Consider the following 57671-nt stretch of genomic DNA (forward strand, 5'->3'; position numbering starts at 1 on the left):
GACATCGTCGCTCAAAACAACCGACTGCACCGCCCAACTCGGCGACAGGCCCTCGGTGCCGCTGTCATAATCGTTGGTGCCGCCCCAGCCCTGGACCGCGTAATTGCCCGTCGAGCCGTCGGCCACAACTCCGAAAGTCTGGTTGCTCGCGCTGGAACCATAGACCACCCCGGAAGACCGTCCGTTCGGCTCCACATAATCAACCACAAAGAAGATCGTCCGGTCCGCATCGCCCGTGGGAAGGTTGAAAATCGTGTCGTCGGCATCGACCCGCTCCAGCAGGTCGCCCGCGCCGTCAAACGCGATCGCAGGTAGCCCTGTGGGGGTTACGTTGTCGACAAGCCGCGGATCACCCTGCGCGAACAGGTTGTTTCCGTTTCCGGACCCATCCAGCCAGGCTGTCACGGTATTGCCGTTGCCCAGTCCGATTTTAATATCCGACTGCAGCAGCAAGACCAGCCCTGAGGTTACGGGCACCTGGGTGGCCGTGCCAATCTGAATTGGCAAGTTGGGTGAGAAAGTGGTTTCAGTCCCATCCGTGACTTCCAGATAGGCGTCGTAGCTGCCTTCGGTGGCATAGATATGGCTGGCAACGACCTGACCCGATGGATCGACCTGGCCAGTGGCGCTGTTTCCATCGCCGAAGTGCCACGTATAGGTCATCGTGTCACCATCGGCGTCCGAGGCATCGGCTGAAAAGGTAATCTCAGTTGTGCCAACGCCGCCGACTGCAATATCAGACTGCGCATCGGCGATCTCAGGTGCGAAATTCACATCTCCCGCTTCGACCTGGAACGCGTTGGACAGAACCGTATGAGTCGGATCGGACAGGGACAAAGATACGTCATAGCGCCCGTCCACTGTGTATTGATGACTGACCGAGATGATGCCACTGGGCCCCACAATATCGTTGATCACGGTGCCGTCGCCGAAATTCAGCGTGTAAGTCAGCGCATCGCCTTCAGGATCGCTGACCGTTGCTTCAAAAGTAACGCTCAACGGCAGATCCCCTTCCAGAGGGCTCAACGACGTTGTATCGATGGACGGCGCGGCATTGCCGTCAAAGGTGATGCGATGGACTTCGCCTGAAGCGATCAGCGCGTAATACAATGCCCCATCTTCACCAACGTTGATAGATACGATTTCGTTGGTTGTGCCGGGCAATTGGGTCGACGGCTTAAAGGCATAATCGCCCAATACCTGAGTGCCGGTGCTATCCAGCCGTAGGTAGCGGATGAAATCATTGGTATAATCGCCGTAAAAATAGACCCCGTCCCACTCCTCTGGGAACAGATCACCGCGATAGACTTCACCGCCGGTGATTGAGGTGCTTTGGCCCTGATGGTCGATCGAGAAGATCGGAGATGAATAAAAGTCCCCACTGGCCGCATCGGCAATATCCCCGTCGGGCAGCGGATGGTCATTGGGGTCTTCGGGGCTCAGCCCGGCATTGACGTAAACATTGGGTGTACCTTCGTAGAACGGCCATCCGTAGAAAGCGCCAGCCTGCTCTAGAGAGGAGGTGTGGATATCGTCATGGGCGATGTTCTGCTGGTTGCCACCGACCTCACCAATATACAGCTGACCATATTCCTCGTCCCAGCGGGCGCGGAACGGGTTGCGCAGACCATAGGCCCAGACATAATCGTTATACCCGTCATTGGGGTCGGCCCAGGGATTCGCAAGCTGCCCGTCCGTGCCGTCCGGCACGGTACCGTCGGGATTGACCCGGATGATCTTGCCTGAGGACGATTCCGGATCCAGCATGATATCGTCGCCGCCGCTGGGGCCTTCGCCCGGAGTGGTTGCCTGAAATTTGTCCGATGTCGTCAGCCAGAGTTTGTCGTCCGGACCAAAATCCAGACCACCGCCATAGTGACAGCAGGCGAGATAGCCATCGGTATCCTCCCAGACCACGAACTCACTGGACAGGTCACCGGCCGAGGTCAAACCGCCGGCGTTCTCTTCGTGCTGGAAACGGGCAATACGAGCGTTCTCTGGATTATTCGGTGTGTAATACAGATAAAAATAGCCGTTATTTGCAAAATTAGGATCCAGCGTGATGTCCAAAAGGCCGCGTTCCTGCCCTGCATCGATATTGTTCAGGGTCATGTAGACTTCATTCGACCCGGTTTCCGGGTCGACGATACGGATTTCGCCATCCTTGGATAACAGCAGCATCCGGTTGTCCGGCAGGAATGTCATCGAGATCGGGAGGAAAAACGGGCTGCCGCCATCCATGTCTTCGCGAGAGACCACCAATTCACTGGTGAATCCGTCAAGCGACAAAGGCTGCGCACCAACATCAATTGTTACAGTCGCTGGAGCAGATGTTTCGCCCTGCGCATCGACAAGTTCGTAAGTAAAGCTGTCGTCAGCCCCCGAACCACCATTGTGGGTATATGTTACGGCACCGGTAACCGGGTCGATATCAGTGATCGTACCGTTGCTTGGGCCGCTAAGAATATTGATGCTGGTACCATCCAGCACCCCATCATCGATATCATTTTGCAGGACGTCAATTACGACGGTCTGACCCAATTCTATGCCTTGGTTGTCCCCGACAGCTATAGGTGCGTTGTTCAGCCCGTCATCGGTCAGGTATTCCGACTGCAGATAACTTTCTACGGATGTTCGGTCCGCCGTACCAAGCGCACGATCATAGACGAGAACTGCAGCCACATCCAATTGCGCCTCGCCCAGATTACCCAGTTCCGAGCCTATGACCAGCCGGGCCAGATCGGTGTTGAACGTGTGAGAACCACCGTCAATCAGCCCACCGTTCAGAAAATGCTCGTATTGACCTGCAGACAGAACCACGGACTGCACAATCCAGCCCTGGGTTTCTGCATTTACACCCGAACTGAAATCGTTGGGGCCGCCATAGCCCTGAATGCCAAGCTCACCGTTGTTCCAGCCCGACACTAAACCAAAAGCTTCATTCGCAGTATTGTCACCATAGGACAGACCTGCCGAAACGCCCTGATTGTCCACATAGTTGACCACAAAGAATATGGTCCGATCTTCATTGCCATCTGGCAGCAAACCGGAACCAAGCACGGTCTGAAGGTTATCCTCGTCGCCATCAAACGAGATCGCCGGGGCCCCCGACGGTGTGGTGGCAACACCAAATGTTGGGTCCCCGTTTGATGTCAGATCGATTCCTGACGAAGACACATCCCTCCAGGACGTTACGGCGGCGCCTTCTGTCGTAACCCCCGATTTTCCTTCTAGGTGAAGTACTAGCCCACTCGTAACTGGCAGAACCATAAAAATACCCTCAAAAACCTACATTAACACCCGCATGGCAGAGGCAGGCTTCATGCGAAAAACACTAAAATAATTTATCACGAATTTGTATCGGACTCAACGCAACGAACCCTGTTTGGAGCCCCGGCATACTGTCACGATTATATTATCACCTGTACTTTCTTGCACCAGCGCAACTCTGATTTTCCAGGATCTAACGCAAATGGCCGAGCCCTTCGTTCAGCCGGTTGATAGCGCCGTGGGTTTCAGCAAGGCTGCCTTCGACCGGGCGCAGGTCTTCAAGCGTGATACCTTTGGAGGTATGCGCATTCACGAACAGACCGGAATAGTGGAAGTCGCCTTTGGCATCCTTGTGCTGCGTCACGACATTGGTGCCTGCCAATTTGCCTTTCTTAGCAGAGTAGATGTTGTACTCTTTGATCGCGCCGCTGCCCGAGGCTTTGATCGAGGTCACCGGACGATTGTCGCTCAGCGCATTGATCAGCGTGTTGTAACGGATGACAATATTTTCACCACCTTCGTGGATGGAAATCCCGTTGGCCATTGCGGTGTAGATGATGTTGTCCTCGATCAGCAGGTTGTTGTGCCCGCCCTTGCCGCCGAAGAAGATACCCTGCATGTCAAAGCGGTTCTGCAGCAGCATCACGTTGCCGGTGATTTCCAGATTGCTTGAAGCCCCGCCCTGGAACTGCATGAAGTCCGCATGCGTATCATCTTCTGGGTAGAAATGGGTTGGACCAGTATTGTTTTTGATCAGGCCGCCATCAACGCTGGAGAATTTGAACGCGTCAGAGCCGAGATAGTTGAGCGTGTTTTCAACAAGCTCGAAATCTTTGGTGCCGTAGTTGCCAATACCAACTGCTACATGGTGGATGTCGTTGTTTTCAAGGCGGATGTTATGATTTCCATTCCGAAGCTCGATACCGAATTTGACATCAAAGATCGGAGTGCCGGGCGATGTGATCGGTCCGTTGATCTCGGAGTTGAGGACTTCGATATGATGGCTTTCATTGACGGCAATCGCATTTCGGCCAGCGTCTGTGGCAACATGAACACCGTCAAAGCGCAGATAGCTGGAGTTCCTGATCTCGACCCCGGAAAAGGTCGCGCGCCCGGCTCCGTCCTCGGACGCAATGGTGACATAGTCACTGAAGTTCAGACCTTTCAGCTTTACCGACCCGTAGTCGCCGTGTTTCAGCAGGATCGTTTCACCGCCTGACGCCTTGGACAGAGTTCTTTTTAAGGTGGCCCCAAGATCTGCGGCCTGCGTCGGCAGAGTCATCATGACGGTGGAGCACACCGTAGTGAATGCGACCAGAACACGTTTTCCCTTCAAGGCACCCTCCTGTTTTTAAGTGACGTCCTTGCCCGCATTTACCGTGACAGGTTGGCTTTGGCTTTGCTGCTCCAGACCCCGTCCGTAGCGCATCAATGGTCCCTCGAAAAAGCGGAACGACAAGATCGCTTGCACTTGAGTCACGATCAGTGCAGCGATCACGACCCCCCAAAACGAGAGCTCCGATTTGGGGTGGAAAACGCCCGGGAGTTTCAGGATCAACTCAATGTTGAACATGTGAAACAGGTAAGTGAAATAAGAATAAAACCCGATTGCCGAAAACCAGGACAATACTTTGCTTTGGGCACTTTTGTAGCGCGTTTCGAACAAGACAATCAGCAGGCAGGTAACAAGTGCAATGAATGTGTATTTCAGAGAACTCCAGAGTACGGGGTCCCAAAACACGAACATATAAGACAAGATCGCCAGCAGCAGCAGCGTTGCCATCAGCTGTGGCCTGGCGACTTGCCGCTGCATGCAGACGGCAACGATTCCTCCGATGCCAATGGAATCGATCCGCGCGGGTGGGAAGTTGTAAACGGCCTCAAATCCGGAAAGATTCAAATGCAGCCGCAGCGCCATTGAGGCGATGCTGATCAGGACCAGAAAAGCCAGGAAATTCCGGCGAAGGATCCACGCCGCCAGCCCGAAGAGGATATAGGCGAATTCCTCGACGGATAGGGACCAGGTGATCGTATAGGGAATTGTCTCGGGACCATCGAAGAAGATCATCCATCCCGTCAGGAACAGGTAGTTGATCCAAATCCGGCCCACAGTGTCCTGATCGTATCCCAAACTCAGACTGGCACACAGGAATAACGTTACCGCAACCATATACAGCGGTATGATCCGGAACACGCGCCGCAGGAAAAAGACCTTGATGCTTTCCGTGTCAGACCTGCGCAGCAGGAATCCGGTGATCAGATAACCACTTAGGGGGAAAAAGATATCGACCCCTAAAAGGCCGTAGCGCCGAAAAAATTGCGCCAGCGGGTCAAGGCTGCTGACGTCATAGCGCGAGGCGACATGGTAAACAAGAACGGCCAAGATCGCGACAGTCCGGATGCTGTCCAGCGCCATGGAACGGTTTTTCTTGAAACCCACGCTGGGATCAGAAGAGGAAAGTTTAACCACCATAAAGCCGCCGCTTCACTGCCGCCCTGCCCGAGCCGGTAAGCGCGAAAAACATGGAGGTCGTTTCGTCAAATGGGGCGTCTTCCAAAGACCGTCCCGCGCGAGGTTTACCTTTAAATACCACATACCTCTACCAAACCAAAAAACACCAGGTCCTTTAGTTCAGAATACCATTGGACCGAACACCAGCATGACATCGCCCGGCGGGAATATCCATGCTCTTGCGGTGTCCTCAGTTCTAAATTGCCCCGGCTAACGCGAGTTCTGACACCATAGTTACCTGCAACAACAACGTAAGCACCTGTATTCCGAACCTGGGAGCATTTGGCAACACGACGACCAAGCTGGTACCTGTTCCTGATTTCAGAGATGGTTTCCCGTGACAGGACTGGACGTCAATTGTTATGCGTGAGGAGATAGAGATGTTGTGCTGGAGAGCCTAATGGAAGCTGATGTATCCGTTGCTTTCTCGGTCGTTCCGCGGGATTTGAGCTGGAAAGAAAGTGAAGCGTAGTTTTTCTGAGTATGCCCGGGCGTTTTTCCGAATGGGCGACAAGGATCGGCCTGAACTGTCTGCGGACGTTCGGTACGGTCTGCTATTTCTATCTTGCTCAGCAACCTTCTCGGCACCTCGGATTCGCAAATCGCACTCACCTGAAAACGGTCTATATCCAGACGAAAGTCCGCTACCCCCCCCATCCTTTAACCGCGAGTTGCACCAGCATGTATAGCGCGGCAAGCCGGAAGGACTTTTCAGCGGCGGATGATACCACGCCGTCCTCCGAACAGCGGGAAAAGCTACCATTTCTGGCCAAGCTGGTACTGATTTCACTGTTGTTTCCGGCCTTCTTTTCGGTCGGAACGCTGCTGCTCTCTCCATCCCGGGTCGTGTTTCTGGTCGTTGTGCCGATCCTGACAATCAACCTGCTTCGTGGTTCCTACGGACGCCTGCTGGCGACCGACTACCTGTTGTTTGGTTTTGCGGCATGGATGACCCTAGCCATGCTCATAAATCACTCACCGCGTGTGGCGATCGAATACACAGGATCCCGAACCATCGTTCTTTTAGGGGGGTATCTCACAGCCCGCGCGACTATCAGAACAAAGGCCACATTTGTGGCAATGATTCGTTTTATAGCGTTCGCCGTTCTGTTTACTCTGCCGTTTGCACTATACGAAGTAATCACGAGTAAACCTTTGATTCCGCAGTTGATCAGCAAGCTGCCTGGGATCGCTTCAGTGGTCAATGTCAATCCTGATCAGCGCTTAGGTCTCCATCGCGCGCAAGTCGTATTTTCGCATCCAATTCATTACGGCATATTCTGTTCCCTGGGATTTTCGCTGGTCTATGTGGGGTTGGCCGACCGCATGCAGTGGTTCCGTCGTGCCATCATTTCAAGCCTTATCGGCTTGAGTTGTTTTTTTTCAGTGTCAAGTGGACCGGTGCTGGCGGTGGCTGTGCAGATCGGTTTGATCGGATGGGGAGCCATTTTCCGGCGCTCAAAGTATTGCTGGGCAATCCTGTGGGGTTCCGGGCTTTTCTTTTATGTCATCGCAGAACTCGCCTCAGGGCGTGCCGCCATTTACGCTATCGTTTCGCGAATATCGTTCTCCAGTTCGACGGCATTTGCACGCCGAGTTCTTTTTGAATTTGGCGTCCGTCAAATTGAACGCAAACCACTGTTTGGAGTAGGTTATAATCCTTGGCCGTTGCCACGCTGGATGACCGGAAGCGTAGATAACTTCTGGCTGTTTGTCGCCGTGCGGTTCGGTGTGCCGGCACTCATTATGCTGGCAGGTGCATTTCTGATTGCCATGATCGTCGCCGGCCGACGGGATTTTAGTGAGGACCCCACACTCTATCCATTGCGCCGAGCCTGGATTTTTACTCTGGTCAGTTTGGTTTTGGTACTCGCTACAGTGGCAATTTGGGGGGAACTGTATTCGCTGATACTGTTCACACTGGGAAGTGGCATGTGGCTTCTTACAGTGGACCCGCGGCAACAGGCGAACCGTCCAGTCACGAGCAACACCAAGCCGGAAAGCACATTGCCTTACACACGTTTTGCCAGAGAGAAGCGGCAGCCAAACAAAGAAGCTATCTATCGCCGAAATACCTAAAAATTTCTTTTAAAACATTATCTTAAAAAAATAAAGACAGCCACCAAACGCGGCGGGTTTTACGCCCTGCGGACTGCCATGACTGACTTGGTCATCAACGCAAATCGCTCTTTTTCGATGTCTGCATCGGGGAAAAGCTTAACCATGATACCCTTGGAAATAATTCTGATATAGTCGCCGCGCACCATTGCGCGCTCAAAGCTGACCTTTGGCATGTATCCAAGAGACGTTAGCTGGAACAGTCCGATCCGCAGGGGGCCGGGGAGCCAATGAATGAATGGCCGTCCATAATGGGGATCAATGGGAAACCAGAAATTGGGCGTCTGCACAAAATATGCCCGACCAACACGCCGGACTTCACTAGCAAATGAAAGCATGTTGGCATATGAGCCGACATGCTCCACGACCGAATTCGAATGAACCAGGTCAAATGATCCGTCTTCAAACTCTGGCATATCACATGCGTTTCCGGTCGCGCACTCAACCACCAACCCCTCGACCGAGTTGTCAAACTGCGCCAGATCCTTCTCGAAATTCAGCACAGTGACAGACACTCTGCTGCGTAAATCCATCGGAAGCAGTTTCCAGTAGCGCGCGCGACCGCCCGCATCCAGAATCTTTATGCTGTCATTGCTCTCAAGAAGTTCGCGTACCAGACGCTCAATATGCGCAAAGCGCTTACCACGAAAACGCCTTTGCGCGGCAAGAAATACTCGGCTTTTTTGCACCTAACTCTCCAAAATCGCTAAAGTTCCGGCCGGAAGAAACTGCCTGCAACCACAACCGTAAAACAAGCCTGAATCCAGGGTGGTTCTCCATTCCCGAAAAAAGCGTCCCAAAAAAGAATTGCCGCCAGCCAAAACGAAAAAATAGAACAGTGTTACCTTAACAGATACTCCTTACTCTGGTATCACTATCTACCGCGACACAAAATGGGGCAACACACCCCGCAGGGCAATGCACTAATTGTAGGCAGCCAGTTGTTTCCTGAATTCAAACGGTTTTTGGATATTTAAAGAAGTGTTTCCTGAATATGGATTTACAGCGGGCGTGGCATTCCGCGCGCATCCTGTGGAACGTCCGGTTCCTGTAGTCTTCCAGGAAGCCGCTTGAGCTCACCCGGCTCTCTGTCTAGCATCGCTGGCTACGCAACGCCGGATTTTATCTGTGGGTTTTTCGACCTGTGTTGAGCGGAGATTTTTATGCCTATTGTCCGAATTGAAGCGAAGCTGGTCTATTTTGCCCATATCCCCAAATGTGCGGGCAGTTCGGTCGAAGACTACCTGCAGAACCGCTTTGGTCCGCTGGCCCTGCTGGACCGGAGATACTTGTCTGTGGATGCTGATCTACGCTGGTCCAACACGTCACCGCAGCATCTGGACTGGGCCGCATTGATGCGCCTTTTCCCCAAAGGTTTTTTCAGTGACATTTTTACTGTCGTGCGCCACCCGATGGATCGGGCTGTCAGCGCCTACCGGTTTCAATCCGAAGTCGAGGGAACGATTGCCCGCAGCACCAGTTTCACGGAATGGCTGCAGACGGAAGCCGGTCTCTGGTCGTCGGATCCGCACAGACACGACAATCACAGTCGACCGCAAGTCGATTTCCTTCCGCCGGAGGGCGGACCGGACTGCACTGTCTTTCATCTTGAGCACGGACTTGATGCGCTTATCCCCTATTTTGACAGATTGTCCGGGACTCAAGCCAAGCCGCGCGCTATGGGGCACGCCCTGCGCTCCGGTACGCCAAAAAACGGGGCGTTTACCCCGACCGAAGCCGAACGCGCGCTTGTTGCCGAAATTTACGCCGCTGATTTCGAACGATTTGGGTACGAGCCGGGCAATCCGACACCTCTGCCCCCCCCACCAGAGCTATCCGCTGATTTTCTTGCTGAAAACGCAGCGGCGCATGCAAGGGCCAATCAAACTCTAAATAGGCTTGCTGATCGAGTGCGCCGTCGCATCCGAAAGTGGTAAAGCTGATCCCGCAAACACAGGTTAACAGGTTTCAGAATTCCGACCTCAATCAATTTTGTGAAGCTCCGTCGCCGAAAGATTTGGCCTAATTTCCTCGTCTGGTCAGACTGTTACAGGTTGATCTGGCAGCGCCCGGTTTAACTGCAAAGTGCAGCATATATCTCTTCGGCCCGAGCCTGTCGTTCGGGGGCGATCGGCCTGTCGATCTGCGACATGCTCAACCGGAAATCCGGCACTTTGCTGATCTCCAGTCCCAGCCGGGCCGCAATCCGGGCAAACTCACCGGCACTGGGATCGCACAACCGTTCGTAGCTAACCGCGACAATATTTCTTTCGAAACGTTTCGCCTCGATTAGGATGCGGCTGTAGGCACCAATCCATTGCTCGACCCAATAATCCAGCGTTCTCGGGTCCAGATCAATATCCGCCGCCCAAGCAAACGGGCGGTGATCCGCACCGAATTCATGGTGCACAAGCCAACCCATGTAGCTTTTTGTAAACGGGTCGTCCGCGTGCTGGGCACAGAACCGTTCGTGCTGTTTCAACAGTGACAGCGCTTGTTGCTCGGGCCGCCGATATGGGATCAGGATTGCCGCGTTCGGAAACGCACGTACTAGCGCGCCGATACGCAGGATATTATTGTTGTTCTTCGACAAGTAGCGAGTACCGCCGTGGCACTGCAGGATCAGCGCGACATAGGTGCGGAAAAGCTCGATCGTCTCGCTATCCGCCTCCATCGGCTCCAGTCGGTCAGTGCGGATATAGCGTTCACCCTCGAACACGCGCCAGAACACCTCATCCAGCGCCTCGGGACTGTCGAAATCGACCATAATCCCATCACCGTGGGCCCGCACCGACGCCGCGCGGTCGCTTCGAAACCGGCCCGACAGCCGTGCCCAAATATTGGGTGCCAGCACGAACGGCATGTCGCGATAGGTCAGTGAGGCGAAGGAACCGCTTTCGAACAGCGCGCGCATCAGGATTGTGGTGCCCGACCGCGCCAGCCCCGATACAAAGACATGTGCTGCCTGCGAATCCGGGTTCAGACCGCGTCCAGTGATTGACCGCTCAAGATCGAATGCCGCCTGTCCGGCTGCGCCGCTGCCGAGCGCAAGCCGGTGCAGGACCCTTGCGCCGAAACCGTAATCACTCACCGATCAACCGCCTTCTGACAAACAGATAACCAAATGCGACCAGAATAGACAGGCTGGCACCAGCCAAGCTAGCGAACCGCTCGGCCACTGGCCAGGACGTCAGCACGCCGATTCCACCAGCAATCACCACTGGGATCATGATCACCAAAATCATCAGAAAAAGAAGCACCGATGTCGCCATCAGCTTTCCGGAGTAAGCAAGCAGCACCCTTTCTTTCCAATGGTCGGAAATTCTGGGCGAGCGCACCGTATGCACTGTTTTAGCGACAAGGCCAGATAGGTCCTTTACACGCTCCAGAAACGGTAGCCGGCAAAAAAATTCGACGGCGGCGACCGTCGCGACGATCACCAGAAGCCAGTCCACTATTGGTCGTTCTGCATATCTGCTTCGGCGGCGGCTTTGCGCCGTTTCAGCATGCGCTTAATCGGGTAGAACATGATCGCGAACAGCGCCAGAAAAACCGCCCCGATCACAGCAAGGATGGTGCCGATCACGCCGGCGCCCAAGCCGGGCCCGATATAGGCATGCGCCGCACCGGCAAAGAACACGGCGCCGACGAGCGCGGTCAGGAAAAGTTTCAGCTGTCGCATGAGGTACTCCTTGCAATCTCGTACTGTTCCGGGGTGAGGTATTGTGCGTGCTTTGCCCAGTAGACAGAGCCCTCATCACCCACATTCACCAAATCCATCAGCACCCGGCCGTCCGGCGCTACCTCCAGATAGCGGCCTTGTACCGTCAGATCGACCAGCAGCGTGCCGTCGTCGCGGAAATCAAGTTCGCCGCTATGTTTAGTATAACCCGACACATCGGCCCCGTTCCAGATCACACTCCACGTATCGGTCGAGAAATCGTACTGCCGAATCTCGGAAAAGTTCGCCGGGTTCGCCGGATCGTCCAAGTTTGTGTCGCGTCGATTGTCAAAGACAAGAATCTTGTTGTCGCCAATGAATTCCGGATCATGCTGCCCTTGAGTATTACCATGCGAATACCACAGAATCTGCAACGTCTCGGGGTCGATGATCGCGATCATGTTGATCGCCCGCGACGACAACATGATCGCGCCGGCAGGAAAGTCGGGATAGTCGTCGGCCAGCGCCTCAGGTAGAATCTCGACTTTGTTAAGATGCACGTAATCCTCCAGCAGCACTTCATCCTCGGTCATCCCCGCTATCCAGTGATTACTTAGAAAGGGGTCAAACACGCCGATATTGGCGCGCACGATCTGATTCAGCGTGATCGATCGGATGATCGTGCCGTCCTCCACGTCGATCAGGTTGATGATTTCGGAATGATTCCAGCGCCGGTCACCCTGATCCTCGGCGGTCAGTTCCGTTTTGGGCAGACCCAGGATACCGAGCGTGCCGTCGGCGACTGAGATCGAGTGATGGTATAGCCCCGGAAGTTCCCAGATTGTCTCATTGCACAGCGACTTGCGGTAAAGCCCATCGGAGCCCCCAGAAAATAGAATCACGCTGCCGTCATCCAGCATCAGCGGCGCAGCGTTGCCAGTACGACTGACGAACTGGCCCGACAGGCTGGGTGCGGTCAGCGGAAAATGCGCGACCATCTCGCGCGTAGAATCAAGGATCACCAGAATTTCGTCGCGTTGCGCCTTGTTCATCCGTACCATAACGGCCAGCGGGTCCGATTGCAGACCTTCGGCGCGCCAAACAACTGGGCGGTGCTCGTAGGCGGGATTGTCGAAACCTGCAAGTTCCTCGTATTCGGCGTCCGGGAACGCGCGGACGTCGAAATCGGACGAAAAATCTTTCTGCGTAGCCTTGCCGCGCAGTACGTCCGCCATCGCCTCAGGCATCCCCGCAATCCCGTAAACCGCCTCGCCCATCGGCCCCAATTTGTTTTGACCATCCGCGACGTGTCTAACTATGCCACCAAACAGAAGCATACCTATTAATCCAAACACGGCCAGCAATAGCACGACCCACACTTCAATCTTAGAAAAAAGAAATCTTTCCATACCTAACCGCGACTCGGAACTGTGGCGCTTAAGACTGGAACGGGCCACTGAAAATGTAGACGTGACGTCAGGATAGGGCGGCTGCACATGTTGTCAACTGAAGGATGCCGGTCGCCACGGTGGCCAGTGGAAACGTCCGCCACCAGAGCCACAAACTGATTAAGGCAAGTCATGCATTTTGGTTGAACGCGCTCCATAACGTCTGGTTGTTCGGGAAGCGCTAAAAGAACGACGGCGATAATAAAGCGATTGTCATCGCGGCGCATCAGCCCGGAATGCGGATCATGCAACCCGGGACATCCAAACAACAGGCAAGGGCTGCACTGTGTAAGGTACTCGGGTGCATGATCCATCAGAGGATAGTGTTGGAAGATGCATTTTGATCTATGTTTGTGCTTACGTTCAAATCGTTCCGTTCCGCTTTGGTTACACAAAAATCTATCAGGCGCCCCCAGAAGCAGATTTACTGAATTTACTTTTGAACGATTGCCATAGAAATCCAGGATTGTGCCGGAACCCGGTCAGATAGAACCGGCGCGCCATTTTGCGCTTGCCATGTCGGGCAAGGATACGGCCTATGCGCCACATCATTATGCCATAGGCATCAGGGTAACGCGCGTATGCATCGCGGTTGCGTTTGACGATCCGGATCAACCCGATTGCCTTGGCACGTTTCAGTTTCGAGATACCATCCGGCGACGAAAACGCCATGACCACGGGTTCGGGGTATTCTGCGATTTTTGTATGTTGTGCCAACGATGAACTGAAAGCCCAGTCGGCGTTCGAACGGGTTACATCATCAAACCAAAGCGGTTCCGGATAGCAATCGCGCCGAAACAACGCGTTCTGCAGACTGATGCGATTTTCAGTCAGATATTTACGGACCTGATCCTCATGCGGTTTCATGATGCGGTGTGGCGGTGGCCGCATAGATACCAGTCCGACGCCATAAGAACCGTCAGGGCCACTGCCATAAAGCACTTTAGAGTGGATAACTGCGCCCACTTCGGATGGGGCCGCCTCTAATAGATCCAACTGCATTTGCAGCTTACCGGGCAGCCACAGATCATCGCTGTCCTGAAAGGCGATGTAACGCCCATCGGACGCGGCCAGCCCGGTATTGCGCGCGGCAGACGCGCCCCCGTTCTTTTCACGCTTTATGTAGCGGATCCGTGAATCACCGATCCCATCCACGATGGGCTGCAAATCCTCGGTCGAAGCATCGTCAACGACGATCAGTTCGAGATCACGGTAAGACTGGTTGAGAACGCTGCGCATTGAATCTTCAAGACTGGCGCTGCGATTATAAACCGGCAGAATAACCGAAACGGCTGCACTCATAGACTGCCTCACAAAACAATAACTGCGGTGCAGCATAACATGCCGTTGCGGACCGCACCATCGGCAACACCGCTCGCACCGGAAGGGGTGGATATTTGCAAAACAATAGCTCACTTTTCCAAGAAATTTACGTCAAATGGCAACAGTATCGTCATTTCGAAACAGACCGCTAGGCTTGTTCCCCGGAGAGTTATAATCTTCTTTTCAAGATCAGAGATATTACATCATGCCCGACCCCCTTCAGCTGAGCATCGTCATACCGCACCTCAATGCGCCAGATGCCTTGCGCAGGTGTCTGACAGCGTTTGCCGGACAGGCTGATGACGGTATCGCCTTCGAGGTCATCGTTGTCGATAACGGTTCGACGGAACCGCCGGGCGAAATTTGCGCCGCATTTCCCTTTGCCCGCCTTGCCCATGAAACAACGCCCGGACCGGGGCCCGCACGCAGTCGCGGGGCCGCCCTGTCCCAGGCGGATGTGCTGGCTTTCATCGACTGCGACTGTATCGCACAACCGGGCTGGATCACCGGGATCGTCGACTGTTTCAATGCGCATCCCGACACCGATGTAATTGGCGGCGATGTCAGGATTTCGCGCATCGACCCTGATGCGACCACCGCAATCGAAGCGTATGAAAGCGTCTACGGATACCGCATGCAGCTTTATATTATGCGGGATGGTTATGCCGCGACCTGCAATATGGGCGTCCGGCGCGCAGCGTTTCGCAAGGTTGGTGACTTCGCTGGAATCACTATCGCCGAAGATGTGGACTGGGGTCGCCGCGCCACCTCACTGGGGCTGCGAACCCGCTATGTGCCGCAGATTGTTGTCGAAACTCCGGCGCGAAGCTCATTCAGGGATCTCACACGGAAATGGGACCGCCATATCGGTCATGACTTTGCTCAAATTTCAGGCATCGGTGGGCGGCTGCATTGGGGCGTCCGCGCACTGATGCTGGGGGCCTCTCCGTTGGGAGAGGTTCTGCGCATTCTTCGCTCGAACCGTGTCTCGGGCGCGCAGGAGCGTATTTTGGCACTATTTTGCCTCACTCGCATCCGGTTTTACAGATGCCATCGCATGCTTGCGTTGCTGTTTGGCCGCGATGCCCAAACAGCAGCAGCCTGGCGACAGGGTGGATGATCTGTATGCCATCGCGGTAAAACAGCTTGTTACTTAACCCAGATGGGGTACAAGTTTTTACGTCGATTTATTTCAGCCTATCAGTGAAAATACAGCAAAGAGTACCATGACCAGAGAAGCCATTTTTAACGATTTGAATGAGATTTTTGCCGACGTTCTCGATCTCGACGATCTATCCCTGACAGAGACGACCACTGCAGATGATGTCGAGGATTGGGACAGTCTGAGTCACATCCGTCTGGTTGTGTCGATTGAACAGCATTACGGATTCAAATTCTCAACCGCTGAAATCGAAGCGCTGAAATCGGTCGGCGACCTTGTAGACTGTATTCAGGAGAAGACCGGTTAGCGGAGTGGATTATGACTGTGTTCTCTATCGAAGGGCTCAACTGGCTGCGCCCAGCCCCGTCGGATTTTCGCGCACAGTTGCGAGCACTTGATCCCGACACCGAAACCGGAGCGCTGGCCGCGCTGGCCAATCACGCCCTAGATCTCAACAAACTGACCCAACTAAACCGCGTTCTGGACAAGGTGGATGCGGTGCAGGCGAAAAGCGCGTCGCTCTCTTCGGTTCGCCTTGCAGTTCTGGCGGATGCGACCACTGAATATACGGCGCCGGCAATCCGCGCCAGCGCGCTGCGCCATGGGATTTTCGCCACGCTCTATGTACCGGATTACGGTCAGGCTACGCAGGAAGCGCTGAATCCTGAAAGTGGTCTGGCCGGGTTTGAGGCAGACATGGCGTTGCTGGCGCCAGATTATCGCAGCCTGGGGTTGGCCGCAGTTCACATGAATCCCGACGATGCCAAAGCAGCAGTAGACGCAGCGACTGCGCACATACGCAGTCTGGTTGATGGGTTGAAGCGCATCGCGATCCCGACGGTCATTCTGCAAACCCTGCCGATCCCGCCTGATCCTTGGTGCGGGCATTATGACCGGCGCGCGCCCGGTTCGGTCGCGGCTCAGATCGCCGCTTTCAACGCAAATCTGCTGGAGCTGGCCCAAACGCAGTCACTGACAGTGCTGGACGTGGCTACACTAGCCGACACGGTTGGGCGGTCGCGCTGGTTCGACCCTGCCTACTGGCATCGGGCAAAGTTGCCTTTCGCGCTTGACTGCGTCCCTCTTTATGCTGATCACATCGCCCGGATGTTGGGCACGTTGCGCGGCAAGGCACGTAAATGTCTGGTGCTCGACCTCGACAATACATGCTGGGGCGGCGTTATCGGTGATGACGGGCTCGACGGCATCCGCATTGGACAAGGCACTGCAGAGGGTGAGGCCTTTCTTGCAATTCAGCGACATGCGCTGGATCTCAAGGCCCGCGGCGTGGTGCTGGCGGTCTGTTCCAAAAACGAAGAAGACGCGGCACGCCTGCCCTTTCAAAAACACCCCGATATGCTGCTGCGCGAAGACGATATCTCGGTCTTCATTGCAAACTGGACCGACAAGGCCAGCAATATCCGACATATTGCCAAGCTTCTCAATATCGGCACTGATGCGCTGGCTTTTCTCGACGATAATCCGGCCGAACGCGAGCGGGTGCGCCAGATGCTGCCCGAAGTTGCGGTACCTGAATTGCCGGAAGACCCCGCATTTTATCCGGCCGCACTAGCGCAGGCCGGGTATTTCGAGACCACGGGCCTGTCAGCCGATGATGCGCAGCGCGCTGAGCAATACCGCGCCAATGCCGCCCGCAGTGTCGCGATGGAAGCCATTGGCGATTATGGCAACTATCTGAAATCGCTCGACATGGTGTGCGAAGCGCGAGAGTTCGACGATGTCGGGCGCACCCGCATCGCGCAGTTGATCAACAAATCCAACCAGTTCAACCTGACCACGCATCGCTATACCGAGGCTGAAGTTGCCCACATGCAGCAGGACCCGGATTTGTTCACACTACAGATTCGACTAGCCGACAAGTTCGGCGACAACGGCATGATCTCGGTGCTGATCTTCCGCAAAGGGGTCGAGGACTGGACCTGCGACACCTGGCTGATGAGTTGCCGGGTGCTGGGGCGCCGCGTTGAAGAGGCTGCTCTGTTCCTGGTTGCGGATGCAGCGCGTCAGGCAGGGGCAAAGCGCCTGATCGGCGAGTATATACCTTCCGAAAAAAACCGGATGGTCGCTGGTCATTTCGAAAAGCTGGGCTTCGCAAAAACCGCCGAACAGCCGGACGGACGCACGTTCTGGCAGCTTGATCTTGCCAATTACAACGCGCCTTCCGAATTGCCTATGACATTAAACGGCTCGCCCACCGATGCCGCCGCCTGAACAATCGGATTTTTTCATGCCCACGCAGCCTTCTGATCTTTTCTCTGACGCTCTGACCAGAGAATGGCCCGCAACTCGCCGCATTGCCGAAGCGGTTATCGCGATCTGGCCCGAGCATGAGCGTTATATTCGCAAAAGCCTTGCGGGCCGCGATAGCGACATGATGCACACCACTGAAATTCTGGCCGAAGCCGTGCTACTGCTGGTTGGCGATCGGATGGAGACTATCGCGGCACACTACCGCTGGACCTGCGACCGGTTGCGCGAAGAGGAGTTGTTTTTTCACCGCGAGGGCCGGTATCGATTATCGACCTTCGCCGAGGCGGATGCCGAGGTTTATTCCGATGCCGCCTATATGGAAAAATACATGGACGGGCTGCTGTACAGTCAGGTCTTGTGGTTCAACCATGCAGCAAGCTGCCATTTCTTCCTGACCGAGGTGCCGGACCTGTTGCAACCTGGGGGCCATCTGCTGGAAGTAGGGCCTGGGCACGGGCTCATGATGTCCCTGGCTCTGCGCGATTTCGGCCTGTCCGGCGCCACTGCCTGGGATCTGTCGCAGGTCTCTCTGGATCAGACCCGTGCGGCACTGGAAAAACTGGGTCATCACGGGTGCCACTTTGCCGTTCAGAACGTGATGGATGTGCCAGCCGGTACCCCACCCGCCGATCTGGTGGTGTTGTCCGAGGTCCTGGAACATCTTGAGGATCCGAAGTCGGTCATGCGCAAGCTGCACGCTCTGATCCGGCCTGAAACGGGCCGCATTTTCATCAATGTCCCGATCAACAGTCCCTCACCCGATCACCTCTATCTGATGCAGACGCCAGACGATGCACGCGCGCTGCTCAGTGATACAGGGTTTGAGATCCTGAAAGACGGGTTCTTTGCCACCCAGGGCACTGCCCTGGACAGGGCACTGCGCAATAAAATCTCCGTCTCTGCCTGCATGATTGCACGACCGATCTGACCGTATCCTTTCATGCTGTTCAATTCCCTTCCTTTTGTTTTTGTCTTTCTGCCGCTGACGCTTGCGGGCTACTACCTGCTGATCCGCATGGGGTTGAAACAGTGGATATTTCTGTTTCTTGTCATCGCCTCGCTGGTCTTTTACTCCGTCTGGAATCCACCCTATGTCCTGCTGCTGATCCTGTCGGTTCTGGGCAACTACCTGATGGGGTTGCGGATCGAGCGGGCGCGGGAAAACGGACGCGGCGCAGGCTGGCCGCTGTCGGTGGGTGTCGCGGGTAACCTGCTGGTTCTGGGCTGGTTCAAATACGCCAATTTCTTTGTCGACAACGCAAATATGCTGGGGGCCGATCTCCATCTGGAAAAGATCATTCTTCCGCTTGCTATCTCATTCTACACCTTCCAGCAGATCGCCTTTCTGGTGGATGTGGCCCGTGGTGAGGTCCGCACCGGGGGCATCTGGCGCTATGCCACGTTTGTGATCTTCTTTCCGCAGCTCATCGCCGGTCCGATCGTGCATTACAAAGAGATGATGCCGCAGTTTTTCGGGCGTAATCCCGGGCGTTTCGTAACCGCGAACATGACCGTCGGGCTGGTGATCTTCGCGATCGGCCTGTTCAAGAAAACAGTCATCGCCGACAGCGCAGCCCTTTTCGCCACACCTGTCTTCGAAGCGGCGCAGGCTGGCAACACGATCGGCCTGCTGGCCGGATGGAAGGCCGCACTGGCCTATACTGTTCAGCTTTACTTCGACTTTTCAGGCTATTCCGACATGGCCATCGGCCTTGCACGGATGTTCGGAATCAAGCTGCCGGTAAACTTCCATTCACCGCTACGCGCCGCGTCGATCATCGAATACTGGCGGCGCTGGCATATCACCCTACAGCAGTTCATCGTGTCATACATGTACCAGCCGCTGGTGTTGCCCCTTTCACGGCTGGCCGCGCAATGGCGCTTGGGTAAATGGGCGTCCTTCTCAGTAACGGTCGCCGCCCCCACAGTTGTTTTGTTTGTGGTCATCGGCCTCTGGCACGGCGCAGCCTGGACCTATGTCCTCTTCGGTTTGATGCACGGCACATATCTGGCAATCAACGAGTTCTGGCGCGCGCTGCGGCGCAAGACGCGCCGCAAAAGCGGCATCCCCGGCTCTAGCATGGCGTTGTATCACGCGGTGACCCTGATTGCGGTGATCTTCGCAAACGTCATGTTCCGCGCTGACAGTCCCGCCGCAGCGGTGGCCGTCTGGCAGGGCATGATCCGCCTGGACCAGATCGTCGGTGTGGCTACGGTGTTGCCCGCCAAACCCGCCGAACTCATAACCGAACCGGGGTTGTTCCTTCTGGGAGCTGCCGCGCTGATTTTTCTGTGCCCGAACACACAGCAGATCATGGGCCGCTATTCCCCGATCCTGCACTGGAACCGCTGGCGCACCCGCGCACCGGCGCTTCTGCACCTGACATGGCGCCCGACCCTGCCTTGGATGATCTGGACCGGCGTGGTCCTGTTTCTTGGGCTTGCCTTCATTCTGCGCGGGCAGTCAGAATTCATTTATTTCAACTTCTAGGATGCGCCGATGACCAAACCTCTGCGCCTGCGCACCTTCCTCAGCGGTCTCTGGCTGACAGTGCTGGCCTGTATTGTACTAGCCTTCCTGCTGCCCCATGACCCCTATTTCCGCTATCAGGCCATGGGCGGCACGATCTTTGAGCGCGCCCGGTGGATTTATGAGCGTATCCATTTCGACGACACCCCCATCGACATCGCTTTTCTGGGATCATCGCGCACAGCACGCGGCGTAATTTCTCCGGATCTGGAAGAGCACCTTACTGAACAAGGGATCGAAGCCCGCGTTGTCAATTTCTCGCTGCCCGCGTCCGGTTTCGACGTACGTCTGCCAATTATCCGCGAGATACTGTCCAAACATGAACCAAAACTGATCGTGATTTCGGTGGTTGAACAGTTCCCGCGGCACGGGCATCAGGCCTTTGGTGATCTCGCCAGTGCGGGCGAGGTTCTGCAAAGCCCCTGGATCGTCAACCGGAACTTGCCCGAAAATCTGGCACGCCTGCCGATCCGGCAAATTCAGCTGGCAACCGCGAACCTGTTGCCCGAAGCGTTTGGTTATCAGTCCGAATTCAACCCGGCCACCTATGCCGGAACCACAATCGATCCCCGGATTTTCAATCCCGGCAAGACATCCGGTCCCAAAAGCGCAGCCGATATCGAAGCGCTGGAAGACGAATCCGCATTTCGTCGCCGCAAGCTGACGCGCCCGATCCTGCCGGATTCAATGGCTGGAATCGAGTTTGGTATTCCCCGCACCTATCTGCGCCGGATCGCCGAACTGGCCGCGGCTGAGGGCGTGCAGATCGCCTTCCTATATCTGCCCTTCTACGGCGGCTATGCAGAGCCCGTCGAAAAGGCGTGGCTGGAACAATATGGGCCGGTTTTTTCTGCGGATTTCCTGTTGGATGACCCGAATCTCTATAACGATGTAGCCCATGTCTCTGAACCCGGCGCCGTGCTGGTGACGGACTGGCTGACCGAAACGCTTACCCCACTGCTCGACCCCTCATCCGGGTCGTGAAGACAGGAGCCGATCATGACGATATTGCAGAACTCTCTCCGTTTGCACCATGTGGGAATTGTGCAGCCTGACATGGAAAGCGCCGAAAATTACATGTCGCTGTTTGGCCACACAGAAGACTATCGCGGCTATGTTGAGGAGTTCGAATGCTGGTGCCTCTTTTGCACCGCGCCCGAAAACAGTTCCGCCGTGGAACTTGTGGTGCCAACCGGCGGATCGCTCTCCCGGTTCAACCGCGGCGCTGGTGGCCTGCATCATTACGCGTTCGAAACTCCGGATATCCTGGCACTGCAGCAGGAGCTTGCCGCCCGGGATGTAACAATGCTGCAGGACGAGCCGGTCAAGGGCGCTGGGAATTTCCTGTGCAATTTCATCAATCCGATCGCGACACGGGGTGTTTTGGTAGAATATGTTCAGCCGCTGGATATCTAGGTCTGACTTCGAAAGTGCACCAAGACTATCCGGAAGGGCAGTCAGATGCACGAAATGTTGCAATCAAAATACGCCCCGACACAAATACCCAGTCAGAACACGTTTTTGACGACGCATGACGTCAGAAGCTGTAAACAGGCTGCATAACAATAAACGGGCCACCTCGACAAAATAATGATATGCGCGGCGGCCGGAGCGGTAACTGAACTAAAAACTGAGGCACATGTGAAACGGCACCTGCTCTATCGCACCTTTTTGGTTGGCGCTTGTTCGATCTGCTGTTTATGGCCTGCTTCAGCCCAGGAAAACGGGACAGAACTGGTCTTCAGCTTCAATCAAAGCCTTGAAACCGATGACAACCTCGAACTCGATCCAATCAGCGATGGTAGAACAACCTTTGCTGCCACCCGCCTTTCTTTAGGACTCATCCATGAAAGCTCGTTGAATCAACTCGGCCTTAACGCATCTGGAGTAATACGTGCTGTAAACGGGCCTGGAGCGGACTCCGGCTTGGACGACCAGAGTGCTGGCCTGACTTACAACCGTATAGGGACACAAGCAGAGTTCGGATTCAATGCCAGCTATTTTCAATCGAACATCGAATTCCTGCGACCCCTTCAAGATTTTGAAAACTCAGATGGCGAAATTGAGTTGCCGCCGGATCTTGACGATCTGAACGGGACAGGCAACCGGGAACGTTACAGAACCGGGTTGTCGTTTGAAGTTGGGCGAGATGCACCGATTGGAGCCGCATTCGACGCCAGATACCTCGCACTCAGATATACTGACACCACTAATACTGGGTTGAATGACAATGACCGGTTCAATCTGGGAACCGACCTGTTCTTGCGATTTTCGCCACTGGTAGAAGGTACACTGGGGCTGGATTACGGGCTTTTCGAATCCGACAATTCAGAACAGACTAGACGTGAGACCAAGACGGGTTTTTTCAATCTGGGTGTCGAGCTTTCCCCGATCTGGCGCCTCGCGGCCGGATACGGTTACACGACTATCGATACGCGGGAATTCGGGATCACTACACGAACTGACGGACCTACCGGGCGGCTACGACTGGAAAGGGATATGCCCAACGGTTCCATTAGAGCCGAAGTTGAACAGATCGTAACCGATGACGGGGATATCCGTAATTTCTTAATCGGTCGAGATATCGCACTACCCGCCGGTGAGTTGTCATTCACAATCGGCGTGTCGGATTCTGAACTGGACAGTAGCACTCCTATCGGATCCCTGAACTGGAGGCAAAACCTTTCAAGAAGCTCGATCAGCGCACAAATTCGCCGGTCTGTAGATTTTGATCAGGAAAAGGGGAACGTCATCAGAACCGCTGCTTTCTTGGGGTATTCTTACGAAATCAACAGTTTTTCCGGAATTAACCTCAACGCCGGTTACACGATCAGCGACGAGGTGACAGACACGATAGACCGGGCAAACTTTACCGCTTCGTATCAGTACGTTCTGACCGAAGACTGGGCGCTTAACACCGGATATCGCTATCGAATGCGCGAAGATTTGACAGACCCACGCGCGCAATCGCATGCCGTGTTTTTTAACATCGGACGTGATTTCATTCTGCGCCCCTGAAACAACGACCCGTCAATATCCAAATTTCCGTAGTACAGGGCCAAGTTCGCGTTCGATATAGCTGATGTGGTCAGGCTCTAGCTCATCGCGCCATTGCCCCGATTTACCGCTGCGCAGGTGGGACTTCCGGGCAATTTCTCCGGTCTTTTTACCACTCCGGCTTTGCGCTTCGAACAACCGCATCAGATCGGTGGCCAATTCCAGATTGCTACCTTCAAACCCGAAATGACTGAACATGCTGTGGTATATATCAGCCCGGTTCTCACCCATCAGGTTTTCGAAAGACACCTCAAGAATATCCGGATCGCCGGTATCCCAGTTCAGCAATGTATCCCGGTAGAAGAAGATGAAGTGATCTATCTCCATGAAAAGGCCGTCGTAGGTGCTGGCTGCGTTCAGCTTACCCTGGTAAGTGCGCCCGTCTTCGTCCGGTCGATGGACCCAGGCTTCGTGGGTCCATTTGTGGTAGTGATAGCCCGACACGATCATATCGCGCGGATCGCGCATGACATGCACCCCGCGATAAGGGGCCAGACGCGCCATATCCAGCTTGCCATGCATTGACATGATCAGACGCGATTGCGGATCGGGATGTTCGATATGCACCTTCTGATAGGGCAGGTTCAGACCATAACCCAAAAGGCGCAGCACCGCCGTGAAATAGGTCGTCATCACCTTGTGATGGGTGGCCACAAACAGAACTGGAACATCCTTGGGCAGATCTGCCCCCCACACCCGGGTAGCAGACAGACGCCCCAACAAGGACCAGAACTCCGGATTTACCAGAAGCCCTTTGTTCTTTTTTAGGAAATTAGGTACTTCACGCCGCAACTGGCCCATCCGGGACCGGCGAACCGGCGGCCCGAACCCAGCTGCGGTCATGATTTTTCGATCCTGAAGATTATCCTGCAAATCAATCGCCCAAAAAATACGAACCTATCATGGCTCAGTTTAACCTGTCCTGAGAGGGGAAACAGTGATTCCGGACCACCTGCACAATTATTGAAACATTGTCCAAATTTTACCACCATAGTTTCACATCAGGAAACCTGAGGTGGACGCGCGCGATCAAGACAAGGCGGATCGAATTGTCACTGCAGTTTGAGTAGCCTTTGCCCCTTAGTTTTCGTTAAGATCGAACACGGAACTCCCGCCAACACAGTTTTTAATGAGTATCAGGGGAAACAGGTGAGCACTACAACGTCTGCGGAAAACCCGATCCGGATAGGCCGCGACAGGGCATTTAATCCGACCGGGCTGTTCTGGTTCACATTGCTGGTCGTCGGCTCGATCCCGATCTTCTGGATCGGAATCGTATCGCTGGGCGCGGCCTGGACAACCGCCGAATACAGCCATGGCCCTCTGATCCCGGTCATCTCGCTATATCTGTTCCTACGCGAGATGCGCAATTACCCGCCCCCGCCAGGTGAAGTCCGGGACCGATGGCCCGGTATCCTGATCATTGCATTCGGGTTGGTAGTGGCGATCCTGGGCAATCTCGCCAAGGTGCCCGACATCGTCACCTATGCCATGATCATCTGGACTGGCGGTGTGGTACTGACTGTGTTTGGCTGGAATATCGGGCGGCGGCATCAGCTGCCGGTGCTGCATCTGGTCTTCATGCTGCCGCTGCCGAACTTCATCTACTGGAAGCTGACTATCTTCCTGCAGGGCATCTCTTCGGTGATAGGGGTCTGGTTCGTTCAGCAGGCAGGCGTTTCAGTTTATCTGGACGGCAATATCATCGATCTGGGCGTCTATAAGCTGCAGGTGGCCGAGGCCTGCTCCGGCCTGCGCTACCTGTTCCCGATCCTCAGCTTCTCCTATCTCTTCGCCCTGCTCTATCGCGGGCCGATCTGGCACAAGGTGGTGCTGCTGGTCTCGGCTGCGCCACTGACGGTGCTGATGAACTCGATCCGCATCGGCGTGATCGGCGTTCTGGTCAATCACCATGGCATCGAAATGGCCGAAGGATTTCTGCATTTCTTTGAAGGCTGGGTCATCTTTCTGACCTGTATTGCCATCCTGTTTGCCATGGCCGTCACGCTGCAGCGCTTGACGCCAAACCCCAAACCGCTGGCCGAGGCGGTCGATCTGGACACCAGCGGCCTGCTGACAGTGGCCGAACGTATCCTCACCATCCGGCCTTCTCGCGCGCTGGCTGCTGGCGCCTTGCTGACGTTGGCGGTGTCGGTGGCCTGGGTGCTGCAACCCAGCTCGGATAAAGAACCGATCGACCGAAACCCGTTTACGCTTTACCCGCGCCAGCTTGGTGAATGGTCAGGATCGGCAGCCCTGCTCGACCCGAATATCGAACGGGTATTGGGCGCAACCGACTATCTCAACACCACCTACGGCGCACCCGGGCAGAACGGTTATGTCAATTTGTTCGTCGCCTTTTACGATAAACAGACCGAAGGCGATGGCATCCATTCGCCCGAGGTCTGCCTGCCGGTGGGTGGCTGGGAGATATTCAGTCTTGAGCCCTATCGGGTCGACCCAGGCGTGCCCGCCTACGGTGCCTTCGAGGTGAACCGCGCCATCATCCAGAAAGGATTACAAAAGCAACTGGTCTATTACTGGTTCGAACAGCGCGGCAAGCGCCAGACCAACGACTTCGTCGCCAAAATCGGGGTTGTGGTTGACGGTCTGACCATGGGCCGCACCGACGGCGCGTTGGTACGCTATGTCACCCCGATCCGCGAAGACGAAACCGAGGCGGACGCAGATGCCAGGTTGTTGGGTTTTGTCAGCCAAAGTCTGCCGAAACTGCCGGATTTTGTGCCGATGTAGTTTCCCCGGCGCCCATCTGTCCGGACAATAAAAACCGCTCTTCTCAGAGCGGTTTTTTCCCAACAACCCGTTGATATGCGCAGATCAGCGCATCTACCTGATGATCCCAACCCAGTTCCGTCTCAACCCGGGCGCGACCGAAGCGGCCCATCTCGGCCGACTGTTCCGGATCGCCCAGCAGTTCCAGAATCTTCTCGGCCATGTCTGCCGTGTCATTGGGAGCCGCATAAAGCGAAGATCGGCCTGCGGAATAGCGCCCCTCGGTCACATCGAACTGTACGATGGGTTTTGAAAACGCCATATATTCCAGGATTTTATTCATTGTGGATTTATCGTTCATCGGATTCACCCGGTCCGGGTTCACGCAAACATCCGCTGTCGACAGCACTTCGAACAGGTCTTTGTCTGGCGCACGCCCGGTAAAGGTGACGTGCTCGCTTAGACCCAGTTCCCCGGCCTGCGTCTTCAGCCCGTCCAGCGCCGGGCCGCCGCCGACCAATACAAACTGAACATCATGACCACGGTCCTGCACGATGATCCGCGCGGCCTCAAGCAGCAGGTCGATACCCTCCTGATCGCCCATAACTCCCACATAACCTACCATATGCGCCCGCCCGTTACGCCATTTCGGGTCAGGGTTCATCACAACCAACCGGTTGAGATCCGGGCCTGATCGCACAACGAACACATCCTCCGAGGCAATTCCGCCGCGCTCCTGCGCGATCGCCCGGTAGCTTTCATTGGTTGAAATCACGACATCGGCGCTGCGGAACGTCCAGCGCTCGAACAACACCATAAGCTTCCAAAAAAAACCCCGCTTGCCGAATTTGGCCTCGTAGAGTTCGGGGTTGATATCGTGGTGATCGAAGATGAACCGCTTGCCGAATAGTTTGAAGGGTAACGCCACCAGAAAGATCAGATCAGGCGGGTTACAGGCCTGTAAGGTGTCAAACCCGTGCCGGCGAGCGACCCTCAGCGCCAGCCGCATCTCATGAAACAGCGCCGCCCCGTATTCCAGCAGATATCCAAGCGCCCCGCTGGCGTCGATAGGCAGAGCGTGGCGATAGATATGCACCCCGTCGATCTCTTCATACGGGGCTTCGTACCCCTTGCCCGTGGGGCAAATCACCGCCACCTCGGCCCCGGCCGTGCGCAGCGTCCGGCATTCGTGCCAGACCCGCCGGTCGAAGGGTAACGGCAGGTTCTCGACTATGATCAGCACCCGACGGCCAGCAAGTGGCTTTGCCTGCCGTACCGCATCCATACGGGGCGTTTCGACCAAATCAACATCCTTCATGGCAATTGACCTGTATGACGAACCTCGGGACTACCTGAGAAGGTGAGGTCGTCGATCGTCGCGTTCGACGCTATAACCCGGTCATAATGCGCAGCCTCAGCATGGGTGCGATCGACAAGGAGGCGCTCAAGCACAGGCAAATGACTGTAGGCATAGCCCAGATTGGCACCGACCAGCTTGCCGGCATCAACACCCGGGTCGAAGATCTCCAACTCGTACCCGGCGGCCAGCAGCTTACGCGCCAGATCGACATTCGGGCTTTCACGCAAATCGTCGGTGCCCGCCTTGAAAGCCAGCCCGACCAGCAAAATGCGTGCAGGTTTTTCCAGCCCCTCAACCGCATATTCGAACAGGCGGTGCTTATGCGCCTCATTCGATCCCAACAGGCTGTTGATCAGCGGTAGGTTGGCACCGGTATCAGCGGCGATATATTGCAGCGCCCGCACATCCTTGGGCAAACACGAACCGCCAAAGGCCCCGCCGGGCCGCATGTAATAGGGCGAGATGTTTAGCTTGGTATCCGAGACAAATATCTGATGCACCTGCTGCGCGGAAACTCCCTGTGCCAGACAAATCCGACCAACCTCATTTGCAAAGGCCACTTTGACCGCATGCCAGCTGTTATCGACAAATTTGGTGATCTCAGATTCACGATATCCCACGACGAAGGTCGGCGCATCGATATTGACGCTCAGAGCCTCCATCACCGGGTTAGGAGCACCATCCTGCGTGCCTATCACCACTTTAGGCGGGTTAAAATAATCCTCGACTGCACTGCCCTCGCGCAGGAATTCAGGATTATAGACCACCTGAACCCGATCCCTCATCTCCTCTCCCAAGATCGCCTGGAAAATCGGCAATACCAGCTCTTCGACCGTACCGGGCCGGAAAGTCGACCGGTAAGCTACCACTAGCGGTCGGTCCCGGTCCCCGGTCAGCGCGGTCGCAATTTGCCGCGTCACATCGGCGATGAACCCCATATTATGCGAGCCATCGGCAGCTGAGGGAGTTCCAACACAGACAATGGCCAGATCGCACTCGTCCAGATGGGCTCCGACATTCACATCCGCCGAAATCCGGCCTTTCGCGATGCCATCCGCCAACATATCCTGCACGCGAGGTTCCACGATCGGGGCCTGCCCTACCATGATCTGCCGCACCTTCTTCTGGCTCACATCTATACCGATGACCTCGTGACCTTCGCTAGCAATGCAGCAAGCGGCGGTGAAACCGACATATCCCAGGCCAAATATTGCAACCTTCATAAATCTCTACCCAATCATGGAAACTCAAATACAGCATAAAGCGGTGCTGACAGACCGCCCGCCTACAGTAAATCATCCCCGGTTGTAGATATCTTCGTATCGTACGATGTCATCCTCACCCAGATAAGATCCGGTCTGCACCTCAATAAGATACATCGACACCTTACCGGGATTTTCCATACGGTGCACCGCGCCCAACGGGATATAGACAGACTGGTTTTCCGTCAGCAGCTTCACCTCTTCCCCCACGGTGACCCGTGCCGTGCCAGCTACAACGACCCAGTGCTCTGCCCGATGGACATGGCTTTGCAGGCTCAGGATACCATCCGGCTTGACCATGATCCGCTTGACTTGGAAACGGTCCCCCAGACACAAGGTCTCATACCAGCCCCAAGGGCGATGAAAGCGGGGATAATCCTCGGCCTGAAGCACCTTTTTTGCCTTCAGAATGCCAACCGCCTTTTTAACATCTTGAACATGGTCCATGTTGGTTACAAGCACTGCATCGCGCATGGCGACGGCGGCAATGTTCTTCAATCCCAGACCAACCAGTTGGATATTATCGTCTTCGCTGCGTAGAAGCGAGTTCTCGCAATCGATTGCCGTTGTTGTCCCCATCTGGGCAACCCCGTTTTCATCCAACGGCAATATCGCATGCAGGGCATCCCAACTGCCCAGATCGGACCAGTCGGACTCCAGCGGAACGGCGACGATATTCTTCGCCTTTTCCATGATCGCATAATCAATCGAAATCGCATCAATCGCTTCGTAGGGCTCCGCCGCGAGCCGGAAGAAACCGAGATCTTTTTCTCCCTCCATCAATGCCGCCCGACACTGCGCCACCATCTGTGGGGCATGTTCTTCAAACGCGGTAATGATGTCACACGCCCTAAACATGAACATTCCCGCGTTCCAGAGCACATTGCCACCCTTCAACAGTTCGGCAGCGCGCTGTTTGTCCGGCTTTTCAATGAACCCTGAAAGTGGCGCAGGCCGCCCAGACCTGACCTCTGCCTCCTGTAGCAGATATCCGTATCCTGTTTCAGGGCGATCCGGTACAACTCCGAATGTAACCAGCATACCTTCCTGCGCGGCTTTCGCTCCGACTGCCACAGCTTCAAGGAACGTCTGAATGTCGTTCACAAGATGATCCGAAGGGGCAATCAGCATTATTTCTTCAGGCGTTTCCTCAAGGCTCAACGCCGCTGTCAGAATTGCAGGTGCCGTATTGCGCAAAGCCGGTTCCAGAATGACCCGGCCATCCGAAAGCCCCAGAGCAGTGGCCTGATCTTCCACCAGAAAGCGGAAATCCTCATTGGTCAAAAAAAGCGGCGCGTCGAATTCCGGCCCGGAAAGCCGGGACAGCACGGCCTGGAACAGACTCTGCTGACCGTCAAATGAGACAAATTGCTTGGGATATGCACGCCGTGAACTGGGCCACAACCGGGTCCCCGAACCGCCACAAAGAATAACCGGATGGACCATTTAACACACTCCAAATCTACCAAAATGAACTCTTATTGAAGCAACCTCGGATTATCAGAAATTTTCCCGTGGATCGGAATAAAACCGCATGCTTTTGACAACGACTTAACCATATCCGTACCCGTACCCGTAAGTACCATCAGTGTAGTGACATTTGTTCAGAACTACGCCCATCACATTGGTAAGTTCCGCCAGTTGGCGCTCGGCCACATCAATCTGATCGACCGTCGTCCGCTCAGCTTCTGCCATCAGCAAGGCGCAGTCGGCATTTTTGAGAAACCCAAAATTGTCATCCGCCGTCAGCAGTGGCGGCATATCGAACAAAACAAGATCGGGTTTGAATTCTGCTTCGATCCTATTAAGGGTTTCGCTGGCCTTTTGGCTTTGCAGAATTTCAGCCGCTTCTCTGACTGGACCACGACTCAATCCTAGCGCCACGTTTTCCCCTATCCTATACCCATGATCGGAAAGCAGCGCCTTGCCCTGCAGGATATCACCCATCGTGCATTGACAGTTTTGTCCCAACATAAAAGACAAACCAGCACGCCGCAGATCAAGATCCAGGACGATTGTGCGCAAGTCAGACTGCCTTCCAAAACTAAAGGCCAGATTCGTGAAAGTTGTACTTTTGCCACAGGAACTGTGCGGAGAGACCAGCGCCACTCGCTTCCAGCCGTTAACTCGGGTTTGCTGCAAAATCCGCGTGCGGAGCATATCAAACGGGCCCGCATCCGCACCACCGCCATAGCTGACAAGCCTATTGCGGCTGATGGTATCGGCAGAAATATCGACTTCGGTCAGACCGGACCAAAGATCGTCAACCTTGTTTGCAGATGCATTATCCCGGGCTGATTTTTGCGGCACGGCATCAGCCGCCGCAGAAGCCCTTTTGTTTCGCTGCGATCGTGCTTTCTCAATAGCAGCCTGCAGTTTTTCCATTCAGCACTACCCTTTCCGGACAAAGACCGCCCGTTTCACTTCACCACCGCACACCAACTTTATCCATGATCCGCTCAGCCAATAGATCAAGTGGCTGATAGAAGACATGCACCGCATAAACAGCTGCGGGTACGCCGACCACAATGACAAGCACACGCAGCAATCGCAGAACCCTGTAACGCGTCAATTCTCCGGAGGTCGGAATATATGGAATTGTTGCAAATGGCGTGATGCCCAACTTTGCGACCAGATCTTCCGGCCGACGTAGAGTCCGATTCAGCAATTCCAGCAGAACAACCAGGCCAATACCGGACAGAATACCGAAGAAAATGCCGCCGCCGGCAATTATCATCCGGTTAGGTTTGGTAGGGCGGCTTGGCGCAACCGGCGGTTCGATTACGGATATACGTTGCCCCTGCGCCGTCACCTCGATGCGCTCACCCGTGCTGGCACGGGCCAGTCTCTCAACCGCTGCGTTGTACTGTCCCTGAATATGTTGGTAGTCCAGTTCGAGATCGTCCAGCCGGATTTGGTTTTCCGGAGTCTGGTTGATTGTCTCGCCCAGTTCTTCCAATTGTTTATTCAATCCAACTTTCTGCTCTTCCGAGACCGTAATTCGGGAATCTAAATCTGCCAGTTGCACATCAAGCAAAGGATTGCCGGATTGCGGTTCGTTCTCAACGAGATCCGGTGTCGTGCTGACGCGCTCCTCTAGCTGGCTTATACGCGCCTTCAGCAACTTAACGCGCGGATTGGTAGCCGAGTATACAGCCAGGGCCCGATTAAGCTCCCTGCGCAAATCCACCAATTCACGCTGTTCCGGGCTTTGATCGGATGTCTGGTTTCCGGAAACCTGGCCAGTTGTCTCATAGATTTCGATTAGCCGGCTGCGCTGCGAGTTCAGCAGGACCAGATCCCGATCCAGTTGTGCAAGGCGTTCCTGTAACGTCGCTTGCTGCCTCAGCCGAAAATCAAGAGTGTCAGGCAATACATTTGCATTTTCGGTTTTGAAGGCCAGGATTTGTGCGCTGCGTTCGGCCAGTGCCTCGCTCAGCCTGTCCACTTCCTTCCGAAAAAACTCGAGCGTTTGGGTTGCACGGCCTGTTCGGGACTGTACGTCTTCCTTTTGAATCAGTGTCAGATATTCGTTAAGAACACCTGCGGCGCTTGTACCCGTCGGTCCTTCGAAACTGACCTCCATCAGTGCAACCTGGTTACGGCCCGTACTTATTTTGATCAGGGTGCGCGCCCGCATTGCCGCGACAATTCTATCGGCAGTCATAACCGACGGGTTTTCGAACACATTCTGCCGGTTGGAGATTTCCAGCAAGTTGGCCCGGGTCAACAGCCTCTGTTCTATGATTTGCAGCTGCTCCGGTGCCGGTGTTCGCACCGTCGACGCAGCCAACTCATCCGGAATACGTGGCGATTCCACAATCAGCTTCATGCTGGACACGTAAGCCGGCGGCAGAGTCATCGCGATGATGACCGAGGCCGCGCTAATCACCGAGGCCACTATCAGGAAATAGGGCAAACGCCGCACAAAAATCGACCAGTAGTAACGAAAATCCACGTTCAGTTTTCCCGTTTTCCGTTCATCTGCGTCCGAATACTACTCATCCTGCTTTTTCCTCCGGCGGCACTTTTTGATGAGCTCCAAGCTTCAGCACCTGACCCGCCTCCTCCGGTTCAGATACAGAAATAGCACCAAAACAGACCTCGTCCTCCAGCACGCTCCTCACAGTCTGCGAAGTGACCAAATGAAGCTCCTCGCTCCATGCATAAAGCATCGCAAACTCGCAGATCTGGTTCACCAACCTTGGCACACCTTCGGTCGCCGCATGAATAAGGTCACAGGCCTCGGCCGAAAATTCCTCTCCTGTACCGCCTGCAACTTTCAAACGATGTTCGATGTAGCCAGCAACCGTTGCCGCATCCATGCGAGGGAGATGAAAACTGGCCGCAACCCGCTGCGCCATCTGGCGCATTTTTGGCTGCAGCACAACGTCCCGCAACTCGGGCTGACCAACCAGAATTAATTGAATCAATTCGTCCTTGTTAGAGTTGATATTGGTCAGCATTCGTATTTCTTCCAGCCCCTCTCGCGACAGGTTCTGCGCTTCATCGAAGATCAGGACAACCCGTCGCCCCTCGGCATATTCGGAAATCAGAAAATTCGCCAATGTTTGGAACAATTGTACGTAGGGCGCCCTTGGAGTGGCTGGCACGTCCAGCGCGTTGAGCGCCCATTGTAACAACTCTCCACGGCCACCCTGAGCGTTTGAGACCAATCCGATCGTGATATCGTCATCGATCTGGCTGATCAGCTTTTGTAGCAACGTCGTCTTACCCGATCCGATTTCACCCGTGATCAATGTAATCGGAGCTTTAGAAATGATGCCAAATTCAAGGATCGAATAAGCGCGCTTGTGTTGTGTGGACCAATACAAAAAACCCGGGTCCGGCAACAATGTAAAAGGCCGCTCCCTGAGACCAAAATGTTCGATATAGAGATCACCCGTCGTCATGGTGACCCAGAAACTTTTAAAACCATCTACAACAAACCTTTGCGATATGATCGGGGTAAGCCTGACCAGAACCGCGTACACTCCACACTGACATGGCCCGGCAGGGCTATTAATACAACCGTCTACCTCTTTTTATCACGCTCAGACCCCTGTTAACTTATGTGTGGCATCAATTTCAGGCAATTTTAAGGAGATGCACCAAACCACACAGAAACAATTTACAGCAAGGCACACCTTCGTTCACTGTACGACAACAAACCAATGAGCATACCAAAACTACTTCATTTCAAACTCTGGATTTATACTTCGGAGTTTAACTCTCCATAGGTGTTCTGGGTATATCTCTTACGCAGCGAGCATAGCAATATTACTGGCAATGCAACCAAAAGGATGCTGGCCAGCCCGGTCAGACAATATACACCTATTACCGCGAATGCCCCATAGCCCGAGAGGAGTGCTATGGCAGCACCGATAAAACCTGTCACTACTGCCAACACCAGAATTCCCATCGGAACACTCCAAGCTACAAAGATAGCGCGCCACCCTCATAAGTAGAGTAAATGTGCCGAAAATCCACTTTTGGCGCAACAGTTTTCCGGTACACCGCGCTCCCGTTAGGAGTAACTATTGCATCAAAAAGAGGCCACTCTATGGCAGCCCCTTGATAATTCAAAAAAGATTCCTGAAATCAGGCGGTCGATCTGCGTCGACGCAATAGGCCGAAACCAGCCAATGCACCCAGCAGCATGAATCCGGCAGCCGGCAGTGGCACCGGTGCCACTGCAACCAGGTTCTGGTAACGATATGGCTGCGCAGTGCTTTCCAGAAAGCTCAGACGCCACTTCTTGTCACCAGCATAGCTCTGTGCCGCGGCAAGGTAAGCGTTAGCCTGGGTGATCACGCCATTGACCCCCCCATATTTGCCTACGGCATTAAAGCCGTCTCCGACTGCACCAGTGACGGTCCAGTCATCGTCGTAGACGGCATTCCACAAAGCCACCTGGAAAGCAGCCGATGTTGTCCTGTTGTCAACGGCAACGGACTGGCTGTAATTCGCATCAAAAATCGCCTGGATGCGTTGAAGCCCACCATTGGAAATTAGGTCAACGCTGTTCGAGAATGGCGTCTTCGTGATTTTGTAATCATATCCCGTTCCAGTCCCGATCCAAGCTGCTAAATCTAGGCAGAACGCAACGAAATCGCCAAGAACATTGTTTGGTGCCGGAGTTGTTTCGGTCATATCATAAGCACCGGCGTTAACGCGGGTATCATGATAGCCAATGCTTGGAGCGGTCACCTTGACCTTTTTATAACCTCCAGCGGCAGGTCCAGTGAGATTTAATGTTGCTGCCGTTGCCGGAACAGCAACTGCGATTGTGACAGCTGTCGCCGCGACGGCAACTTTCTGCAGAAAGACTTTCATAACCCCTCACACGACTTACTCGTTAAACGAGATTGAACGGTAGCCAAAACACGCTTCGCATCTCGCATCACTTGACCATATTAATTATGTCAGAAAGTGGCAATGAACTTGTTCATACTGCCGCATTCCGGCACAATACGCTGCACAAAATCACACCATAAACATCATTGTTTCCATTTTAGGGATATCTGGCTGACTGCATGCCTGATCATTCGACGGTTTTCCAAGAACCGGCATGGCCGGTTCCGTGAGAGCGAATTGTTGCGGCATCTGTTCGAGACAACTGTCGCCCACTGCATCGCTGAAGATTTGGTCAGCGGCGGGCATCGATCCGGCAGATGCGCCCCGCGCCGTGCGTGAGTATCTAGACACACTGGATGAAGCTGCGTTTGGCGCCGCCAGCGAGAGAAAAAATCATCAGGAACAGAGCCTAACGAAGCATGCACACCCATATGCCATCGTCGTCGAAAACCTACAGATGCATGTCCAAAGTCAATCGTTTTTCAGTGTACGGCACCTCAGTGCATTGGTCTTCCAACCTTTCTCACAAGTGTTCGGCATGATGACTGGAATGTTGATCAATCCCGAACAATGGGCCCAAAACGGAAACATCTGTGATTGCCCATGCATGGAATGGAGCACTGCCTAAACTTTACTCAACGTGAAAATCATTGAAATATAACCACTTAAAAACTTCCTGACCTCTGTCATTCAATTTTTATGCAAAAACAAAATTAAAGCTGTTAAACTTTTGGTGGGGGAAATTACAAAGAACCATCGCCCATTTGTGTTATGCGCCAGTTTTAGGCGCGAATTTAATAGTGACAACGAGGTCTGAGCAGACTGTTGTAAGTGTTTGGGGTTATTTTGTTTATGACATCTCATGTAAAAGAATTCGCTGCGGCCGAAACGGCGTCCGCCGAGCGGCTTCGTCATCACAGCATCGCGACACAGCCTTCAAGATTCTATCGGGATCGCATCAAGCGTTTGTTTGACGTTGTTTTGGTTGTCCTGGTGGCACCGTTTGCTGTGCCTTTAGTGACCGTCTTCGCGCTTATTATCGTGATGACCGGGAGGTCGCCGTTTTTTCGCCAGCGTCGGATCGGCAAAGATGGCACAATCTTTGAAATGCTGAAGATCCGCACCATGGAGCCCAATGCGAAAGAGAGGCTGGCGGCCCATCTGGCCGCTGATCCCAAAGCCCGGGCCGAATGGAACAGCACACAGAAACTGAAGAATGACCCTCGCATCACACCGATCGGGAAATTCCTGCGCAGATCGTCTCTCGACGAGTTGCCCCAACTGTGGAACGTCCTGCGCGGAGATATGTCCATCGTCGGCCCCCGCCCCATGATGGAAGATCAGAAGCCCCTGTATCCCGGAAAGGCCTATTACGCCATGCGCCCGGGCATTACCGGGTCGTGGCAGGTTTCTGATCGCAACGAGACAACTTTTGCCGCGCGGGCCCGGTTTGACGAAAACTATTATGACAGTCTGACGCTCAAAACTGACCTGTCGATTCTTGTAAAGACTGTGGGCGTTGTTCTACGCTGTTCGGGTTACTGACACGAACCGACAACACAGGGTTCCTGCATCTGGGGCTGGAAGACCAATAACATGCTGAGAAACAGCTTACTGAGGCTTACCCTGATCATCGGGGTTGGCCTTCTCCCTGCCTGCGACACGGCGGAAGAGCGCGCCGAAAAACACTTTCAAACCGCACTGGAACATCTGGAAAACGGCGATATCGAACGGGCAACCATCGAGTTTCGCAATGTTTTCAAGCTGAACGGTACCCACAAAGAGGCACGTCTGACCTTTGCCCGGATGCAGCGCGAACGCGGTGCTATCCCCGAAGCCTACGGCCAATATCTGCGTTTGGTCGAGCAATACCCCGACAATCTGGAAGGCCGGCAAGCCCTGGCAGAGATGGCGTTGGAGAGTGCCGACTGGGACGAAGTCGAACGTCATGGCCGTGCCGCCGCCGAACTCGATCCGAACGACCTGCAGGTCCGTTCGGTATTGGCAGCGCTAGATTACCGAACCGCAAATCAAACTCAGGACAGCGCCGCACAGGTTGCCGCGTTTGAGACCGCGCAGGCTCTTCTGGTCGAGAACCCCGATCTGGTCAGCGCACATCAGGTCGTCATAGACAAGCTTATCCTGGACCAGGACTGGCTGGCTGCGCGGGACGCGCTCGACGCGGCACTGCGCACCTCTCCCGAGCGTGAAACCCTCTATACGATGCGCCTAGCCGTACTTGACGAGATGGACGATAAGGCCGGTATCGAAGCGCAGCTGCTGGAGATGACCGATCGGTTTCCCGACGATCTCAACGTCGATTCGCTGCTGGTGAACTGGTACTTGTCTAACGAGAATTTCGCAGCGGCCGAGGCCTATCTGCGAGCCCAGGTTGCGCCCGATGCCGACAGTCCCGATGAGCTCATCCGTCTGATCCGGTTCCTCAATGACTTCCGCAGCCCTGAGGCCGCGCTGGCCGAACTGGATGCTGCGCTGGCCACGCCTGGTCCGCACGATACCGCTTATCGTTCGCTTCGAGCCGTGTTCACTTATGAAAACGGTGATGCCGATGCTGCCATTGCCGAATTGCAAGACATCCTTGCAAGCGCCGATCCCTCAGCTGAGACGGACAACATCAAAACCACTCTTGCCCGGATGCTGACAGCAACCGGCAGTGCCGAGCAGGCAAAAGCACTGGTCGAAGAGGTCATCGCCTCGGACGCGCGCCACGTGGGGGCCACCAAGCTCAAGGCTCGCTGGCTAATCGATGAAGACAGCACCGGCGAAGCCATCGCATTGCTGCGTGCAACTTTAGGGGAAAGCCCGCGTGATGCGCAATTGATGACGCTTTTGGCTGCTGCGCATGAGCGCGAGGGAAACCGTGATCTTATGGCCGAAATGCTGTCGCTGGCGGTTGAAGCCTCGGGCGCTGCCCCGGCAGAATCCCTGCAGTATGCCGCGTTCCTGGCCAGCAACGAACAGCGTCTGAACGCGGAATCCGTTCTGATCGACGCACTACGGGCGCGGCCGGACAATATCGAACTGCTGGCGAGCCTTGGAGCATTGTATATCGACTTGCAAGACTGGGGGCGAGCCCAGGGCATCATCAATCGACTTGATGATTTCGGCGCAGACACAGCCGGTATCACAAACAACCTCGCGGCGCGGATGCTGGCGGGACAGGGCAACGAAGAGGCGCTGCTGTCCTTTCTGGAGACCCTGTCGCAGGACCAGACCTTCGGTCAGGCGGCCGAGATTGGCCTGATCCGGTCTTATATCGGCCGAGGTGATATAGACACGGCCCTGACCCGGATTGACAGCGCCTTGCAAGAGGCCCCAGGCGATCCGGCCCTGCGGTTTGTAAGGGGATCGATCCTGGCCATTCAAAATCACCCAAAAGAGGCTGAAATCGCCTATCGGGCGCTTTTGGAGGACCTGCCCGAAACCGAGCAGGTCTGGCTGGCGCTCTACCGTTTGAAAACCCTTCAGGGCGACCTGGACGGAGCCGCTCAAATCCTATCTGAAGGTCTGGACACCCTGCCCGGCAACCTCAATCTGCGATGGGCCCAAGCCGGATCACTGGAACAACGCGGCGACATTGAAGGTGCTATTGGAATTTACGAAGAGCTCTACGCCGAAAACAGCCATCTACCACTTTTTGCCAATAACCTGGCCAGCCTTCTATCGACATACCGAGACGATGCTGAAAGTCTGGAGCGCGCATTTACCATCGCGCGCCGTCTGCGTGGCACAGACATACCTGCTTTTCAGGACACCTATGGCTGGATCGCCTATCGCCGGGGCGATTTCGACGATGCGTTGATCCACATGGAACCGGCGGCACAAGGCTTATCCAACGATCCAATGGTGCAATATCATCTGGGTGCCACATATGCTGCGTTGAACCGAAGTACTGAAGCACTGGAAGCGTTCCAGGCCGCCATTGCACTGGATCCCCCTGCCCCATTGTTGGAAACCGTGACGGCTGCGATCGAAGGTTTGACAGCAGATTCGGAAACAGTTTCGACAACCAGCGCAGATAATTGAATTCCAAGGGGCATTCCGGTCACAACTGCGGGCTATGACTCTACCAGGTCTTACAGACCGCTTGGATACGCGCTAACCTGCTCACTCAACATAAGCATTTATGAGGACCAGCTATGCTCAGGGTTCTGTTCGGATTTTTTGCCATAATGCTCTTTGCGGTCTCAGCGCAGGCGCAAAGCAATTACCGGATCAAATCGGGCGATACGCTCAATATTGAAGTGCTGGAAGACAGCAGCCTCAACCGCAATACGCTGGTCTTGCCCGACGGGTCGATCAGCTTTCCGCTTGCGGGCAGTATTTCGGCCGGCGGACGTACTGTCGATCAGGTTAAAACTGATCTGACCAATGCGCTGGCATCCAATTTTGCCGCTCCTCCGACTGTGTTTGTCTCGGTTGGCGCGATCGCCCTGCCAGCGCCGGCTGTGGCCAGTGCACCAGCAACACAGGAGATTTATGTCACCGGCGAAATTGCCAGCCCCGGAAAGCTGGAGGCTACACCAGGTACAACCATCCTTCATGCTATCGCGCAGGCTGGGGGGCTAACCCGTTTCGCGGCAGACAAGCGCATCCAGCTACGGCGAGGTGATCAGGTTTTTCTATACAATTACCGCACAAATGGCGGTGGCATTCCCGGCAGTACGGTCCTGGCCCCGGGCGACGTTATCGTTGTGCCGCAGCGCAAACTGTTCGAGTAAGGTAACGCCGAAGTAAATCTGCTATCCGGAAAATCCGCGCCGCCATTCCTGGCGGCGTTTCCATATCTCGGACCACACCTGCGCATTGTCTCCACCCGGGCACAGCACTAAGAAAGCCAACCGTCGGGTCAGAGGCCAGAACCCAAACAGAGCCTTCGCCAGTGGTCTTTGCCAACCAGGGATGTGGCGGCTAATCAGTTCGTTCTTGGCCTGCAAGAGACGCACCATCTTATCGCTGCGGACCTTCTCGGAAGCTCCACCATAGTGCACGATCACAGCATCAGGGGTCATACGCGGCGCAGCTCCGAGGGTTTGGGTCGCCCGCAAACATAGGTCGGCCTCTTCACCGTACATGAAAAATGTCAGATCAAACCCGCCCAGCGATTGCCAGTCTTCCCGCCGTATCAATAGAAAACAGCCCGTAACGATATCCACCGGGCGTTCAGCACTGCGATCCCACCCACCATAAGCCTCTGAATTGAAAACCGGGCTACTCGGGAAAATACCGGTCAGCCCGAAGGTGCGGCAAAAGATATTCCACAGGCTCATTCTACGCCAGCAAGAGGTCGGGTTGAGGCTACGATCGCCATACAGCGTGCGCCCTCCCCAGACCCGTGCATCAGGTCGGGCTTCGGCAAAGGCGACCAACTTGTCCATGGCCCCGTCCAACACAACGGTGTCCGGGTTGAGCAGCAGAATGTACTCCCCATTCGCCCGTTCAGCGGCAATATTGTTGGCTTTTGCAAAACCATGATTTTCCCCTTCAGCCAGAAGAGTGATATCGGGAAATTCACGGGCAATTGCTTCGGCAGATCCGTCGGTTGAGGTGTTATCCACCACGATTAGCTCATACGGCACATGAGTTTCAGCCTGAACCGAACGCAGACATTCCAGCGTCATTTCGCGGGTGTTGTAGCTGACAACGATAATGGAAACTTTGGGCGCGGATGCTGACACGAAACTCTTCCACAAATTAAAACTTAAAACGGATCATACACTCTCAGTGTTATGGTCAGCCCGCTGCTTCAACGCAAGCTCTGGGACCGTGATGTTTCGCGCGCGAAACACTTCAGGCCTGTGTCGCCAACCACGTTTTCAGCCGCGCGTGCAGATCATCGGTCATCCCGGTCAGTGTCAGGGACTTACCATTGGCAGAGCGGGTCAGGGTGACCGATCCAATCGTTTCGCCGGAACTAGTTGGCGCATCAGAACCCTTATTTAGAGCCTGTTTTTTACCAACCCCAACCTGCGATAGGCGGCTCAGCAATGCCGTTTCAGCCTCAGCCGTATCCGGTTGTGCCTTATCCAGCTCCCTGGCAATGCGCGCACCCAATGCAGGATTTTCTTTCAGTGCTTTCGAAAGGCTCAGCCCAAGCCGTTCCGGGATCGCTGCCGCAAAACGCAGATGGTTGTCCAATGCGTGATAAATGACAATGAACGAACCGATCTTGGATCGTTTCGCTCGACTGACCGATGCGAACAACCTTCGCAACGCTAAGGCCTCATCCGGATAGACCCCCTGCTCTGCTGCACGGGCCGCGATCCGGGCCCGTTCGTAATAGGACAGCCCGACGCGGATCTCATTTTCTTCGACCATCGCCAGATAGGCGTCTGAGGCGCTCTCGGGCCGTCTGAGCAACGCTTGTACCGTGGCAAAGCGCTCTTCTCCTGTTTCCGCGTGGAGAGCCTTCAGCGCGGTCAGGCGGCGCCAGCCGGAAATCAGGCCGAACCGCCCCTCGGCCAGCTTCACCACTTCGATCGGAGTCTGCTGGCCACGCGCACGCAGGCTTTCGACCAGAGCAGCCATCTCATCCCCGTCCACCAGAATGCGGTCACGTACCAGATGGGTTTCCTCAATTGCGTCCAGAGGCACCTGCTGCACCAATCGGCCCTCCGCACGGGCGGAGCGAATTTCGGTGCTCAGATCATCCACCGCAGCCTGTAAGGCCGTATCTCCAGCGACCTGCGCAATCGGTGGAGCCGATTGAACCGTTGGAAACATGGAATTTGTCTCGGGTGCTGCGCCCGTGGCACCAGCAGGCAGAAAATCGGTACGAGCCGGGGTTAGCCGTTTGCGTTTTGCCATCTCAGGTTTCTCCTTGTCCGGCTGTCATAGACTCTGTTGCGCGCCGTTCGGTTACCACTGCGTGCGGTCTTCCGAGCGACCCAGACGGAAGACAGACATGTTTCGCGTGCGAAACATTACACGGGCAGGGCAGGGGTCTCATGGCACGGGTTCCGGCTGCTGTTCGGCCTGCGAGGCCAGTTCCTCGCGCCGCCAGACGCCCACAACCAGCCGTTTGAAGGCCGCATAGGTTTCGTCAAAGGTCTCGCGCCCCCGTGCATAGGTTTCACGGTTGAAATCCCGGTAGTCGGCCTCATAGATACCGTTCACCTGCTCACCCGCCTGACCGATCAGCGCCGTGAATTCCTGCCGGTGGGGCGACAGAGCGCTACCCAGATACGATTGCATCAGCCCCGCCAGTTCGGCCTGCTGAGTGCCGTCATACCGGGTGATCACCGTACGCACCGCATCCCATTCAAAGGCCATCTCTTCGCGCCCCAATGCACGCGCGGCCATGTTTTCCCCTTCTTCGATTGACTGAAAGGTGGAATGCAGCATGTCGAAGAACCGACCCGTGGAATCAAATTCCAGAAACGAGGCACCCATGGGCACCAGCAGAATATCCGCCGCCGACAAGCCATTGATCGTCAGATACCCAAGCGCGGGCGGGGTATCGATGAAGATCAGGTCATAGTCGTTAAGGATGCCATCCGCCTCAAGCGTCTCGGTCAAGGCGTCCCACAGTTTCCAGCCGCGCGCCTGCATCCGCCAGACAGGGATCTGGAATTCGGCCCAGTACAGGTTCAGCTGCGCTCCGATCAGGTCGATATTGGGCCAGTGGGTTTTCTGGATCAGACCATCGGCACGGGTTTCCAATGCCTCCATCAGCGTGTCGTCGATGGGGTGGGGGGCTTCTCCGCGATCCAGCCGACCCTGGTTTTCCCGCCGCAGATATGCGGCGTAGTGACGGGCCAGCAGGGGGAATACAGTTTGCCATTCGTCGGTGACCTTACCGCCAAAGATCGATGTCATCGAGCCCTGACTATCCAGGTCGATCACAAGCACTTTGTAGCCATCCAGCGCCGCTGACATGGCCAGATGGGCACAAGTCGACGTCTTGCCCACGCCGCCTTTGAAATTGGCGACCGAAACCAACTTGGCGGGGACCCCCTCGGGACGATAGGGGCGGTATTCTTTCGCCTTCGATCCCTCTGAAGCAAAATGGGCTCTCAGCCGCAGCACCTCATCCAGTGTGAACCATTTGGCGCCACCTTCGGTTTCGGACCGGCCCTGCGGCAAATCTGGGTTAGCACGCAGCACCCGGCGGAAGTGAGGAGCTGCAACCGGGATCAGATAGCGAGTGATTTCCCAGGTCGAAAACAGACGAAGCTGCCGCGCCTCGCCATCCTCCAAGCCTCGGCTGGACAGGTCTTCGCGACCAAGCGAGCAAGCGCTGGCGATCGCCGAAAAACTGGCTGTTGTAGAAGGTTCGCCCAGTTCGGAAAGCGCTGTATCGGGATCAATATTGAAATACGGCGGAAGCCTGTCTTTCGATGATGTGGCCATGTTTGTTCTGCTCGATGTGCTGTCTTTTTCTCAGTGTAGCACAAAACACAGCATGCGGAAGAACTTTGAACATCCAGCTTCAATTTTCTAAGAAATACAAGGGGCTACAACCATGCTAACTGGGGCTTCAGATTGTCAGCTCAAAATTTTTTTAGTTAGAATATGGTTATATATTAGTTACAGGCTTCGATGCTGTCACTTAAAGCTTTGAAAACCAACAACTCTGAGAGCTTTTTTCGAGGCTTGGTGAATCTGATCCCACGATAAAGCGACTCTGATCCCACGTTGGACCGACTCTGATCCCACGATCCGATGCTTTACCCGACCTGTGGATAACTCTAGGGTGAGCGTCAATAAAACCACGATAAAAGATTCGGGTAGATCAGGGGCAGAAACATGGGCTGGAGCGCTTCAGTTCTGATTGATTTTTCATGAGCAGCGATGTGATTGCCGGGGCAGGGGGGCTGCTGCCGGAACGGCATCCAACGGCTGATTTTTTTGTGTGCGACATCTTCGATGCGTTGCCCAAGACCGACATGGGATCAATGGAGCACCCGATGTTCTCGCTGTCCACCCGGCCCGATCGGCGCATCCTGAACTACGAGCACAACGGGGTGGAAATCACTGTCACGCCTTCGGTGCGGGGGCTGGCGACGATCCATGACAAGGATATTCTGATCTTTTGCATCAGCCAGCTGATGGCGGCGATAAATGCCGGAAAACAGGTCAGCCGGGTGCTCCATCTGAAGGCGCATGATTTGCTGGTGGCCACCAACCGCGAAACATCGGGGGATGGCTACAAACGGCTGCGCGAGGCGTTCGAGCGTCTGGCCGGCACCCGCATCACCACCAACATGGTGACTGGCGGGGTCGAGACGACCACGGGCTTCGGTCTGATCGAAAGTTGGGAGATCGTGCGCCACACGCGGGCAGGGCGGATGGTCAGTGTTTCGGTGAAACTGTCGGATTGGCTATTCCGGGCGGTGCTGGCGAAATCGGTCCTGACGCTGAGCCGCGATTACTTCCGCCTGCGCAAACCGCTTGAGCGGCGCATCTATGAACTGGCCCGCAAACATTGCGGCCGTCAGCCGGACTGGCGGGTCTCGGTCGAGACGCTGCTCAAAAAATCGGGGTCGGCTTCCCCGCGCCGGGTGTTTCGCAAGATGCTGCGCGACATGATCGCCGCAGACCATCTGCCCGACTACGTGTTAACCGAAGAACCGGGCGATATCATCCGCGTGTCGCGTCGCGCTGTGGTAATCGAGACAGGCGACGGCCTGCCCCTGAAACCCGAAACCCTTGAAGCCGCGCGCGCTTTGGCGCCTGGCTGGGATGTCTACGCGCTGGAGGCCGAATGGCAGGGATTTTGGGCCAGCTCCGGTCGCAAGGCGCTGCGCAGCCCGGACAAGGCGTTTCTAGGCTGGATCAAAAAGCGGGTGGGGTAGACAACAAGTAGGTGGGCTTTACGCAACATTTGTATCCCCACGATTGAGAATCGGGTGCTCCGAAACCCTCTCTCAAATGTGCACAATGGCACATTTTTCCTTAAATTGTTCACAAACCTTTAAAAAGAGCAGTCATAACATCTTAATGAATCCTTAATCTTATAGGTAAGCCTCTCTGAAATGTGGTTTTTTTGTGTCGATTTGCGAAGTATTGTTAGCACGCCAAAGTCGTTTCTGTTAGAATTAGGTGGAAAAAATTACACAGATTAACAAGTTTTTGAGGGGTTCCGATGAATAGAGTTCTCGCAATTGCGTCTCTTGTCATGACAATGGCCGCAGGTGCTCAAGCCGCTACCGTGAACCTCTGGCACGGCGTGGATCTTAACGATATTAACAGCCCGGAAGGCACTGCCACATTCCACGTTGATGGAGTTCAGGGCCACGTTACCGCCGGTAATAATCGTAGTTCTACTCCTAAAATTTCCGTAGCCTGGGACGGTATTGGGGTGAAATCGGGTTATTTTAACAACCCGGATTTGGACGGCAAATATAATGAATGGTTAGAGTTCTCGTTTGAAAAGGCGGTCCGTTTGATCTCGGTCACGTTTGCGTCTGTCGATCACAACGACGATTGGGACGTCTATGTAGATAATTCACAAATCGCAGATGACAGTTCGCAGAATCCTTTCAAATTCTACGGAAAGATTGCTTCGTCCTTCCGGATTCTTGCTGACCACGCTTACTGTTTAGGTTATTGCGGTGACAACTTTGTCATTAAGAAGTTCGAATTCGAGCATGCACCGGCACCTGTGCCGCTGCCCGCAACCGGCCTTCTGCTGATCGGTGGACTGGCAGGACTTGGCTTCATGCGTCGGCGTAAGCAGCAATCAGTCTGAACGCAATAACAGCACAGTTCGAAGCGGTGGCAACCTGCCACCGTTTTTTTTGGTTAAAGTGGGTTTTGCTGCGCTACCAAAGCGTAGAAACAGGGGCTTTCCTGTATGTCATTTCAGGCAGGTGTAATGGTGTGAAAATTTGTAACACAGGCACCTTATCCTGCCATGTTGTCAAAGCTTGAACTTATGTAGCCGCGCAATTCCTGATTTGTCCTTCTATTCCGGTTGATGGCGTATTTTTCGAAGGCCTTATCAGGGGTTCTGTTATCGAGGTATTTGCACCTCGTTTGTGAATCTACCGGGCTTCACCTTGAATTCCGATAATATTGATTATGTTAAAAATTGAGATTATACTTACACTACCGTAAATTGAACCACTACCGACTGGCGTCGGTAGGATCGGCGATATGGTTTTCGAGATATTGCAAGACAATGTCCTCCGTGATTGCGCCGTTTGTGGTAGGAAATAGGCCCTGCCCCAGAACCGGCGCTCCCAATAGTGCCTACGCGGCGCGGGGAATTTCTTTTGGACTTCGTGTGACGAACGGCCCTTCATCTTGCGCACTAGATAGAAGACCGCGATCTTCGGCGGCACCGGCATGAAGATGTGCACGCGGTCGCTCGACAAAACCTCGCGTATGATGTCGATCTCGATCTCGCGAAAGACTTGGCGGATGATGTCACGCACCCGCAGTGTTTGCCGGTGTCATGCTGGAAGTCGGAGGTTTTTCTCCAATGCGTGGAGAAAAAAACGGACCGGAAACATTGTGATTTCCGGCCCGTTTGAGATGCGTCTGCTTTGTGTACCTCTTATACTATGAGGTCCACGTCCTGAGGTGTGTATACTTGGTCAAAGATAGCAACATCCGAGATTGTGCCGTCAAAGGCATATGTCACTGCATCATCGCCGGTGTCACTGGCCCAACCAAGTCCACCGACCTGCAGATACTCAGCATTGTCGGTCCAATCCATGGTCAGGGCTTGGGTTCCGAGTAGCTCATCGTTCAGATACACACCGACTTGACCCTCTTCGAAATAGGCGGTGACTTTGTATTCTTGGTTCGCTTTGATGTTACCAGCCTTGAAGATGGCATCCTTTTCGCCGTCCTGGAAACGGACGTATAGGGTTCCCTTGTGAATCCAGGCCGAGAAATGGTCGCCACCACCTTCGTATTGGGACGCGTCTTTCGACATAAGCCCCTGACGCCCACTGACGCTGTCGGCATTAAAGCTGAAGGAAATGGTGCCTTCGCTGAGTTCGTAAGCCGACGTATGTTCGACATTGACTATATCTTTGGTGAACCCAAAAAATTCGTTGTCACCGTCCATACTGAAGACCGAGTCTGCATAAGCAGGCGGCACATCCACGGTTGGTGATTCCTGATCATTGCCGGTCGAAGGTCCTTCTCCGGCCATGATTGCATCCATCTCGCCAGGGGTTTTCAGTCCTTCGACAAACACAACATCCGAGATAGTTCCATCAAAGGTATGTTTGAACCCAGCCTCACCTGCATCAGAAGCCCAGCCATTGCCGCCGATCTGCAGGTATTCGCTATTCTGCGACCAGTCCATATCTGTAGAGGTTGCCCCGGCAATAGATCCGTTCAGCCAAACGGTTGCCCCGCCTTCGCCAACTGCTACTTGTACGTCATAATCGGTGTTGGCTTTGACACCGTTGATCTGGATTGTTTCACTGCTCTCACCGTCTTGGAAGCGAATGTAGAGGCTTCCTTGTTTGATGTAGCTTGTGAAATGATGGCCATCGCCAACAGCGTCCTTGGAGACCAGTCCTTTCGTCTGTGACACTGTGTCTGCATTGAACGAAAACGCGAGCGTTCCAGACGATACTTCCAAGTCTTTGGAGTGGGCAACTTCCAACACATCTCCAGACTTAGAAACTTCCAAGTCGCCAGTCATCGCAAACACAGCGCCATCAACTGGTTCAATTGCAGCACCGTTGTTGGCATCGCCAGATCCATCCGAAGTTCCGCTGTCCGGCTCCGAAGTTCCGCTGTCCGGATCCGGGGTGGGTTCGGGGGTCGGGTACGGGTTTGCATCGCTACCGGAGCCGCCTGTTCCGGAAAGCAGTTCGTTCAGCCGGTTGATAGCGCCGTGGGTTTCAGCAAGGCTGCCTTCGACCGGGCGCAAATCCTCAAGCGTGATACCTTTGGAGGTATGCGCATTCACGAACAAGTCGGAGTAATGGAAGTCCTCGTTGGGTTCCTTGTGCTGCGTCACGATATTGGTGCCGGAAAGCTGGCCATTTTTGACAGAGTAAATGTTGTACTCTTTGGTCACGTCGCCCGAGGCCGAAATCGTCGTTACTGGTTTGCTATCGTTCAGCGCATTAATCAGCGTATTATAACGGATGACAATATTTTCACCACCTTCGTGGACGGAGATCCCGTTACCCATCGTGGTATAGATGATGTTATCCTCAATCTGCAGGTTGTTGTGCCCGCCCTTGCCGCCGAAGAAAATGCCCTGCATGTCAAAGCGGTTCTGCAGAAGCAACACGTTGCCGGTAATCTCCAGGTTACTCGACGCCCCGCCCTGAAACTGCATGAAGTCCGCATGCGTATCATCTTCTGGGTAGAAATGGGTTGGGCCGGTATTGTTTTTGATCAGGCCTCCATCCACGCTGGAAAATTTAAACCCGTCGGAGCCGAGATAGTTGAGTGTGTTTTCAACAAGCGCAAAATCTTTTGTGCCGTAGTTGCCAATACCAACGGCCACATGGTGGATGTCGTTGTTTTCAATGTTTATGTTATGGCTGCCGTCCCGAACCTCGATTCCAAAACTCACGTCGAAGATCGGAGTTCCGGGCGATGTGATGGGGCCGTTGATTTCCGAATTGAGAACGTCGATATGGTGACTGTCGTTGATGCCAATCACCTGCCCGCCAGAGCTCTTGGAAGCATGAATACCATCGAAGCGCAGGTAGCTGGAGTTTGCGATTTCAATCCCAGAGAAGTTCGCGCCTTGGTTCCCATCGGCAGAGGCGATGGTGACGTAGTCGCTGAAGTTCATACCACTCAGATCGATCGACCCGTAGTTGCCGGATTTTAGCAGAATTGTTTCACCACCCGACGCATTTTTTAGTGCCGAGAGCAATTCCGTTTTATTTGATACGTAAACTTCTGTCATGTTAGTTTCCCGTTTTCCTGATTGAAGCTGCCATCCCCAAGCAAGGTCTCCAGCGCTGAGTGGGCGCGTATAAGAATTTCCTTGCAGCTTTCAGGCCGCCTGTATTCCGTTACATCGGTTCAGTCACACAGAAACACGCCCAAAAACATGTAATGCCGATGGGCGAACCACTCAGTAAGTAGGTAAGATGATCGAGGGCACGGCCTACCTCTCAGGCCGATTCCTGTTCCTCTGATACTGCTCTCACCCCCAATGCTCACTTTTTCGCATAGCAATAGGACAAAACTGCGGCAATTCAGGTTCGATTTAGTGCAAGGATTTAGGCGGCGAGTTGCCCACGGCTACGCTATGGGAAGAGTTTTTCTGCCAATTTTCCGTGTGGCTGGCATCTGTGATCCAATTGAATGTATGATTTCTAAGGGAACTTGGATTTTTTGTGCAGAACAAATTCATTAATTTTAGGCGGGGAATTTATATGCTATGCAAGCTAACAGGAGTTTTCGAAATACCGCTGGTTGAGACATATTTAGATATGAGTTGAAGTTCACATGTTTCGTGACCCGAAGATACCAAACCTGTTCGTGATCGGTGTTCCAAAAGCTGGCACAACTTCGGTGTTGCGTTGGCTGGGTGACCATCCACAGATAGGCAGGAGTTACGAAAATGAGTTGCGGTTCCTCATGGACGCAGACGATCCGCTGTGCCGTAAGGACGGGTACACAACTGAGGGCCTTGCCGGGTATTCGCGCTTCTTCAGGTATGATTTAGATCAGGAACAGATCAAGTATCTTCTCGATGTCTCGCCACAATATTACTATCAAAAAACCGCACAATCTGTAATTGCAGGTATTCCGGACAGTAAGGTTATCTTTATCCTGCGCCGACCATCGGCTCGAATCTATTCACTCTATAACTACGCTATAAACAATAAGGTCGCTCTCGACGCGGATATGCAATTTTCTGATTTCGTTGGTGAAATCAGGCGGGCTGAAAAGTCTGACGTGCTGCGCAACAGGCCAATGCTGCAATATGCAATCGATCATAGCAGGTACGAGAACTATGTACGGCAGTGGCAATCGATCGTTGGCCCAGAGCGTCTCAATGTGTATCTTTTTGAGGATATTGTCACTGATCCGGCCGCCTCGTTGTGCAATATAGTACGCACGCTTGGGCTGGATGCGTCATTCTACGATAATTATAGCTTTCCAGTTCAGAATGAAAGTTTTGCCCTCCGGCATCGCGGCCTTCATAAACTGCTGCACCGATCCCGAAAAAAACTTCCCGGCTGGGTCCGTCGGTCTCTGAAACCAGCCTACCTTTATTTCAATACCCGCAAGCCAGTCCGGAAAATGTCACCAAATGACCGACTGCTTTTGTCTGAACTGGATGCGGAATTCCAAGAATCCGAAATGAACCTCGCGAGAGTTTTGGGTCGCTCCAAACCGCTCTGGCCGCAAACCGGCGAATCCAGTCAGTGATGCTCTGCAGTGGCTGAAAGTGTGAGTAAGAGACGGGTATTGAGCTATTTGGGTGATCTGTTTTCCGAGGATTGCTCATTCAGAGCGAAAGCTTGCGCGATTTGGTTTGATCACCAGCAAAATTTCCCTGGTTTGTAGAAAATAGCCGTTATTGCCAGTCCGAAGTGCTGCGATAAAAGGGAATATCAAAGAGCTCCAGCATGCGGCGTGCTAAATTCCGCGTTTCCTCAGGGAGATCGGTTCTCCATGCATCAATCCGAGAACCGACTATGCGCGAAGTAGAGTAGCTACCCTTTGCATCTTTGGAGGTAGTGGCCAAGATACGAGCCTCCACGTCTTCATTCCATCCTAAATTTAAAGCGCTATATATCTTTTTCATCTCCTCTACAGGGGTAAGCGCTATATTTTCATAGTGTACCAAATGCCAGTCTCGGTGACGTGCCTTCGCATCCAGATACACACGGGTACGGATAGCCCATGCCACGATTGAAGCATCCACGACCGAATTTACGTGGCTCAATGCACTCGAAATCATATCATTATATTTGCTCATGAGGATAGGATTGCCGGCCAGCAGTCCGAGCCGTGTCACTTCACTTGGACCCTGATGCAATTTTCTGACGGATTCCACGTAGGCACCGGGATGACGCATTATCACGAGAACTTCTGGAAACCATGTTTTGTAGACCCACTCCGTTGAAGCAAAGGATGCGACTTCCTTCACAATAATTCTGGGGGATTTCGTTGCCCGGCTGGGGTAATCGGTCAGTGAAAATCCACAGCCGCGCCAAAAGTGACCGCGGAAAGCTCGGGAGAGTGTACGTTCAAAAAAAATATCTTGGCCATTTTCAGGCACGATTTTAGACCAAACCTGTTCGCTGGAATCGGGATCCATACCATTTCGGCGCGGATGACAAGGTTCACGATAATAAAGAACGTTGGGGGCAAACCCCAGCATTTCCCCAATCCATGAAGTTCCTGAACGGCCATTCCCGGTGACAAAAACGGGGCGACCCGCCACGGGTGGGAGGGTTAAATTTCCCAGCGCATAAGGAATATCGGAAATTTTCTGTCTTAGAGTAAACATGACCTTTCCACTCACTATGTATCCAATCGGTTCGATGTGTTGATCAGCCCTGTCTGAACGCAGTTCGATTGCCAGCGATGTACCTGCCCCGCAAATATCGCAAATATGCCAGGGAGTACTTATGCAATCTTTGTTTTTGAATGAGAGAACCTCTTGGAAAGAAGCAGGGTTTCAGATTTCCCGGGAGGCGAAACTGCAAGCGCCATTTATCACGGCCATCACCTGTGGATCGTTCATCAAGCCCTTCGCTGCATCCTGATGCATTTCCGGCGATGGATAGTATAGGTTTTCTGACCAGGGCTTGCTGGCAAGATCTGGTCGGTCATTCGCCGGATTGACTGTGATCCGGTTGTGCGTGAACCGGCTGAATAGCGGTTGAGGACTACCGGCTGACGTGATGACTTCGGTATATGCGGCGACTTCTGGCCTGAGTTGTGCCAGCATCTTCGGCGTAACCATATGAGGAAACTCTCCGAATAATTGCGAGTGAGTTGCATATCGTTCCTGATAGCCGGGCGTGCGTTTTGAAAACCATAGCAGGAAAATGGGCACTTCGATTCGGGCGATGAGATCAAGGCTGGATTTAACCCATGCATCCCGAAGATTCTTCACGATGGAACGGGCACGGGGTTGGGCAACCAGATTGGCTAACTTGCGCCGCACTCGAAATGGTAGCGGTAAGTTGCGGATTGCATCTGGGCCGCGCAGCATTTCGGCAAACGCCGCGCCCGCGCCCATGCACCGCCCTCCGCGGCGAAGCCGGACATATTCCAAGCCATCGCATTCATAGAGCATGTTGCTTTGACTGCGTGCCGACATGACCTGCATGATTACGAAACGTGCACGATTCAGATACGGCAGTAACCTGTCCTGCTTGAGGAAAAACTCGGGTCCGGCCCCGCCATAACCCAAGTTCAGAGCCGGCAGTCCGATCTCTCGCGCCACCAAATCAGGATAAGTCTCTTCGCAGAAACACCCCAATGTCTGCGCGGCACCGATACAGGCAAAATATTCGCCTCCATTAAATACCGCATCCGGAAAAGGACCTCGGAATTGCAACCCTGTTTCCGGCAGTACACCCATATGGTAGTCGACGACCTCGTAGTCTCGGGCTTGATATCCTGATAGGTGAATATTCTGCTGCTCTTGCGTTTTTAAAGGCAATGTCTGATCGGTTCCCCTGAGTGAATCCACTGAATTTTAATAGCGCGATGCTTGAAGCTAGCAGGTGAGATGATGAGGGCGCAACGGCGAAGGTTGCCAGATCACCGCCTGTCGAGAGCGAAGGCCTTGAAAGCCCAGTAGGTTCACTTCTTAGCGATTATGTTGAGCCCAAAACTCTTTCACTATTCAGATCTTCCCCACATGTGCTGCTGTCAGGAAGCCATGGAACTTTACGCTGCAAAAGTTCTGACAATAATTCCCAGTCTTTAAAAAAGAGAGGCTCGATTTCGACACGCTGGGCCGGATCAAGCGGTGGTACAGGCTTGCTGTTCCAACGATTAAGCCGCCGCATGACAGGCAACGTGAAATTTCGGAGTGGCCGAGATAAAAGCTTTTGCCGAAAGCTACTCGGCCAGTTGAGTTGACGGTCCAGCCAGAGGTTGCGTGGCAGGACGCTGACCATACCGCGGCGGCTCATGTCTGGGGTGAAATCGGGATCTACGCCGATATGCCGATAGATATCGTATATGACTGCCTGCGGGTTGGTTGTGAAATCATCATAAAAATGCACTTGTATCTGATCGCGCGGGAACAGATCGAACCAGCGCTTCAGTTGCGGTCCGTACTGGCTGAGTCGCCTATAGTGCCAGTCCCAGCCCCAACCGGCAGCCACGCGCTTGTCTTCAGCGTCCAGCGCAGCTCGCAGCTCAAGCGGTTCAAGCTGCTTCTGACGGTTCATGTTGTAATGCGAATAAAGGCGAGCAACCGGTTCGCGTAAAATGGCGATGATGCGTGTGTCGGGCTGCATGTTGTGCACTCGGACCGGGGCATCGGGGAAATACAGGTAGCGCACCGATCCTTCACCCACGGCCTGGATCGCACCAGCCCCGTCAAACATCGCGGTGTAGTCAGCCAGATCGCTGCGAGACCAATTATAAAGCATCTGCCGCAGAATATGGGGCGGGGCCGGGCCGACCGGATTGTTCTGCTGCCCAGACAGGGCAAAAAAATTAGGCTCTTTTGAAGTTGGGACAAAAACGTCTGGATGTTGAGCCAGATAGGAGACCAGCGAGGTGGTGCCGCTTTTAGCCGCGCCAATCACAAGAAAATTGGGCAACGTCATGTCGGTGCTCCCAGCAGGGAATTGCAGACCGCAATGGCAGCAGCCTCCCAAGAATAGCCTGCCGAAACGGTTTCGAAACCCTTCTGCCCAAGGCTGGACCGAAATTCCGGGTCCTTAGTCAGCCGCAGGATAGCCGAAACAAATTCGGCGTCACTCTCTGCTATTAGGATGTTTTCCTTATGCCGGGCGGCGATCCCCTCGGCACCCTTGGCAGTGCTGACAATCGGGCATCCCGCGGCAAAAGCTTCGAGAATCTTAAGTCGGGTGCCGCTGCCGATCGTTATGGGCATGACTGCAATGCTTTGTTGCGCGAGATAGGGCAGGATGCTGTCAACCGCACCGGTGACCGTAACGGCCGGATCCCTGGCAGCAACCCGTTGCATTGCCGATGTTGGGTCGCGCCCTACAATCGCCAATTGTAAATCGGTTCCAGCTTGCCGTAGAGACGGCAAAATACTCTCCATCAACCTCAGTGCCGCAATTTCATTGGGCTCATAAGAATAGCTGCCAATATAGACCAACAATGGCGGTGCCGCGGTATCGGTGGCATTCCGTGTCTGCCGGACCGCCGCGTAGGCCTCTACATTGATTGCGTTGGGCACGACCACCACCGGGTTCTTCGGTCGGTAGAGTTGCTCTATCAGTTGCGCATCTACATCGCTGCAAGCCCAGACGTAAGTCGCGCTGTTCACAGCCGCAGCCTCGGCCTGCCGCAACTTTGTGTTGAACATGTACTGACGAAGCGCGGCCAGCCCCGGTTTGCGCGTTGCGTTAGTGTCGCCGATATCGGACCACAGCCGCGCTTCGACATTATGTGCATCGAACACGGTGCGAATCCCGGCGGCGCGCAAGGGGTTCACATAGGCGGACAACGATATCTCTTCGACAAGTGCAAGATCATAGTTTTCCGAAGAAAGGGTTCGGAGCCGCCTATTCAGGGCTGCATCGGTATAGCGGAGAACTTTGTGATATGGTCCGGGCATTAGCCAGCGACCGGGGATGCGAAAGGTTGGTGGGGGCGCGTATTGTCCGATCTCAGTAGTGCCGCGAACCGGTTCGGTGTCAGGAAAATTACCGGATGGATCGACTGTGATCACGTCAACTGGCCCCAGCCTTGCAAGTGCGGCCATGTTTTGTGTGTTGCGCAGTGCGGCGCCGCCATCCAAACGACCCGAACCCCACCGGCTGATAACAAGACTGCGCATTACACTACCCGTCTAAATTGTCGCAGGCGGCCAGCCCTTGCCGCATAATACGCGGATGGTCCGAACATGCGATTATGGTATTTTCACATGTGATATTTCCAATGCTTCGGCAAAAAATCCAGACAAGACTTGTCTCTGAGACGCTTTTGCAGAGATGTGATAACCTGAGACACACATGTGTCAGAACCCTATCTTACGCCGCACCGTCTTCACAGCCCTCGCGGCCAGCGCCCGATCTTCGGAATTCAGGCAGCCCGCGCAAAGCACCGTCACATAGACAATGGCCGAGACGATGCACCCGATGCCGAACCGAACCCAAGAGTTGACCTCAACGATTTCCGAAAACGCCCAGCAACCTCCGAGCGCCGCCAGAAACGGAACCAGTCCCGGCAGAAGGGTTTTTTTCAAGAACACCACCTGCGAACCCTTCACAAGCCGTAGTCCCATCGGCCAGATCAGCACCAATTGCACCAGAATGAACCCGCCGGACAACCCATAGGCCGCTCCTATCGCCCCCATGCCGAGCTCGACGATGAAGACATACATGCCAATGAGTGCGGCTATCGATAGCGCCACTGAGGTGATGTTGTAAGCCCTGATCCGACCGATCGCATAGGCGATCTGATAGAACATCGCACTTGCCCAGTTGAACGGGTACAGCAGAAACAGCGTGATCATCACCGGTGCAGCCAGCGCATAGGTGGAGCCCACATAAAGCTCAATCAATTGTGCGGCGTAGATGATGAATGGCGGGGTCAGAAATAGCGCGCCCCAAAGGTAATAGCGTCCACCCCGATAGTAGAATGCCTGCATTGGACCCTCACCTTCGGTGGCGAAGATTGTTGTCAGCTCCGGTGTTGCCGGGCCGCCTGCAGCCTGTATCAGCCTGCGGATTTGCTGATTGGGCAGATTTCCAAGGTGGAATGAAGCGACATCAAGTGCTGTAGAATACCGGTTCAGAAACAATGCAGGCGCTGCCCGTTGGGCAAACTGATTGAAACCCTGTACCGATGTCCAGAGCGAGAACCCCAGAATCCGCCTCACTGTTGCCAAGGACACATGAGACCGGCGAAACCGCGCGGCCGGAAGAATGCGCCATGTATAACCTATGCGAACGCTGATATTGGCAAGCGTGGCAGCGCTGGCGGCCACCGTGACCCACAGTGCCTGGGTGCTGACACCCAAAAGCAAGATGAAAAGCAGTGCGACCCTGAGCCCCTCGGTACCGAGGTTGACAAGGTTCAGCACCACAAAACGCATCTTCACATAAAGTCCGGCGCACAAAGGTGTGGTGAAGATGCCCAAAGCCAATGCCAGGATCAGCAGCGCGAACATAATCCGCGCCTCCCAGACATATTCGGGGGCGACGTTGATCACCTGATCAATCCGCCAGACCACAACCATTCCGGCCGCGCAAAGCGCCAGCGCGACAGTGCCAAGAACCGGCAGCATCGAAGAGACAATGCGCGTTACTTCGTCATCATCTCCGCGGGCGTCAGCTTCGACCATGAAACGGGAAAGCCCGCGCGTGAAAATGATCCTGAAAAACTCTGCAAAGATCATGAGAGATGCCAATACCGGGATCAGCGCGTACTCTTCAGGTGATATACGGCGCAGCAGATACTGATTGACCCAAACAAGCCCAGTGATCGAAATCAGAATGGTCAAAACCGAACTTGCGGCATTGACCACAAACCGCGCGGCCGGACGTTGGCGGCTCTTTCCTGAACTCATCGCGACCGCCTGTTCTCTGGTTGTTGGGTTCGCTTAATATCGATTTTGATATCGGTTCGGGCGACGGGTCTCAATGTCGCCCAGGCACTTGGCTATGTAGAATTTCACACAACGTGACAGGAAAAGCGCAACGCCCCAACCGTCGACGCAATTGGCCTGAACAATACCATGGAATCAGGTTAAAATACTGCTTCTGCTATTCAAGATTTTTATTGTTCGGGGGCCTTCCTGCAATGGATGCTATTAGGAGTATTCGAGTTTGTACAAAGACACTTGGCAATATGGCCCTACCCGGCAGGTCGGCGGGCAAGGTCTATGCCATTGGGTTTAACAAGACCGGGACGACTTCTTTGCATGATATATTCACGGACCTAGGCTATCACTCATTTCACGGGACGATCTGGCGACGTACCCGGTTCCCTCTGATCCATTTCTTCTACGATGCGTTCTGCGATGGGGTGCCGGATGATTTTCGCAGGCTTGACCGTTTGTTTCCGGACTCCAAGTTTATCCTTCAGGTACGCAATCTGGATGAATGGATCGACAGCAGGTTGGAGCACATAAATCGCCTGCCGCGAAAAGATGGTCGCGGGCGGAGCGCCGATTGGACAGCAACCGACGACTCGGTAAAATCCTGGGTTCAAAAGCGCGAAGTCTACCACGCGGATGTGCTCCGCTATTTCGCCAAACGGCCCGACGATTTCCTGCTGGTCAATTATATCCGTGATCAGGATGCTGCGACACGCATCGCCGCATTTCTGGGTAGGCCAGCTCTGGCAGAAAAGCCGCATTCAAACAAAAACCCGAACGCAACCGGGCGAACCTTGCGCAACTCCGACACCATTGTGCGCTGCCTGAATGCCATGGGAATTCCGGAATCCGAGTGGCGCAATGATCTTCTTTGCCCTTCGCTTGGAGGTGCATCGCATAACCTGCCAAGCGACACTGCAGCGAT

The 57671-nt window shown here is 54.4% G+C and carries 44 protein-coding genes and 2 pseudogenes (1 of these 46 running past the window's edge); 19 read left to right on the forward strand and 27 right to left on the reverse strand.

The annotated features are described in order from the left end of the window. From AC2FJF_RS21935 to AC2FJF_RS21945, 3 genes are all read right to left on the reverse strand, one after another. On the reverse strand, positions 1–3177 hold a 3177-nt coding region (locus AC2FJF_RS21935), incomplete at its 3' end, for a PQQ-dependent sugar dehydrogenase (RefSeq protein ID WP_496727190.1). 286 nt (positions 3178–3463) lie between these two features. Then, complete coding sequence (locus AC2FJF_RS21940; protein WP_496727191.1) at positions 3464–4606, reverse strand: right-handed parallel beta-helix repeat-containing protein; 1143 nt, start codon at positions 4604–4606, stop codon at positions 3464–3466. Between the two features lie 15 nt (positions 4607–4621). Next, on the reverse strand, positions 4622–5686 hold the full coding sequence (locus AC2FJF_RS21945; RefSeq protein ID WP_496727192.1) for an acyltransferase family protein: 1065 nt from the start codon (positions 5684–5686) through the stop codon (positions 4622–4624). A 579-nt stretch (positions 5687–6265) separates the two neighbouring features. Between AC2FJF_RS21945 and AC2FJF_RS21950 the strand changes: the two genes are divergently transcribed. Further along, the gene (locus tag AC2FJF_RS21950) at positions 6266–7861 is read left to right on the forward strand and encodes an O-antigen ligase family protein (protein ID WP_496727193.1); all 1596 of its coding nucleotides are present in this window, start codon (positions 6266–6268) and stop codon (positions 7859–7861) included. A gap of 59 nt (positions 7862–7920) precedes the next feature. Here AC2FJF_RS21950 and AC2FJF_RS21955 read toward each other — a convergent pair whose 3' ends face one another. Beyond that, the gene (locus AC2FJF_RS21955) at positions 7921–8589 is read right to left on the reverse strand and encodes a class I SAM-dependent methyltransferase (RefSeq protein ID WP_496727194.1); all 669 of its coding nucleotides are present in this window, start codon (positions 8587–8589) and stop codon (positions 7921–7923) included. Between the two features lie 474 nt (positions 8590–9063). Here AC2FJF_RS21955 and AC2FJF_RS21960 point away from each other — a divergent pair, with 474 nt between their 5' ends. Then, positions 9064–9837 carry a sulfotransferase family 2 domain-containing protein gene (locus AC2FJF_RS21960; RefSeq protein WP_496727195.1) on the forward strand — a complete coding sequence of 258 codons (774 nt, stop codon included), beginning with the start codon at positions 9064–9066 and terminating at the stop codon, positions 9835–9837. A gap of 137 nt (positions 9838–9974) precedes the next feature. Here the strand turns inward: AC2FJF_RS21960 and AC2FJF_RS21965 are convergent, their stop codons facing one another. The 5 genes from AC2FJF_RS21965 to AC2FJF_RS21985 all read right to left on the reverse strand — a co-directional run bounded on the left by AC2FJF_RS21965 (position 9975) and on the right by AC2FJF_RS21985 (position 14311). Then, positions 9975–10991 (reverse strand): sulfotransferase, encoded by a 1017-nt coding sequence (locus AC2FJF_RS21965; protein ID WP_496727196.1) that lies wholly within the window; start codon positions 10989–10991, stop codon positions 9975–9977. Next, entirely contained in the window at positions 10984–11355 is a 372-nt protein-coding gene (locus tag AC2FJF_RS21970; RefSeq protein WP_496727197.1) for a hypothetical protein, read from the reverse strand. The genes AC2FJF_RS21965 and AC2FJF_RS21970 overlap by 8 nt, the downstream gene beginning before the upstream one ends. Then, positions 11355–11582, reverse strand: coding sequence for a hypothetical protein (locus tag AC2FJF_RS21975; protein WP_496727198.1), 228 nt, complete (start codon positions 11580–11582; stop codon positions 11355–11357). The genes AC2FJF_RS21970 and AC2FJF_RS21975 overlap by 1 nt, the downstream gene beginning before the upstream one ends. Beyond that, the gene (locus tag AC2FJF_RS21980; RefSeq protein ID WP_496727199.1) at positions 11570–12970 is read right to left on the reverse strand and encodes an arylsulfotransferase family protein; all 1401 of its coding nucleotides are present in this window, start codon (positions 12968–12970) and stop codon (positions 11570–11572) included. Before AC2FJF_RS21980 ends, AC2FJF_RS21975 begins: the two co-directional genes overlap by 13 nt. 441 nt (positions 12971–13411) lie before the next feature. Further along, complete coding sequence (locus tag AC2FJF_RS21985) at positions 13412–14311, reverse strand: glycosyltransferase family 2 protein (RefSeq protein WP_496727200.1); 900 nt, start codon at positions 14309–14311, stop codon at positions 13412–13414. A gap of 226 nt (positions 14312–14537) precedes the next feature. Here AC2FJF_RS21985 and AC2FJF_RS21990 point away from each other — a divergent pair, with 226 nt between their 5' ends. The 8 genes from AC2FJF_RS21990 to AC2FJF_RS22025 all read left to right on the forward strand — a co-directional run bounded on the left by AC2FJF_RS21990 (position 14538) and on the right by AC2FJF_RS22025 (position 23313). After that, positions 14538–15452 (forward strand): glycosyltransferase family 2 protein, encoded by a 915-nt coding sequence (locus AC2FJF_RS21990; RefSeq protein ID WP_496727201.1) that lies wholly within the window; start codon positions 14538–14540, stop codon positions 15450–15452. A gap of 106 nt (positions 15453–15558) precedes the next feature. Then, positions 15559–15801, forward strand: coding sequence for an acyl carrier protein (locus AC2FJF_RS21995; RefSeq protein WP_496727202.1), 243 nt, complete (start codon positions 15559–15561; stop codon positions 15799–15801). An 11-nt stretch (positions 15802–15812) separates the two neighbouring features. Beyond that, positions 15813–17726, forward strand: coding sequence for an HAD-IIIC family phosphatase (locus AC2FJF_RS22000; RefSeq protein ID WP_496727204.1), 1914 nt, complete (start codon positions 15813–15815; stop codon positions 17724–17726). 16 nt (positions 17727–17742) lie between these two features. Then, on the forward strand, positions 17743–18693 hold the full coding sequence (locus AC2FJF_RS22005; RefSeq protein ID WP_496727205.1) for a class I SAM-dependent methyltransferase: 951 nt from the start codon (positions 17743–17745) through the stop codon (positions 18691–18693). 12 nt (positions 18694–18705) lie between these two features. Then, positions 18706–20256 carry an MBOAT family O-acyltransferase gene (locus AC2FJF_RS22010; RefSeq protein WP_496727206.1) on the forward strand — a complete coding sequence of 517 codons (1551 nt, stop codon included), beginning with the start codon at positions 18706–18708 and terminating at the stop codon, positions 20254–20256. 9 nt (positions 20257–20265) lie between these two features. Next, positions 20266–21279, forward strand: a complete 1014-nt coding sequence (locus AC2FJF_RS22015) for a hypothetical protein (protein ID WP_496727207.1) — start codon at positions 20266–20268, stop codon at positions 21277–21279. Positions 21280–21294: 15 nt separating this feature from the next. Continuing rightward, positions 21295–21711 (forward strand): VOC family protein, encoded by a 417-nt coding sequence (locus tag AC2FJF_RS22020; RefSeq protein ID WP_496727208.1) that lies wholly within the window; start codon positions 21295–21297, stop codon positions 21709–21711. A 225-nt stretch (positions 21712–21936) separates the two neighbouring features. After that, on the forward strand, positions 21937–23313 hold the full coding sequence (locus AC2FJF_RS22025; RefSeq protein ID WP_496727209.1) for a hypothetical protein: 1377 nt from the start codon (positions 21937–21939) through the stop codon (positions 23311–23313). A gap of 12 nt (positions 23314–23325) precedes the next feature. Here the strand turns inward: AC2FJF_RS22025 and AC2FJF_RS22030 are convergent, their stop codons facing one another. Continuing rightward, positions 23326–24195, reverse strand: coding sequence for a sulfotransferase domain-containing protein (locus AC2FJF_RS22030; protein WP_496727210.1), 870 nt, complete (start codon positions 24193–24195; stop codon positions 23326–23328). Between the two features lie 306 nt (positions 24196–24501). Between AC2FJF_RS22030 and xrtD the strand changes: the two genes are divergently transcribed. Further along, positions 24502–26106, forward strand: coding sequence for a VPLPA-CTERM-specific exosortase XrtD (xrtD, locus tag AC2FJF_RS22035; RefSeq protein ID WP_496727211.1), 1605 nt, complete (start codon positions 24502–24504; stop codon positions 26104–26106). Positions 26107–26149: 43 nt separating this feature from the next. On the opposite strand, the gene AC2FJF_RS22040 is transcribed toward xrtD, so the two are convergent. The 7 genes from AC2FJF_RS22040 to AC2FJF_RS22070 form a co-directional block, all read right to left on the reverse strand. Next, a complete protein-coding gene (locus AC2FJF_RS22040) occupies positions 26150–27403 on the reverse strand; it encodes a glycosyltransferase family 4 protein (RefSeq protein ID WP_496727212.1) in 1254 nt (417 codons plus the stop codon). Beyond that, positions 27400–28668 carry a nucleotide sugar dehydrogenase gene (locus AC2FJF_RS22045; protein ID WP_496727213.1) on the reverse strand — a complete coding sequence of 423 codons (1269 nt, stop codon included), beginning with the start codon at positions 28666–28668 and terminating at the stop codon, positions 27400–27402. Before AC2FJF_RS22045 ends, AC2FJF_RS22040 begins: the two co-directional genes overlap by 4 nt. A gap of 72 nt (positions 28669–28740) precedes the next feature. After that, entirely contained in the window at positions 28741–30153 is a 1413-nt protein-coding gene (locus tag AC2FJF_RS22050) for a mannose-1-phosphate guanylyltransferase/mannose-6-phosphate isomerase (protein ID WP_496727214.1), read from the reverse strand. A gap of 105 nt (positions 30154–30258) precedes the next feature. After that, a complete protein-coding gene (locus AC2FJF_RS22055; protein WP_496727215.1) occupies positions 30259–31092 on the reverse strand; it encodes a CpsD/CapB family tyrosine-protein kinase in 834 nt (277 codons plus the stop codon). A gap of 40 nt (positions 31093–31132) precedes the next feature. Continuing rightward, positions 31133–32665 carry a GumC family protein gene (locus AC2FJF_RS22060; protein ID WP_496727216.1) on the reverse strand — a complete coding sequence of 511 codons (1533 nt, stop codon included), beginning with the start codon at positions 32663–32665 and terminating at the stop codon, positions 31133–31135. A gap of 43 nt (positions 32666–32708) precedes the next feature. Continuing rightward, positions 32709–33620, reverse strand: coding sequence for an ExeA family protein (locus tag AC2FJF_RS22065; RefSeq protein WP_496727217.1), 912 nt, complete (start codon positions 33618–33620; stop codon positions 32709–32711). A gap of 688 nt (positions 33621–34308) precedes the next feature. Continuing rightward, positions 34309–35043: a VPLPA-CTERM sorting domain-containing protein gene (locus tag AC2FJF_RS22070; protein ID WP_496727219.1), complete on the reverse strand. Its 735-nt coding sequence runs from the start codon at positions 35041–35043 to the stop codon at positions 34309–34311. 188 nt (positions 35044–35231) lie between these two features. Here AC2FJF_RS22070 and AC2FJF_RS22075 point away from each other — a divergent pair. The 4 genes and pseudogenes from AC2FJF_RS22075 to AC2FJF_RS22090 form a co-directional block, all read left to right on the forward strand. Continuing rightward, positions 35232–35449: pseudogene (locus AC2FJF_RS22075) on the forward strand (IS5/IS1182 family transposase); the annotation flags it as partial. 467 nt (positions 35450–35916) lie between these two features. Next, positions 35917–36609, forward strand: coding sequence for a sugar transferase (locus AC2FJF_RS22080; protein WP_496727220.1), 693 nt, complete (start codon positions 35917–35919; stop codon positions 36607–36609). 51 nt (positions 36610–36660) lie between these two features. Continuing rightward, positions 36661–39111 (forward strand): tetratricopeptide repeat protein, encoded by a 2451-nt coding sequence (locus tag AC2FJF_RS22085; protein ID WP_496727221.1) that lies wholly within the window; start codon positions 36661–36663, stop codon positions 39109–39111. A 113-nt stretch (positions 39112–39224) separates the two neighbouring features. Then, entirely contained in the window at positions 39225–39806 is a 582-nt protein-coding gene (locus tag AC2FJF_RS22090) for a polysaccharide biosynthesis/export family protein (protein WP_496727222.1), read from the forward strand. A 21-nt stretch (positions 39807–39827) separates the two neighbouring features. On the opposite strand, the gene AC2FJF_RS22095 is transcribed toward AC2FJF_RS22090, so the two are convergent. The 3 genes from AC2FJF_RS22095 to AC2FJF_RS22105 all read right to left on the reverse strand — a co-directional run bounded on the left by AC2FJF_RS22095 (position 39828) and on the right by AC2FJF_RS22105 (position 43437). Next, entirely contained in the window at positions 39828–40763 is a 936-nt protein-coding gene (locus tag AC2FJF_RS22095) for a glycosyltransferase family 2 protein (RefSeq protein ID WP_496727223.1), read from the reverse strand. 112 nt (positions 40764–40875) lie between these two features. Further along, positions 40876–41892, reverse strand: a complete 1017-nt coding sequence (locus AC2FJF_RS22100; RefSeq protein WP_496727224.1) for a ParB/RepB/Spo0J family partition protein — start codon at positions 41890–41892, stop codon at positions 40876–40878. Positions 41893–42030: 138 nt separating this feature from the next. Continuing rightward, entirely contained in the window at positions 42031–43437 is a 1407-nt protein-coding gene (locus AC2FJF_RS22105; RefSeq protein ID WP_496727225.1) for an AAA family ATPase, read from the reverse strand. Positions 43438–43868: 431 nt separating this feature from the next. On the opposite strand from AC2FJF_RS22105, the gene AC2FJF_RS22110 reads away from it, so the two are divergent. Both AC2FJF_RS22110 and AC2FJF_RS22115 read left to right on the forward strand, forming a co-directional pair. Next, positions 43869–44882: a replication initiator protein A gene (locus tag AC2FJF_RS22110; RefSeq protein ID WP_496727226.1), complete on the forward strand. Its 1014-nt coding sequence runs from the start codon at positions 43869–43871 to the stop codon at positions 44880–44882. A 290-nt stretch (positions 44883–45172) separates the two neighbouring features. Further along, positions 45173–45778 (forward strand): VPLPA-CTERM sorting domain-containing protein, encoded by a 606-nt coding sequence (locus AC2FJF_RS22115; RefSeq protein WP_496727227.1) that lies wholly within the window; start codon positions 45173–45175, stop codon positions 45776–45778. Positions 45779–46155: 377 nt separating this feature from the next. Here AC2FJF_RS22115 and tnpA read toward each other — a convergent pair. Then, a pseudogene (tnpA, locus tag AC2FJF_RS22120) lies at positions 46156–46472 on the reverse strand (IS200/IS605 family transposase); the annotation flags it as partial. A 116-nt stretch (positions 46473–46588) separates the two neighbouring features. Beyond that, the gene (locus AC2FJF_RS22125; protein WP_496727228.1) at positions 46589–48925 is read right to left on the reverse strand and encodes a LamG-like jellyroll fold domain-containing protein; all 2337 of its coding nucleotides are present in this window, start codon (positions 48923–48925) and stop codon (positions 46589–46591) included. A 548-nt stretch (positions 48926–49473) separates the two neighbouring features. Between AC2FJF_RS22125 and AC2FJF_RS22130 the strand changes: the two genes are divergently transcribed. Beyond that, positions 49474–50403, forward strand: coding sequence for a sulfotransferase family protein (locus AC2FJF_RS22130; RefSeq protein ID WP_496727229.1), 930 nt, complete (start codon positions 49474–49476; stop codon positions 50401–50403). 148 nt (positions 50404–50551) lie between these two features. Here the strand turns inward: AC2FJF_RS22130 and AC2FJF_RS22135 are convergent, their stop codons facing one another. The 5 genes from AC2FJF_RS22135 to AC2FJF_RS22155 all read right to left on the reverse strand — a co-directional run bounded on the left by AC2FJF_RS22135 (position 50552) and on the right by AC2FJF_RS22155 (position 56716). Beyond that, positions 50552–51490 carry a sulfotransferase gene (locus tag AC2FJF_RS22135; protein ID WP_496727230.1) on the reverse strand — a complete coding sequence of 313 codons (939 nt, stop codon included), beginning with the start codon at positions 51488–51490 and terminating at the stop codon, positions 50552–50554. Between the two features lie 171 nt (positions 51491–51661). Further along, on the reverse strand, positions 51662–52684 hold the full coding sequence (locus tag AC2FJF_RS22140; protein ID WP_496727231.1) for a DUF6473 family protein: 1023 nt from the start codon (positions 52682–52684) through the stop codon (positions 51662–51664). A gap of 127 nt (positions 52685–52811) precedes the next feature. Next, positions 52812–53777, reverse strand: a complete 966-nt coding sequence (locus tag AC2FJF_RS22145) for a sulfotransferase family protein (protein ID WP_496727233.1) — start codon at positions 53775–53777, stop codon at positions 52812–52814. Further along, a complete protein-coding gene (locus AC2FJF_RS22150; protein ID WP_496727234.1) occupies positions 53774–54982 on the reverse strand; it encodes a glycosyltransferase family 4 protein in 1209 nt (402 codons plus the stop codon). Before AC2FJF_RS22150 ends, AC2FJF_RS22145 begins: the two co-directional genes overlap by 4 nt. A gap of 180 nt (positions 54983–55162) precedes the next feature. Beyond that, positions 55163–56716 carry a lipopolysaccharide biosynthesis protein gene (locus AC2FJF_RS22155; RefSeq protein ID WP_496727235.1) on the reverse strand — a complete coding sequence of 518 codons (1554 nt, stop codon included), beginning with the start codon at positions 56714–56716 and terminating at the stop codon, positions 55163–55165. A 350-nt stretch (positions 56717–57066) separates the two neighbouring features. Between AC2FJF_RS22155 and AC2FJF_RS22160 the strand changes: the two genes are divergently transcribed. After that, positions 57067–57671, forward strand: the 5' portion of a protein-coding gene (locus AC2FJF_RS22160; protein WP_496727236.1) for a sulfotransferase. Its footprint extends 4 nt past the window's final position; 605 of the gene's 609 nt are visible here — the first part of the coding sequence; its start codon is at positions 57067–57069; its stop codon lies beyond the right edge, outside the window.

It is taken from the genome of Ruegeria sp. CDSB013 (assembly GCF_059611165.1).

Coding starts and splice junctions, on each gene's coding strand:
- AC2FJF_RS21945 (WP_496727192.1), bottom strand. CDS start 5,686: ATGGCGCTGGACAGCATCCGGACTGTCGCGATCTTGGCCGTTCTTGTT.
- AC2FJF_RS21950 (WP_496727193.1), top strand. CDS start 6,266: ATGCCCGGGCGTTTTTCCGAATGGGCGACAAGGATCGGCCTGAACTGT.
- AC2FJF_RS21960 (WP_496727195.1), top strand. CDS start 9,064: ATGCCTATTGTCCGAATTGAAGCGAAGCTGGTCTATTTTGCCCATATC.
- AC2FJF_RS21975 (WP_496727198.1), bottom strand. CDS start 11,582: ATGCGACAGCTGAAACTTTTCCTGACCGCGCTCGTCGGCGCCGTGTTC.
- AC2FJF_RS21980 (WP_496727199.1), bottom strand. CDS start 12,970: ATGGAAAGATTTCTTTTTTCTAAGATTGAAGTGTGGGTCGTGCTATTG.
- AC2FJF_RS21985 (WP_496727200.1), bottom strand. CDS start 14,311: ATGAGTGCAGCCGTTTCGGTTATTCTGCCGGTTTATAATCGCAGCGCC.
- AC2FJF_RS21990 (WP_496727201.1), top strand. CDS start 14,538: ATGCCCGACCCCCTTCAGCTGAGCATCGTCATACCGCACCTCAATGCG.
- AC2FJF_RS21995 (WP_496727202.1), top strand. CDS start 15,559: ATGACCAGAGAAGCCATTTTTAACGATTTGAATGAGATTTTTGCCGAC.
- AC2FJF_RS22000 (WP_496727204.1), top strand. CDS start 15,813: ATGACTGTGTTCTCTATCGAAGGGCTCAACTGGCTGCGCCCAGCCCCG.
- AC2FJF_RS22005 (WP_496727205.1), top strand. CDS start 17,743: ATGCCCACGCAGCCTTCTGATCTTTTCTCTGACGCTCTGACCAGAGAA.
- AC2FJF_RS22010 (WP_496727206.1), top strand. CDS start 18,706: ATGCTGTTCAATTCCCTTCCTTTTGTTTTTGTCTTTCTGCCGCTGACG.
- AC2FJF_RS22015 (WP_496727207.1), top strand. CDS start 20,266: ATGACCAAACCTCTGCGCCTGCGCACCTTCCTCAGCGGTCTCTGGCTG.
- AC2FJF_RS22020 (WP_496727208.1), top strand. CDS start 21,295: ATGACGATATTGCAGAACTCTCTCCGTTTGCACCATGTGGGAATTGTG.
- AC2FJF_RS22030 (WP_496727210.1), bottom strand. CDS start 24,195: ATGACCGCAGCTGGGTTCGGGCCGCCGGTTCGCCGGTCCCGGATGGGC.
- AC2FJF_RS22040 (WP_496727212.1), bottom strand. CDS start 27,403: ATGAAGGATGTTGATTTGGTCGAAACGCCCCGTATGGATGCGGTACGG.
- AC2FJF_RS22045 (WP_496727213.1), bottom strand. CDS start 28,668: ATGAAGGTTGCAATATTTGGCCTGGGATATGTCGGTTTCACCGCCGCT.
- AC2FJF_RS22050 (WP_496727214.1), bottom strand. CDS start 30,153: ATGGTCCATCCGGTTATTCTTTGTGGCGGTTCGGGGACCCGGTTGTGG.
- AC2FJF_RS22055 (WP_496727215.1), bottom strand. CDS start 31,092: ATGGAAAAACTGCAGGCTGCTATTGAGAAAGCACGATCGCAGCGAAAC.
- AC2FJF_RS22065 (WP_496727217.1), bottom strand. CDS start 33,620: ATGACGACGGGTGATCTCTATATCGAACATTTTGGTCTCAGGGAGCGG.
- AC2FJF_RS22070 (WP_496727219.1), bottom strand. CDS start 35,043: ATGAAAGTCTTTCTGCAGAAAGTTGCCGTCGCGGCGACAGCTGTCACA.
- AC2FJF_RS22080 (WP_496727220.1), top strand. CDS start 35,917: ATGACATCTCATGTAAAAGAATTCGCTGCGGCCGAAACGGCGTCCGCC.
- AC2FJF_RS22085 (WP_496727221.1), top strand. CDS start 36,661: ATGCTGAGAAACAGCTTACTGAGGCTTACCCTGATCATCGGGGTTGGC.
- AC2FJF_RS22090 (WP_496727222.1), top strand. CDS start 39,225: ATGCTCAGGGTTCTGTTCGGATTTTTTGCCATAATGCTCTTTGCGGTC.
- AC2FJF_RS22100 (WP_496727224.1), bottom strand. CDS start 41,892: ATGGCAAAACGCAAACGGCTAACCCCGGCTCGTACCGATTTTCTGCCT.
- AC2FJF_RS22105 (WP_496727225.1), bottom strand. CDS start 43,437: ATGGCCACATCATCGAAAGACAGGCTTCCGCCGTATTTCAATATTGAT.
- AC2FJF_RS22110 (WP_496727226.1), top strand. CDS start 43,869: ATGAGCAGCGATGTGATTGCCGGGGCAGGGGGGCTGCTGCCGGAACGG.
- AC2FJF_RS22115 (WP_496727227.1), top strand. CDS start 45,173: ATGAATAGAGTTCTCGCAATTGCGTCTCTTGTCATGACAATGGCCGCA.
- AC2FJF_RS22125 (WP_496727228.1), bottom strand. CDS start 48,925: ATGACAGAAGTTTACGTATCAAATAAAACGGAATTGCTCTCGGCACTA.
- AC2FJF_RS22130 (WP_496727229.1), top strand. CDS start 49,474: ATGTTTCGTGACCCGAAGATACCAAACCTGTTCGTGATCGGTGTTCCA.
- AC2FJF_RS22135 (WP_496727230.1), bottom strand. CDS start 51,490: ATGTTTACTCTAAGACAGAAAATTTCCGATATTCCTTATGCGCTGGGA.
- AC2FJF_RS22145 (WP_496727233.1), bottom strand. CDS start 53,777: ATGACGTTGCCCAATTTTCTTGTGATTGGCGCGGCTAAAAGCGGCACC.
- AC2FJF_RS22150 (WP_496727234.1), bottom strand. CDS start 54,982: ATGCGCAGTCTTGTTATCAGCCGGTGGGGTTCGGGTCGTTTGGATGGC.
- AC2FJF_RS22155 (WP_496727235.1), bottom strand. CDS start 56,716: ATGAGTTCAGGAAAGAGCCGCCAACGTCCGGCCGCGCGGTTTGTGGTC.